Here is a 55562-nt window from a genome sequence, read left to right as displayed (position 1 = left end):
GGTGGTCCGGAAATGTTCGGCCAGTGCCGGAAAGGAAGGCAGCAGGACATCCAGCGGAAAGACCCCGAGCAACACCATGGTCATCAACAGAATGACGGCGGCACGGCGTTTTTTGAGGCTGACAGCCGGTTTTCCTTCATCCATCGACAAGTCCTGCCTGCATGAAAAGTTGCTGATTGCTGCGCAGGTCGAAGAACCCGGCATTGCGTAAGGCCTGGAGCGTAGCACCCGCCCCTGAGCGGGCCCGCTGGACTACGGCCGGCGAGCCTGCCAGCCCCCCAAGAATCTCTGCAACACAGGTGCCATTGAGCCCCGCGCTATTCAGGCTTTCCTTGAGCCAGCGCTCATCGACTTCAAAGAACACCAGAATGATCTCCACCAGCCATTTGGCGGCGAACGTGCGTTGGCTGCTGGTCAGGGTCAGCCATAGATAATGGAATACCTCTGAAAAGTAGCGACTGTGACGCGCCTCGTCAGTGAGGTGGTCCCTGAGCATTTCCTGGACGCAGGACACCAGCGTGTCACGACAAACCTCGAGCAGTTCCCGGGCGATGATCGTCTCCGAGACGAAGCCGACCAGAAACCAGGCCAGCGTCTTGTACCGGTCCGGGGTTTGCTCGAGCAAGGCGTTCAACCGGGTTATCCGGTGTGGCATCACCGGACGCTGGTTGATGCCGTAATGACTGGCAATCTGCTCGGCGAGGCTGTTGGAAAACAGCGCGTGAAAACCCTCGTCGGTGTAGAGCTGCAAAGCGGCGGTTTTCATTCGCTGCGGGATGCTGATCCCCAGTTCGCCATGGGCGATGGTTTCCACCGAACGGTTGACGATGCGGTGTTCCAGCAGGGTGGTGTAGTCGAGGAAATACACCAGGTGATTGGCCGATAAACGATGGATAACCGGTTGGCCTGCTGCCTTGATACTCGGGTGACTCAGATAGGGCAGAAAGGCTGGCGGGAACCAGTGTCGCGTTTCCAATTGCTGTTCCAGGTCCGACGGCAACAGGTAGGAGTGTTCGCTGGTCCGGACCGAGGCTCGGGTATTCCAGTCGCCCAGGGTGAAACGCTGGGCCCAGAAATCCGGGAGAGAGGAGGCGCTGGTCATTGTGGCGGGCCCTCGTTCAGCAGCGCTTTCAATTCCTTGCACATCGCTTGCCCGTCGCTCAGGCCGCAGCCGACAAAAAACAACGGTTGTTCGGCGCTGTCCTCGAGCCCCAGCAGCGTTTCGACCTGATCATCCGTCAGTGCTCCCGTCAGCCAGGTGCCCAGGCCCAGTGCGGTGGCTACCAGTTGGAAGGTCTGGGAAATATGACCCGCCTCGACGTAGGCCATCCGGTAAGCCCGGGAGTGTTGGTATTTCCACCACAACTTGTCGAAACGCGCGGTGATGAACAGGCCAACGGGCAGGTTGTTGATGAAGTGTTGCCCGCACAGCAACTGGCCCAGGGGCGAAGTTGGCAGCGTGCTGACGAAGCTCAACGCATGATCAGCCGGATGGTAGGCATAGAGCCCAGGCTCCAGGCCGCTGACGTTTTGCACATGCAGAAAACCTTCGCAGGCATTCAAACCTCCGCCCGAAGGGCTGCTACGGCGTGCGGTCAAGCCTTCGGCGACCGTCTCGTCGATATCGTCCTCGCGCTCCTTCAGGTAGCCGAGAGACAGATAAAGCAACGTACTGATATCGCCGAGGGACACCGCTGCGCCGGTGAAAGAGCGGCAGGTCTTCCGCTTCACCAGCGCATCGGCCAGGCTATCTGCCGGTAACCCTGCGGGCGCGGGCAGACTGATCAGCTCGCTGGTCGGCCGGTGCACGAAACCGGTGTCAGGTGCACTGGAGGTCAATACGTCGTTGCAATGGTCCAGATAATGTCTCGACCATTCATAAATATTCTGTGGGGTATATTCGCAAGGTATGTTCTTGGTGCCGATATGAAATATCTTTGATAGATCATCCCAGCCCCATTCATTAGTGCTTTGTATTGAAGTTGTGAGTATTCCGGTGTTCAGGAATTGAGTGTCTATTATATTGAGAGTGTCGAACGATTCAGGATTGTCGATCAGTTGTGCAAGTCGTGTTGAATACTCAAGATTCAGTTCGAATTGTTTGTGGCTTCGGTAATCCCAGAGGATTTGGCCGGGCGTGCGCGGCAGTATGAATAGATGCGGGTTTATATGCATGACGGGGCGGTTCACTCTGGGCTGGGCCATAGAAAACGCTGGGTAAGCCGGCACTCCCCAGCGTCTCAGTTACTTAGCGAGCTTTAGGTGCGACCAGAAAAGCCAGGTTAGCGATTTTGTTGGTTTCCAGAGTAATTGCTTTCATGTGTTGAACTCCTTGTAAGTGATAGTGAGTGCCACTCCTTGGTGACAACTCAATCATAGTTTGTAATGAGTTCTTATCAAGGGGGAATTCAGTAGGAATGTTCCAGTAATTTTGTGGGAGCGATCTTCAGGTCTAAGTTAACTTGTAGGTCTTATTCTTTGGAATCTAAGATGCAGGGAAACTTCCTGCACGTCAGTAGGACGGCAAGTGTAAGAAATAGAAGAATTCAGGGGAGGTAATCGTCGTTGGAAAGCAAACGGGGAGCCTGCTGGCTCCCCGTCAAACCCGCGTCATCAGCTGTTTGGCAGCAGGCGGCAGGTGATGCTCTTGATGTAGCGAGTTTCGGCGATGGCCGGGTGCACCGGGTGATCCGGGCCTTGACCGCCACGTTCCAGCATCTGGATGTTGCGATCCAGGTGACGGGCGCTGGTCAGCAGGATGTTCTGCAGGTCATCTTCCGGCAGGTGCATCGAGCACGAAGCGCTGACCAGGATGCCGTCCTTGCTGAGCAGGCGCATGGCTTGCTCGTTCAGGCGACGGTAGGCGCCTTCACCGTTTTTCATGTCTTTCTTGCGTTTGATGAAGGCCGGCGGGTCGGCCACGATCACGTCGAAACGCTCTTCGCTGGCTTTCAGCTCTTTCAGGGCTTCGAACACGTCGCCTTCGATGCAGGTCATTTTCTCGGCGACGCCGTTCAGCGCGGCGTTGCGCTCGACACCGTCGAGGGCGAAGGCCGACGCGTCGACGCAGAACACTTCACTGGCGCCGAACGCGGCGGCTTGCACGCCCCAGCCGCCGATGTAGCTGTACAGGTCGAGAACGCGTTTGCCCTTGGCGTAAGGGGCCAGGCGCGCGCGGTTCATGCGGTGGTCGTAGAACCAGCCGGTTTTCTGGCCCTGGATGACCGGCGCTTCGAATTTCACGCCGTTCTCTTCCAGCGCAACCCACTCCGGCACCAGGCCGAATACGGTTTCGACGTAGCGGTTGAGGCCTTCGGCATCACGGGCGGCGGAGTCGTTCTTGAACAGAATGCCGCTTGGCTTGAGCACTTGGGTCAGCGCTGCGATCACGTCTTCTTTATGCGCTTCCATGGTCGCCGAAGCGATCTGTACCACCAGGATGTCGCCGAAACGGTCGACCACCAAGCCTGGCAGCAAGTCGGAATCACCGTAGACCAGACGATAGAACGGCTTGTCGAACAGGCGATCACGCAGGGACAGGGCGACGTTCAGGCGATGCACCAGCAGCGATTTGTCCAGTGGCAACTTGATGTCGCGCGACAGTAGGCGGGCGCAGATCAGGTTGTTCGGGCTCATGGCAACGATGCCCAGCGGTTTGCCGCTGGCGGCTTCGAGGATCGCCTGATCACCGGCCTGAAAGCCGTGCAACGGGGTGGCGGCCACGTCGATTTCGTTGCTGTAGACCCACAAGTGGCCGTTTCGCAGGCGTCGGTCGGCGTTGGCTTTGAGGCGCAGGCTAGGCAGGGACATGACGTCGCTCCGGAAAAAAGAGCGGGAGTATAGCGTGTTGCGCAAGGCCCCGGCTCGGCAGATAGACCTGTGGCGATGTGGGGAATTGGATGAAATTTTCGCCGATCTGCCGGCCACGGTGTCGGATCCAACTTTATAAAGGTTAGAATCGGCGCCTGTCCCAGAGTGTGTACTTATGTCCCAAGAGCTGACTTCCGAACAGATTCAACAGTCCCTGCAAGGGATCAGCGTGCCGGCCCAGCCGCAGATCATGGTGGATCTGCAGATGGAGCAGTACATGCCTGATCCGGACCTGGAAGTGATCGCGAAGCTGATTGCCCAGGACCCGGGCCTCTCCGGGGCACTGCTGAAAATCGTCAACTCGCCGTATTACGGCTTGAGTAACAAGATCGCCTCGATCCAGCGTGCGGTGAACCTGCTGGGCAGCCGTTCGATCATCAACCTGATCAACGCGCAGTCGATCAAGGGCGAGATGAACGACGACACCATCGTCACCCTGAACCGTTTCTGGGACACGGCCCAGGATGTGGCGATGACCTGCCTGACCCTGGCCAAGCGCATCGGCTCCCAGGCCGGCGACGAAGCTTATGCATTGGGCCTGTTCCACGATTGCGGCGTGCCGCTGATGCTCAAGCGTTTCCCCGATTACATGAAAACCCTGGAAGAGGCCTACGCCAGCGCGAGTGCCGAATGCCGGGTCGTGGACACCGAGAACAAGGTCTACAACACCAACCACGCCGTGGTCGGTTATTACACCGCCAAGTCCTGGCGCCTGCCGGAACACATCAGCGCCGCCATCGCCAATCACCACAATGCTTTGGCGATCTTCACTGACGAGTCTTCGCGCAACAGTCAGCTGAAAAACCTGCTGTCGATCCTGAAAATGGCCGAACACATTTGTGCGTCGTATCGAGTGCTGGGCAACCAGACTGAGGACCACGAGTGGAACAGCATCGGGCCTTTGGTGCTCGATTATGTCGGGCTCTCGGATTACGATTTCGAGACCCTCAAACAAACGATTCGTGACCTCGGCGCTCATCACTGAGTGCCCGGTATTTCCTGAGAACAGCATGCCTGAACTGCCAGAAGTCGAAACCACCCGCCGGGGCATCGCCCCGCACCTGGAAGGCCAGCGGGTCAGCCGGGTCATCGTGCGTGAGCGGCGTCTGCGCTGGCCGATTCCCGAAGACCTGGACGTGCGCCTGTCCGGCCAGCGCATTGTGCTGGTGGAGCGTCGCGCCAAGTACCTGTTGATCAACGCCGAGGTCGGCACGTTGATCAGCCATTTGGGCATGTCGGGCAATTTGCGTCTGGTGGAAGTCGGCACGCCGGCGGCCAAGCATGAGCATGTGGACATCGAACTCGAGTCCGGCCTGGCGTTGCGTTACACCGACCCGAGACGGTTTGGTGCGATGCTCTGGAGCCTCGACCCGCTCAATCACGAATTGCTGCTTCGCCTGGGGCCGGAGCCGTTGACCGACCTGTTCGACGGCGAGCGCTTGTTCCAGCAATCCCGTGGGCGTTCCATGGCGGTCAAACCGTTCATCATGGACAACGCGGTGGTGGTGGGGGTCGGCAATATCTATGCGACCGAAGCGCTGTTCGCCGCCGGTATCGATCCGCGCCGTGAAGCCAAGAGCATTTCCCGGGCGCGCTACCTGAAACTGGCGATCGAGATCAAACGCATCCTCGCCCATGCCATCGAGCGCGGCGGTACGACGTTGCGCGACTTTATCGGCGGCGACGGCCAGCCGGGCTATTTCCAGCAGGAATTGTTCGTCTACGGCCGTGGCAGCGAGCCGTGCAAAGTCTGCGGCACGGAGTTGCGCAGTGTGACCCTGGGCCAGCGCGCCAGCGTCTTTTGCCCGCGCTGCCAGAGCTGATACGTCCGACGGTCTATAGTCAGTGTTCTCACTGCCTAGCCGAAGGACCGTGCCATGAATTCGTTTCGAACCTTTGCCGTTGTCATGCTGCTGAGCGTCGCTGTGCCGGCGCTGGCGGCTGAAAACGGCAGCGGCGACCCGCGTTACACCATCCAGAACCCACCGGCCTACGCCATGATCGGCGACTTGCTGATTGCCCGACCTTTGCTGGTGGCGGCGACGGTGATTGGTGCGGGGGTGTTTGTGGTGTCGTTGCCGTTTACCGCACTGGGTGGCGGTGTGGGCGATGCGGGGCAGGCGTTGGTGGTCGATCCGGCGAAAGCCGCGTTTGTGCGGTGCCTGGGGTGTATCGGGGAAGGTTTTGAGCAGCGGGAGTGATGAAGCAAGATCAAAAGATCGCAGCCTTCGGCAGCTCCTACAGGATTTGCGCGATCCCATGTAGGAGCGAGGCTTGCCCGCGAAGGCGTCCTCACAGACGCCAAATAACTCAAACCTTACCGGTAATGACCCGATACTTCTCCATCAACTGTTCTTCAGTCTCCGGATGCGCCTCGTCCAGTGGAATGCAATCCACCGGGCAGACTTGCTGGCACTGAGGCTCGTCGTAGTGGCCGACGCACTGGGTGCACAGGTTCGGGTCGATCACGTAGATCTCTTCGCCTTGGGAAATGGCGGCGTTCGGGCACTCGGGTTCGCAGACGTCGCAGTTGATGCAATCGTCGGTGATGATCAGGGACATGCTAACTCCAGCCGGGGCGGCAGGCCCGGGCGCAATAAACCAATGCGCGCAATTGTGCCGCATTGGCGCCCGCAGTGCACGCGGGCGCCGCTTGAGCGGTCGTTACTTCTTGAAGCGTTCGGTGAGGGCGTCCGCCACCGCTGGGTGGACGAACTTGGTGATATCGCCGCCCAAGGCTGCGATTTCACGGACCAGCGTCGAGGAAATAAACGAATAACGCTCGGACGGGGTAAGAAACAGGCTTTCCACATCCGGCGCCAACTGGCGGTTCATGTTGGCCAGCTGGAATTCGTATTCGAAGTCCGACACCGCGCGCAAACCACGCAGGAACACGTTGGCATTCTTCTCTTTGGCGAAGTGCGCGAGCAGCGTCGAGAAGCCGACAACTTCAACGTTGGGCAGATGTTTAGTGACCTCGCGGGCCAGCTCCACACGCTGTTCCAGGGGAAACAACGGGTTTTTCTTCGGGCTGGCAGCGACGGCGATGATCACGTGATCGAACAGGCGCGCGGCGCGTTCGACCAGATCGCCATGGCCCTTGGTAATAGGGTCGAAGGTACCTGGGTACAACACTCGGTTCATCGCGTCGTCCTGGCGGGAGTCCGTTGGGGACTCGGATGGTATCGCAGCCTTCCCGGTCGGGAAAGTCGCCTGTTAGGTAAGAAAGCACTATAGACGATGGGAATATTGCGATTTTTCATGGGTTTTTCAGGCGATCTGCCAACGCTGTCGCCAGTTGCGCGGTCAGCCCGTACACCGACAATTGCGGGTTTGCGCCAATGCTGGTGGGGAACAGCGAGCCATCGTGGATCGACAGATTGCTGATCTGATGATGTCGGCCGAGGCTGTCGGTCACCGCATTTTTCGGGTCTTCACCCATCGCGCAACCGCCCATCACATGGGCGCTGCCCAAGCGTGTGCGATACAGCTCAAGGCTCAGTCCGTCGATCAACGTGCGGGCTTCGGCGAGGGTTTTCACGTAGCGCGCGTCGGCATGCATCGGCATCACCGCTTTGGCGCCACCGGCAAACTGGATCTCGGCCATGCTGTGGAACGCCCGGCGCAAACCGTCCCAGGCGTAAGGTGAAACCTGATAATCGAGCACCGGCGTGTTATCGCCGCGCAACTCGACGTTGCCGCCAGTGCTGTCCGGGTGGAAACCGTCGCGCAGCAACGCCAGCATGGCGTGGGTGTGGGGCAGGTTTTCCATGTGCTGCGAGTTTTCCTGGCCGAAGCCGCCAAGCAGGGTCGCCGCCAGAGCCGGTTGCAGCGGCGGGACTTCGAGCTTGTAGGACATTTTGCCGGTGGTGCCGTCCTGCCATTGGAAATGGTCGGAATAGATCGACTGCGGCGCCCCGTAGAACGGGTTGATCACCTCGTCGAACAGCCCGGCGGACATGTTCACCAAGTGCAGGAAGGTTCGGGTACCCAGGCGTTTGTGCGGGTCGGGCGCATCGGAACGCAACAGCAGCGCCGGGCTATTGATCCCGCCACCGGCCAGCACGTAATGCCGTGCCTTGACCGTGATGCTGCGACCGGTGGGCGCGACGCAACGCTCGTCCATCGCCACGCAATCCAGGCCGGTAACCTTGCCATCCTTGATCGACAGTTTCTCGGCGCGGGCCAGGTAAAGCAGCTCGCCACCCTTTTCCAACGTCGCGGGAATGGTCGTCACCATCATCGATTGCTTGGCGTTGGTCGGGCAGCCCATGCCGCAGTAGCCGAGGTTCCAGCAGCCACGCACATTGCGCGGGATCACGTGCCAGCTGTAGCCGAGTTGCTCACAGCCTTTGCGGATCACGTCGTTGTTGGCGTTGGGCGGAACCATCCACGGGGCGACGCCGAGGCGTTGTTCCATTTTTTCGAACCACGGCGCCATCTCGGCGGGACTATGACCTTTGACGTTGTGCTCTTTGACCCAGTGTTCCAGGGTCGGGTCCGGGGTGCGAAAGCTCGACGTCCAGTTGATCAACGTAGTACCGCCGACTGCCCGGCCCTGCAGGATGGTGATCGCGCCGTCCTTGCTCATGCGGCCGATGCCTTCCTGATAAAGGCTGGCGTAGGCCTGGTCTTCGAGCATCTTGAAGTCGCTGCTGGTCTTGAGCGGGCCTTCTTCAATCAGCAGCACCTTGTAGCCGGCGGCGCTGAGGATTTCCGCCGTTGTCCCGCCACCGGCGCCGCTGCCGATGATCGCCACGTCGGCTTCCAGAGTCAGGTCCTGGGTCAGTTGCGAACCGTTGTAGGTTTTCCAGCCACGGGCCAGGCCTTCGCGGAACGGATCGGGTACAGGCATGTTTGGGTTCTCTTATAGTTATTTTTGAGGGCTGTGGTAATTCGGCTGACGCCTTCGCGAGCAGGCTCGCTCCCACATTGGATCGCCTAACCCCTGTGGGAGCGAGCCTGCTCGCGAATGGCGGGCGCGCCACGGATTCAAACCGTGGGAGGCCCCGGATACCCGCAATGCGCCCAGGACTCCGCCCGGCTGTACCACGCCATCATCACCAGTTGCAGCAATGAGCTATGCCCCATGCGCAGCAAGCTCAACGAACTGTTTTCCCAGCGATCGAGGAAATGCCGGATCTCATCGGCAGAAGCATTTCCCCAACTGCCCCAGATTCCGGTCAGCGGCCCACGGGTCACGGCCATCCCGAGCACATCGAACAACTGCCGAGTCAGCTTGAGCATTTCCGGCGAGAGATGATTGAGGCCGTTATCCAGGGTTTTCAGGGTGCCATCGACTGCCGCCGGCATTTTCTCGGTGGCCACGGCGCCGTCGAGCATCACCGGTATCAGCGCCCGCAAAAACAGCAGGTCGCCGCTGCGCAGAATTGCAAAACCGTCAGCGGAAATACTCGACGAGCAACCACTGAGGCTCGCTCCCAACCCGGCCGTGGCCAGGAAGGCGCTGGCACCGAGGCTGAATTTCAGCAGGCCGCGCCGTGACAGCGCGGGTGTATCGGACAGGCTTGGGCTCATTATTGTTATTACCCGGCGGTGAGGAGCGTTAGCGGATAAACAGCTTCTGAATCAGTTTCTGGATCGCTTTGCCGTACGGCGGGTAGATCAACTTCGCCGCGTTGAAGCGCTGTTTAATCAGCACACCCTTGGCCTTGCTGAAGGTCAGGAAACCTTCGTGTCCATGGTAATGGCCCATGCCTGAAGCGCCGATGCCGCCGAACGGCATGTCGTCCTGGGCCACGTGCAGCAGCGTGTCGTTCAGGCACACGCCGCCGGAATGAGTTTCGTGGAGTACGCGATTCTGTTCGCGCTTGTCGTAGCCGAAGTAGTACAGCGCCAGTGGGCGAGGGCGTTGATTGATGTAGGCAAATGCCTGATCCAGATCGCTGTACGGCACGATGGGCAGCAGTGGGCCGAAGATTTCGTCCTGCATCACCGTCATGTCGTCACTGACATTCAACAGCAGGCTATGGCCCATGCGCCGGCCCTGGCCTTGGTCGAACAACGGAATCAGCAACGCGCCCTTGCTGGTGGCATCGCTGAGATAACCGTTGAGCCGCGCCAGTTGTCGGTCATTGATGATCGCGGTGTAGTCCGGGTTGTCGGCCAGTGTCGGATAAAACCCGCGAACTGCCTGGCGATAGGCTTCGACAAAAGAACCGACACGCTCTTCCGGTACTAGCACGTAGTCCGGGGCGACACAGGTTTGCCCGGCATTGAGGGTCTTGCCGAAAGCAATGCGCTCGGCGGCGTCCTTGAGCGGCACGTCTCGGGAGACGATGGCCGGGGACTTGCCACCCAGTTCGAGGGTCACCGGGGTCAGGTTCTCCGCCGCCGCACGCATCACGTGCTTGCCGATGCTGGTGGCGCCGGTGAACAGCAAGTGATCAAACTTCAGCCGCGAGAACGCGACGCCGATATCCGCTTCGCCGAGCACCACGCAGACCAGGTCTTGTGGGAAGACCCGACCCAGCAATTCCTTGAGCAGCAACCCGGTGGCCGGCGTGGATTCGCTGAGTTTGAGCATCACCCGGTTACCCGCCGACAACGCTCCCACCAAAGGCCCGATGGCCAGGTACAGCGGGTAGTTCCAGGGCACGATCACGCCGACCACGCCCAGCGGTTGATAAACCACTTTGGCGGACGCCGGTTGAAAAGCGATGCCGACCTTGCGCCGCGACGGTCTCATCCAGCCCTTGAGGTGCTGGCTGGCGTAGTGGATGCCGTGCAGGCTCGGCATCAGTTCGGCGAGCAGGGTTTCGTCGGCGCTGCGATGGCTGAAATCCTGGCTGATCGCATCGATCAATGCCTGCCGTTCATTGCTCAACAGGTCGCGCAACGCCTTGAGCCATTGCTGGCGCTGGGCGGCCGGTGGCATCGGGTTGGCGGCATAGGCGACGCGTTGCGCCTCGAACAAAGTCTGGAGCTCGTCCAACGGCTGCTGTAGGTTCTGCAGATAAGCAATGTCGGCGGACATGGTCGGCTCCGGATTTATTATAATTAGGCACTTTTTAGAGTCTATGCTCTAGAAAGTCAAATGACTTCCTGACGCACCTTTGTTTTATCCACTCCCGGATAGGTCGTAAGATGCCCGTCATCGCACTCTGAATTAAAGCTCAAGCCATGGCCCCACGGATCAAAACCAGCGAGCGCATCGTGCAGAACAGCCTGGAGCTGTTCAATCAACAGGGCGAGCGCAGCATTAGCACCAACCATATCGCTGCCCACATGGAAATTTCCCCGGGCAACCTGTACTACCACTTCCCCAACAAGCAGGCGATCATCGCCGTGTTGTTCAGTGAGTACGAAACCCTGGTGGACAGCTTCCTGCGTCCGCCCCAGGGGCGCGCCGCCACGGTGGAAGACAAGCGCTACTACCTCAAGGAACTGCTGTCGGCGATGTGGCGCTACCGGTTCCTGCACCGCGACCTCGAACATTTGCTCGAGAGCGACCCGGACCTGGCCGCCCGTTACCGACGTTTTTCCCAGCGTTGCGTGATCCAGGGCACGGCCATCTATGTCGGGTTCGTCGAAGCCGGCATCCTCAACATGGACCGCGTGCAGATCGAATCCCTGACGATCAATGCCTGGATCATCCTGACGTCGTGGGTGCGTTTCCTGTGCACCACGCGGGAAAACTCCAATCACTTGAGCGAGCAGGCGATCAAGCGCGGGGTCTATCAGGTGTTGGTGCTGGAAGCCGGGTTTGTCACTGATCAGGCGCGTGATGAGGTCAATGCACTGTTCGAAGAGTTTTACGTGCCGCTGGCCCAAGCCCTGGAAGAAGTGAAGTAGGATCAAGCACCGACTTAAGCACAGGAGCCCGTTATGCCCATTGCGCAACTGATCAGCCCGCAAGCGTTGGACCAGAAAAAGGAGCAGCCGGGGCTGGTGATTCTGGATTGTCGTTTTGCCCTCGAAGACCCGGACTACGGTCAGCGCAGTTATGCCGAAGGGCATATCGCCGGGTCGAGCTTTGCCGATCTGGAGCGTGATCTGAGCGGGGCGATCGTCAAGGGCGTTACCGGGCGCCATCCGTTGCCGGAACCCGAAGACCTGATCGAACGCTTGCAAGCCTGGGGCATCAACGCTGACAGCGAAGTGGTTTTGTACGACGATGGCCCCGGTGCTTTCGCGGCGCGGGCGTGGTGGTTGCTGGCCTGGCTGGGCAAGCGCGACGGCGTGTTCATCCTCGATGGCGGGCTCAAGGCCTGGCACGCGGCCGGGTTGCCGTTGAGCCTTGATGCGCCTTCGGTTGTACGTGGCACCTTCAACGGCACGCCGGATGCTTCAGTGGTGCTCAGCGCCGAGCAACTCCAGCAACGTCTCGGCCAACCGGCACTGACCCTGCTTGATGCCCGCGCCTTGCCGCGCTTCAAGGGCGAAGTGGAACCGATCGACCCGATTGCCGGGCACATCCCCGACGCGCAATGTGCGGCGTTCACGGAAAACCTGGGCGGCGATGGGCGTTTCCTGCCGGCTGATCAGCTCAAGCAGCGCTTTGCGGCGAAACTCGGTGATCGCTCGCCGACGGAATTGGTGGCGTATTGCGGCTCTGGTGTGACGGCGTGCCACAACCTGTTTGCGTTGTGCCTGGCGGGCTATCCGTTGGGGTCGTTGTATGCCGGGTCGTGGAGCGAGTGGATCAACGAGCCGGCGCGGGGTATCGCCACCGGCGAATAACCCCACATCCCTTGTAGGAGCGAGGCTTGCCCGCGAAGGCGGAGTGTCAGTCAACATTAATATCGACTGACCCGCCGCCTTCGCGGGCAAGCCTCGCTCCTACATTGGGCCTGCGCCATTCTTAATCTCTGAGTACTGTTCGGGCACTGCGATACGCCCCCGGCCCCACCCCGTAAACCTGCTTGAACTGCCGGCTCAGATGACTCTGATCGGCAAAACCCAACTGCGTAGCCACCTCCAGCGGCAAACACCCACCCTGTAACAAGGCTCGCGCCCGGGCGATACGTTGTTGCATCAGCCAGGTGTGCGGCGGCATGCCGGTGGCGCGGCGGAACACGCGGGCGAAATGGAAGGGCGACAAGTTCACCGCACTCGCCAGCTCTTCCAGCGAAGGCGGCGCCGCCAGTTGCGAATGCAGCAAATCCTTGGCCAGCGTCACTGCGCGATGTTCCTTGCCGGGTTTGCCGGCAATCGGCACCGCGGCATGGCGTTGCAGTAGCAACAGCATCATTTCGCGCCAGACCGTTTGCTGTTGCAGTGCCGTGGACGGGCTCTCCAACAAGCGGTGCAACTGACAGAAACCCTTCACCAGATCCGGATCGCGATACAGCGTGGCGCCAAACGCGGGCAACTCAGTGGTCGGCAATTCCAGCTCGGCCAACAACGACAGAATCTGCCCGCTGTCCGGATAAAACGCCCGGTACAACCAGCCGTCCTCCGTACCTTTATGGCCCGTGTGCAGTTCGTCCGGGTTGATCAAGACCAGCGTGCCACTGCCCGCAAGATGCTCGGCACCGCGATAGCGATAACGCTGGGCGCCGGCCATGATCATGCCGATGACGTAGCCGTCATGCACATGGGGCGCGAAGCGGTGTTCGATATAGCGCGCGGATAACAGCTCGACGCCGGCCAGTGGTGCCGTTTGCCAGAAACGAATCGACTCGCCCTGATCGGTGTCCATGGTCCTACTCGCGCCCCGCAGCGGTCAGCCACTGGGGAATGCGGCGTTCCAGGTAGTAACTTGGTTGTCGGAACGATCCGTCGACAAATCCCACATGTCCGCCTTTGGCCTGCAATTCAAATTGAGTGCAGTCGGACAACTCATCGGCCAGCGGCAGGCTGTGAGGGAATACGAACGGATCGTCAGCCGCCTGAATGATCAGGGTTGGCGTGCGAATTTCCCCCAGGAAGTAACGACTCGAGGCGCGGCGATAATAATCCTCGGCGTCGGTAAAGCCGTTCAATGGCGCAGTGACCCGGCCATCGAAATCCCAGAAGGTGCGCATGTTTTCCAAGGAGCCCAGTGCAGCCAACGCGGCCAGGCCATCCTCGCGCCCGTCATGCTGGAACTGACGTTGCTTGTTCTTGATGTAGGCCACCATCTCGCGCATGAAGTGCGCCTGATAGACCTTGGAAAAGCCCTGGCCGATGCGATCGGCACATTGATCGAGGCGAAACGGCACCGACACCGCCACGGCACCGAGCACGCCGCTGTCGCTGCCGGTTTCACCCAAATGCTTGAGCAGTACGTTGCCGCCCAATGAGTAACCCACCGCGTACAACGGCGCGAGCGGTCGTTTGGCTTTCAGGTGCTGGATGGCTTCGGCCAGGTCTTCACTGGCGCCGGAGTGGTAGCTGCGCGGCAACAGGTTTGGTTCGCCCGAGCAACCGCGCCAGTTCAGCGCGACGCTGGCCCAACCTTGATCCCCGAGGACTTTTTGCAGGCCCGCCACGTAGGGTGAGTTCGACGAGCCGGTCAGCCCGTGCAACACCAGCACCAACGGCGCCGTGGCGGTGTGCGGACCGTGCCAGTCGAGGTCGAGGAAGTCGCCATCCTCCAGCCAAAGACGTTCACGTTCACGTTCGATATGCGTGGTTTTACGCCATAGCGGTCCCCACAAGGTTTGCAAGTGCGGGTTACTGAGCCCGAAGGCCGGGGTAAAGCGTTCACTGGGCGCGAGCACGATGTTTCTCTACAAAGGTAAAACAGTCGGTGGCAGGGCTAAAACGCCAGGCTCTGCCGCCGATGTCCAAAGAAACTAACTTGCCACAATCCCCGCCTCGGCGCGACACATGCTCTGCGGCACTTTGCTGGCAGGCAGAGGCAACGGCTGTTGTTCCACGGTCGGGCCCAAGGTCACCACCCGCCATTGGTCCGCATCAAAATGTCGGTTCAAGGCCTCTTTGATTTGCGCAACGGTCAATCCTTGAGCTTGTTCGACTGAAAAATCCAGGTCGAGCGGCAAGTCATGCTGGTTGATCGTGACCAGCCGGGAAAGAATCTGTGAGTTGCTGGCGCTGTTACGCACGCTGGTGCTACGCAGTTGGCGCAGGGTGTCGTCGAGTTCCTGCTGGGTCGGACCCGATTGCAAATAGTCGCGGTACATCGACTGCACGAGTTTCACCGCGCCGTCGCTGAACTGCGGGCTGGTTTTCAGGCTGATGATGGCTGAACCGCCCCCTTGCCGGAAAGCCGTCTTCAGTTGCACTACGTAGGTCAGTCCGCGTTTTTCCCTGAGCTCCGTCATCAATCGGGAAGAGATTTTCTGCCCGCCGAAAATCGTATGGGCCACGGTCAACGCGGCGTAATCGGGATGCTGGCGTGTCACGCCCGGCTGCCCCAACATGATTTGCGTCTGGCTCAAGGGGCGCTCGATATGGCGTGATGTTGCAGCGTCTTCGCTGCGCGATACCGGCGTCATGGAGGCCATTTCGGCGCTGGCGGGCAGCGCATTGAAAACCTGCAAGCTCATGGCTTGGGCTTGTTCCACTGTCAGGTCGCCAACCAGCGTAATCACCGCGTTGGACCCGGCATAGGCTTGCTGATGAAACGCCTGGACCTGTTTGCGGGAGAGCGCGGCCACACCTTTTTCCGTGCCGAAGATCGGTTGGGCATACGGGTGGCCCGGCAACAGCAGCTCATTCATGGCGTGGGCCATTTGTGAATCGGGGTCCTGCTGCCGTGCCTTGAGGATATTGGTCAGTTCTTTCTTGACGTTGACCAGCGCCTCCTCACTCAACAGCGGCTGGCCCAGAATTTGTGTGAACAGCAGCAGCGCTGGGTCGCGCTTATCGGTGACGGTCAGGCTGCGCAGAGAAAAAGAGCTCCGTTCCTGCTCGATGCTCATATCGAGTTTTGCGCCGAGGCCATCCAGGGTTTCCAGGATTGCTGACTGGTCCTTGCCCGGTACCCCTTCATTGAGCAGGCGGAGCGTCGCGGCCGCCAACCCGGAATGCGCACCATCCTGCGCGCTGCCGGCGGGGAAGCTGACGTGAAGATCGAACATCGGCAGCTCCGGGGTGCGGATAAACAGCACTTTGCCGCCGGAGGGCGATTTCCATCCGTGGATTTTCAAGGCGCGCGGGGTGGCTGCCTGTTCGTCCAGCTCTGCCAGGGATTGCAGGCGCGGTGGCTGGGCAACAGTCGATTGCTGCGATTCGGTGTCGGCGAATACCAGGCAGCCTTGCGAGCAACCCAGCACCATCAATCCCAGTGTCAAGCAGGTGAATTTATTCATCGGTTTTCTCCACGAGGACATGGGCGGTGCTCAGGCGTTGGCGGGTCAGGTAGGTCTGCGCGGCCAGCTGAATATCGGCTGGGGTCACTTGATTCAGTTCATCTGCGTCTTCATCCATCAGTCGTCCGGGCAGGCCAATGCTCTCAAGCGCGCCGAGATGATCCGCTTGGTGTTCGATAGAGTCGCGGTCATAGATTTGCCGGGCGATCAGCAGGGTGCGGGCGCGTTCCAGTTCGGCACTGTCGGGCGGGGTGGACTTGAGTTCGTCGAGTAACGCCCAGATCCGCGCCTCTGCCTGATCAAGGCTGACGCTGCTTTGAGTGGTGAGCTGGGCATTAAGGGTGAAAAGGCTGTCGCCGCGATACAGCGGGTTGTAGCTGGACGACGTGCTGGAAAACAGCCTTTCGGTGAGTTGCAGGCGCTTAGTCAGGCGGGCGCTGTTCGAGCCGGCCAGCAAGGTGTCGAGCAGCCTCAGCGCGTGCACCGAACGACGGTTTTCGGCGGTTGCAAGGCTTGGGACGTTGAACGACATGGTCAGTCGAGGCGCGGCAATCGCCTGGTGCAAGATGATTTTTCGCTCGCCGGGTTCGGCCAGTTCAAGGGACAGGCGGCGGGGGGCAAACGGTTTGGCGGTCAGCGTGCCGAAATAACGCTCGGCCAAGGGCTGGACCTTTTCCAGCGTGACGTCACCGACAATAACAAGCGTGGCGTTACCGGGTGCGTAGCGGCTTTGATACCAGTGGCGCAGGTCTTCGGCGTTCAGACGCTGCAAGTCATGCATCCAGCCGATGATCGGTGCGCCGTAGCTGCTGGCAGGGAAGGCCATGCGCGTGAGGTGCTCGCGTGCGATCCCGTCTGGATCATCGTCGACCCGCAACCGACGTTCTTCCTGAATGACCGCCAGTTCCGGAATGAAATCCTCGGCGCGCAGGTGCGCGGTGGACATCATGTCGGCCATCAACTCGAAAGCGACGCCCAATTGATGCGGCTGCAGGGTCTGGTAGTAAGTGGTCACGTCCTTGTCGGTAAAAGCGTTTTGCGAAGCGCCAAGATTGTCCAGAATGGCCGAAGCTTCGCCGGAGCAGGTCTTGCTGCTGCCCTTGTAGAGCATGTGTTCCAGAGCGTGAGACAGGCCGGATTGCCCCGGCGGTTCATCGCTGGAGCCGACCTTGAGCCAGAGTTGCGAAGTTACCACGGGCGCGCGATGGTCTTCGCGCACCACGACTTTCAGGCCGTTTTTCAGGGTGAATTCGTGGGTGGGTTGTGCAGGGTCGGCCAGTGCCGTGAAGGGCAGTAGCCAGGAAAAGAGCAGCATCTTGCTGCGAGAGATGTTCATCCGTGTTCATCCTCAGTGGTTTACGGAAATTACGTAAACCACTGTGGATGTTTGGATGAGGCATTTGGCGGTAACTATTTACCGCACGGGATGCTTTTTTTCACGTCAGGCTGACGACGGGCTCAGCCTGCCAGCGGGCTGCGTTGCCACAACGCGTAGTAAACCCGACCGGATTTCTGCTCCCGGTGCAGGCGCCAGTTGCCCGGCAAACCCAGCGCCGAGGGGGCGTTTTCGCTTTCGGTGTAGACCCAGGCGTCATCGGCCAGCCACTGACGCTCTTCGAGCAAGGCGCAAACGCCCGGCAACAGGTCCTGGTTGAACGGCGGGTCGAGGAACACCACGTCATACGCCGTCGCAGCCTGGGTTTCCAGGTAGCGCAAGGCATCGGCAGTCTGTACCTGGCCGGTGGTGCAACGCAGGGTGCCGAGGTGTTCCTTGATGCTGGACACCGCGATGTTGCTCGCATCCAGCGCCTGGCCCATGGCGGCGCCACGGGACAGGGCTTCGAGGAACAGCGCGCCGCTGCCGGCAAACGGATCCAGCACCTTGGCCCCGGCGATGTACGGCGCGAGCCAGTTGAACAGAGTTTCACGCACCCGGTCCGGGGTCGGGCGCAGGCCCGGAGCATCAGGGAAACTCAGCTTTCGGCTGCCCCATTCACCGCCGATGATGCGCAGTTGGTTCACGCCGTTATGCACGTTGTGAACAGGCTTTTTAGGACGCGATGGACTGGCCATTAATGCTCCGGAACCCCGAGCGGCTGCTCGGTGGGTTTATCAGATGGGGCCGGTAACGGCTTTTGCGGCACGGTCGGGCCAGCGGTGACGATGACCATTTTGTCCGTGCTCAGGTGTTTGTTCAGTGCGGCTTTCACCTGCTCGACGGTCAGGCTCTGGGACTGCTGCATGAAGTCCTCAAGATAATTCAGCGGCAAGTTGTAGAAACCCATGGCGCCGAGCTGGCCGACGATATCGGCGTTGCTGGCGGTGGACAGCGGGAAGCTGCCGGCCAGTTCACGCTTGGCGTCGTCGAGTTCTTTCTGGGTCGGGCCGGTTTTAAGGTAGTCGGCGAGCACGTCCTGCACCAGTTTCAGCGTGCCTTCGCTCATTTCGGCGCGGGTCTGCAGGTTGATCATGAACGGACCACGGGCCTGCATCGGGGTGAAGCCCGAGTAGACGCCGTAGGCCAGGCCGCGTTTCTCGCGCACTTCGCTCATCAAGCGCGTGCCGAAGCCGCCGCCACCAAGGATCTGGTTGCCCAGGGACAGCGCCGCGTAGTCCGGGTCATCACGGTCGATGCCCAGTTGCGCGAGCATCAGGTTGGTCTGCTTGGACGGGAACTCGATGTGGCCGATGCTCGCCTGGGGTTCGACCGGTTGCGGGATTTTCGCCAGGGCCGGGCCTTTCGGCAGGGCGCTGGAGACTTGCGCGGCAATCGCCTCGGCCTCGGCGCGGGACAGGTCACCGACCAGTGCAATCACCACGTTGCCGGCGGCGTAGGCTTTCTCGTGGAAAGCGCGCAACTGCGCCAGAGTGATCGCTGGAACGGTTTTCGCCGTGCCGTCGCTGGAGTTGGCGTAAGGATGATCGCCGTACAGACGTTTCATCAGTTCGAGGCCGGCCAGTTTGCCGGGGTTCTGCTTCTGGTATTCGAAACCGGCGAGCATCTGGTTCTTGATGCGTGCGAACGAGTCAGCAGGGAAGGTTGGCTTGCCGATGACTTCAGAGAACAGCTGCAAGGCCGGCTCGCGTTTGTCCACGGCGCTCAAACTGCGCAGCGACGCGACCGCCATGTCCTTGTAAGCACCGTTGCCGAAGTCCGCGCCCAAGCCTTCGAAGCCTTGGGCGATGGCACCGACATCTTTGCCGGCCACGCCTTCGTTGAGCATGGCGTTGGTCAGCAGCGCGAGACCGGGTGCGTTGCCGTCCTGGCTGCTGCCGGCGGCGAAGATCAGGCGCATGTCGAACATCGGCAGCTCACGGGCTTCGACGAACAACACCTTGGCGCCTTCGGCCGTGGTCCAGCTCTGCACGTTCATGTTGCGGTGGCTCGGGGCCTTGCCGTCGAGTTCAGCCAGCGATTGCAGCTTCTGGCTGGACTTGGCTTTGTCGAGGGCTTCGCTGGCCGTGGAATCATTTGGGCGCAACAGGTAGACCGTCGCCGAACCGATCAATGCCACCAGGATCAGCCCGATCAGCGCCAGGCGTGGTTTTTTACGCTCACTCATGAGTCGTCTCCAGTGGAAGTACATGGGCGACGCTGAGACGTTCGCGGGTGAAATACAGCTTGGCGGCTTTCTGGATGTCTTCTGGGGTGACGCTTTCCAGGTCGGCCAGTTCGGTGTCCATCAATTTCCACGACAGGCCGACGGTTTCCAGTTGGCCGATGGCGGTGGCCTGACTGGTGATCGAGTCACGCTCGTAGACCAGACCGGCAATCACCTGGGCCCGCACGCGCTCCAGCTCTTCAGCCGAAGGCGCGGTGGTTTTCAGTTGTTCGAGCAACTTCCACAGACCGGCTTCGGCCTGGGCCATGGTTTTGTTCTTTTGCGTGTTCGGGCTGGCCGACAGGGTGAACAGGCTGTCACCACGGGTGTAGGCGTCGTAGCTCGACGAACCGCCGGACACCAGCTCTTCGCCGCGCTCCAGTTGCGTCGGGATACGACCGCTGTAACCGCCATCGAGCAGGGCGGAGATCAGGCGCAAGGCGTTCACCGAGCGCTTGTCTTCGGCGGTGGCGATGCTCGGCACGTTGAAGGCCAGCATCAGGCTCGGCAGTTGGGTCTGCACGTGCAGGGTGATCTGCCGTTCGCCGGGTTCGGCCAGTTCCAGCGGGATTTTCGCCGGTGGCACATCGCGCTTGGCAATCGGGCCGAAGTAACGCTGGGCCAGGGCTTTGACTTCATCCGGGGTCACGTCGCCGACCACCACCAATGTGGCGTTGTTCGGCACGTACCAGGATTTGTACCAGTGGCGCAGTTCTTCGACCTTCATGCGGTCCAGGTCAGCCATCCAGCCGATGGTCGGCGTGTGATAGCCGCTGGCCGGGTAGGCCATGGCCTTGAAGCGTTCGTAGGCCTTGGACATCGGCTTGTCGTCGGTGCGCAGGCGACGTTCTTCCTTAATAACCTCGATCTCGCGGCTGAACTCGTCGGCCGGCAGTTTCAGGTTGGCCATGCGATCAGCTTCCAGTTCGAAAGCCACGCCCAGGCGGTCGCGGGCCAGAACCTGGTAGTAAGCCGTGAAATCGTCGCTGGTGAATGCGTTCTCTTCGGCGCCAAGGTCGCGCAGGATCAGCGACGCTTCGCCAGGGCCGACTTTATCGCTGCCCTTGAACATCATGTGTTCCAAGGCATGCGACAGACCGGTCTGGCCTGGGGTCTCGTAGCTGGAACCAACCTTGTACCAGACCTGGGAAACCACCACCGGTGCACGATGGTCTTCGCGCACGACGACCTTCAAGCCGTTGTCGAGGGTGAATTCGTGGGTGGGTTGCGGATCGGCAGCCAGGGCCGAGAGGGGCAGACAAACTGTGCTGAGCAGCAGGCCTGCAGCGCGGCGGGCTAGAGCATTCATACGTTTTTAAACCTGTTGAGCTGCCCGCTTGTTCTTAGCGTCAGCGGGCGAGAGGGTGCTAGGATACTGATCCGTTTTACTGGCGGCCACGCCTGTGAGCCTTTTATCGGCGCGCAGGTTGTATGGGTTCTCGGCAGAAGCTTTGAGTTTGTCAGCTAGACTCTGCGTTTTCGCCGACGATGCCGGTCCAGTCCTTCGTATTAGTCGACCTTTGAGGTGCCGTTGGCACTTCGATAAATTGTTGCGCGTGAACAAGCTGGGTCAATCGCAGTCTGTTCTGCATCGAATATTTATTTGCCGGGGCGCCCTTTGGCGCGTCGCTACCGTGAGATAGCCGTCCTCCATGTTTGGTTCCAACGACGACAAGAAGACCCCAGCTGCGGCTGGCGAGAAGAAAAGCCTGTTCGGATGGCTGCGCAAAAAGCCGCAGGAACCCGTCGTCGAACAGCCACAGCCCACTCCTGAGCCCATTCCAGCGCCGGTAATAGAAGAAGAGCCGACGCCGATCGTTCTACCGAGCGTAGAGCCGGTATTGCAACCGGTTGAGCTTGAGCCCGAGCCTCAAGTCGATGTCGCGGCCGAGTTGCCGCTCACGCCAGCCGCTGAGCCATGGCTGACATTGCCGGTGGCGGAAGAACCGGTGGCGTTGGTCGAAGACGAACAGGCGCCGCACGTTACTCCACCGATTCCAGCACCGATTGCGTTTACGCCTGAGCCGGTTCATGTGCCAGTGGTTGAGTCGGTCATCGTGGCCGAGCCTGCACCGGTGGTTCCAGAGCCTGTCGTGCCGGCATTCGTTGCGCCTGTTGCACCGATTGTTCAGGCGCCAGAGCCTGCACCTGCACCTGCACCTGCACCTGCACCTGCACCTGTCGTCGCTGCACCTGTCGCCATCATCGAAACCCCGGCCGAGCCGCCGCGCACCGAAGAAACCAAGGCCGGTTTCTTCGCCCGCCTCAAGCAAGGCCTGTCCAAGACCAGCGCCAGTATCGGCGAAGGCATGGCCAGCCTGTTTCTCGGCAAGAAGATCATCGATGACGAATTGCTTGAAGACATCGAAACGCGCCTGCTGACCGCCGACGTTGGCGTCGAGGCGACGTCGGTGATCATTCAGCGTCTGACCCAGAAAGTTGCGCGCAAAGAATTGGCCGATGCCGACGCGCTGTACAAATCCCTGCAGGCGGAGCTGGCAGCAATGCTCAAGCCCGTCGAGCAGCCACTGAAAATCCACTCGCAGAACAAGCCGTTCGTGATTCTGGTGGTCGGCGTCAACGGCGCCGGCAAAACTACCACCATCGGCAAACTGGCGAAGAAGCTGCAACTGGAAGGCAAGAAAGTCATGCTCGCCGCCGGTGACACCTTCCGCGCCGCTGCGGTGGAGCAATTGCAGGTCTGGGGTGAGCGCAACAAGATCCCGGTGATCGCCCAGCACACCGGCGCCGACTCGGCTTCGGTTATCTTCGATGCCGTGCAAGCCGCCAAGGCCCGCGGCATTGACGTGCTGATCGCCGACACAGCCGGTCGTCTGCACACCAAAGACAACCTGATGGAAGAACTGAAAAAGGTTCGCCGGGTCATCAGCAAACTGGACGACGACGCGCCGCACGAAGTGCTGTTGGTACTCGACGCCGGTACTGGCCAGAACGCGATCAGCCAGGCCAAGCAATTCAACCAGACCGTGCAGTTGACGGGCCTGGCGCTGACCAAACTCGACGGCACCGCCAAGGGCGGGGTGATTTTCGCCCTGGCCAAGCAGTTTGGCTTGCCCATCCGCTACATCGGCGTCGGCGAAGGCATCGATGACTTGCGTACCTTTGAAGCAGAACCCTTTGTCCAGGCATTGTTTGCCGAGCGGGAGCGTTCATGATTCGTTTCGAACAGGTCGGTAAACGCTACCCGAACGGTCACGTCGGCTTGCATGAGCTGAGCTTTCGAGTCCGTCGGGGCGAATTCTTGTTTGTCACCGGCCATTCCGGCGCCGGTAAAAGCACCCTGTTACGGCTGTTGCTGGCCATGGAACGTCCGACCACCGGCAAATTGCTGCTGGCCGGGCAAGACCTGGGCACCATCAGCAACGCGCAGATTCCTTATCTGCGACGGCAGATCGGCGTGGTGTTCCAGAATCACCAGTTGCTGTTCGATCGCACGGTGTTCAATAACGTCGCGCTGCCGTTGCAGATCCTCGGCCTGTCCAAGCCCGAGATCGCCAAGCGGGTGGATTCGGCCCTGGAGCGCGTGGCGCTCTCGGACAAGACCGATCTGTACCCCGGCGACCTGTCCACCGGTCAGCAACAGCGCGTCGGCATTGCTCGCGCCATCGTGCACCGCCCGGCCTTGCTGCTGGCGGACGAACCGACCGGTAACCTCGATCCGCGCCTGGCGGCCGAGATCATGGGCGTGTTTGAAGACATCAACCGTCTGGGCACCAGCGTTCTTATCGCGAGCCACGACTTGGCCCTGATCGCCCGCATGCGCCACCGCATGTTGACCTTGCAACGCGGCCGCTTGATCGGCGACGGGGAGGCCGGCGTATGAGTGCGACTCGCAGCCCCAAGGTTTCCGAGCGCGTAGCCCCGAAAGCTGCCGACCCGCAACCGCAAAAGAAAAAACGCGACGATGACGACGGCCCGGACTTCGCCACGCTGCTGCGTGCCTGGATCGAAAGCCATCGCGCCAGTCTGCTGGACAGCCTGCGCCGGTTGGGCAAACAGCCGATTGGCAGCTTCTTCACCTGCATGGTGATGGCGGTGGCTCTGAGTTTGCCCATGGGGCTGTCACTTTTGCTGAATAACGTCGAGCGGTTGGGCGGTTCCTGGCAGCGTGCGGCGCAGATCTCCCTTTATCTGGAATTGAACGCCAGTCCGGAACAGGGCGAGTCGCTGCGCGAGCAGATCAAAGGCATGCCCGGCGTCGCGGAGGCTGAATATGTTGGCCGCGATCAGGCGCTGGAAGAGTTCCAGCAGCAGTCCGGTCTGGGCGAGGCGCTCAAGGAGCTGCCGGAAAACCCGCTGCCGGGCGTGGTGCTGGTGACGCCGAACGAGGTCGACAAGCCCACGCTTGAAGCATTACGACAAAAACTTTCCGAGCTGCCGAAGGTACAACAGGCACAACTTGATCTAGTCTGGGTCGAGCGTCTGGCCGCCATCCTCAAGCTGGGCGACCGGTTTGTCTTCGGTCTGACCGTGCTTTTGGTGTCTGCATTACTTTTGGTGATAGGCAATACCATTCGTCTTCATATTGAAAACCGCCGCACAGAGATAGAAGTGATTAAACTCGTCGGCGGCACGGACAGCTATGTGCGCAGGCCCTTTCTGTATATGGGCGCGCTATATGGCTTCGGTGCGGGGATTCTGTCCTGGGGCGTCTTGGCGTTCGGCCTTAACTGGTTGAACGACGCAGTGGTTGGTTTGGCCGGCTTGTACGGCAGTAATTTTGCGCTGGCCGGAGTGCCAGTTGCCGATGGTCTGTCGCTCTTGCTTGGCGCGGTGCTGTTGGGTTATATCGGTGCATGGATTGCAGTCGCACGTCATCTCAGGGAGTTGGCGCCGAAGTAGTATCTTTTTGCGCGTATTGACCTTTCGGTTTTTATGGGAACTTGTCCTTTGGTTTCCGGTCAATTTTCGCAGTGCTGAACTGCACGAGTTATGTAAGTCGGAGGTTTTTTCGTATGACCACTTCTTTGCAACCTGCTTATGCTCTGGTCCCAGGCGCAAACCTGGAGGCCTATGTGCACACGGTGAACAGCATTCCATTGCTGACGCCGGAGCAGGAGCGTGAACTGGCCGAGAGTCTCTATTATGAGCAGGATTTGGGGGCGGCTCGGCAGATGGTGCTCGCCCACCTGCGTTTTGTCGTACACATTGCCCGTAGCTATTCCGGCTACGGCCTGGCTCAGGCTGACCTGATCCAGGAAGGCAACGTCGGCCTGATGAAGGCTGTTAAGCGTTTCAACCCGGAAATGGGTGTGCGCCTGGTTTCGTTCGCTGTGCACTGGATCAAAGCGGAAATTCACGAGTTCATCCTGCGCAACTGGCGCATTGTGAAAGTCGCGACCACCAAGGCCCAGCGTAAGCTGTTCTTCAACCTGCGCAGCCAGAAGAAACGTCTGGCGTGGCTGAACAACGAGGAAGTCCACCGTGTGGCGGAAAGCCTCGGCGTAGAGCCGCGGGAAGTGCGCGAGATGGAAAGTCGCCTGACCGGCCATGACATGGCCTTCGACCCGGCCGCAGAAGCGGACGACGACAGCGCTTTCCAATCGCCGGCCAACTATCTGGAAGACCACCGGTACGACCCGGCCCGTCAACTGGAAGATGCCGACTGGAGCGACAACTCCAACCACAACCTGCACGAAGCGCTGGAAGTGCTGGACGACCGCAGCCGTGACATCCTCTACCAGCGCTGGCTGGCAGAAGAAAAAGCCACGCTGCACGACCTGGCGCAGAAGTACAACGTGTCGGCCGAGCGTATTCGTCAGCTTGAAAAGAGCGCGATGAACAAGCTCAAGTTGTCGATCGCCGCCTAATCGGTGAACCGCCAATAAAAAACGCCCCGATCAGCGATGATCGGGGCGTTTTTGTTTTTAAGATCAAAAGATCGCAGCCTTCGGCAGCTCCTACAGGTGTACGCATTCCCATGTAGGAGCTGCCGAAGGCTGCGATCTTTTGATCTGTGGGTCACTGGGCCCAAGGCGCACGCCGCGAATCATTGAGCCCCACCAGATAGCTGTCGCCACCTAACTGACTCATCTGCTGACGAATCCACCCGGCCCGCCGCGCGACATAGTTGGTCGGATGGCTGGCGCTCCACACCCTTGGATTGGGCAACACTGCCGCCAGCAAGCTCGATTGCTGACGGCTAAGACCTTTAGCGCTCACACCAAAGTGATGCCGGGCCGCCGCTTCGGCGCCAAACACTCCGTCATCCCATTCGACGCTGTTCAGGTACACCTCAAGAATCCGCTGCTTGGGCCACAACACTTCGATCAACCCGGTGAACCAGGCTTCCAGGCCTTTGCGCAGCCAGCTGCGGCCGGACCACAAAAACAGATTCTTCGACACCTGCTGGCTCAACGTACTCGCACCGCGAATCGTGCCGCCGCGTTCGTTATGGGCAAACGCCGCTTGAATCGCGCCGAAATCAAAACCCCAGTGCTCAGAGAACTTCTGGTCTTCTCCGGCAATCACCGCGACTTTCAGGTCGTCGGAGATTTCATCCCAGGGTTTCCAGGTGCGTTGCAGATCGATGGGTTCGCCATCGAACCAGGATTCGACCTTGCGCTCGACCATCAGCGCCGTGCCCGGTGGCGGCACCACGCGAAAAATCAGAACCAGCAACACGCTGCCGCCCGCGAACCAGAGCAGGGCCTTCGTGAATCGTCGCAAAATTAAACGCAGCATAGAGATGGCTTGGCCGAACCCGTTGAGCGGGCCATTATACAGACCCTGTTGATCGAGTCTGACTGGAGTTCTTCATGCTGCGTGGCTTTCTGATGCTGGCCGCTTTCTTCGGCTTCACCGGCGTTGCCCTTGGCGCGTTCGCCGCCCACGGCTTGAAAAACCGTCTGACCCCGGAATACCTGGCGATTTTCCACACCGGCGTTACCTACCAACTGGTGCACACCCTGGCGCTGCTGGGCGTGGCGCTGCTGGCAACGCAGATTCCGGGTCGCTTGATCACCTGGGCCGGGGCATCCTTCGCTATTGGCATCCTGCTGTTTTCCGGCAGTTTGTATCTGCTGACGATCACTGGCGTGAGCAAGCTCGGGATCATCACGCCTTTTGGCGGTCTCGCGTTTCTGATCGGCTGGTTCTGCCTGGGCCTGGCCGCCTGGCGCTTGAGCTGACCCGTAGGAGCTGCCGCAGGCTGCGATCTTTTGATCTTCAAAAGAGCAAGATCAAAAGATCGCAGCCTGCGGCAGCTCCTACAAGGATCGTGTTTCAAGACGAATGGCTTGGGTCAGTCTGACCGATCGGGCTAGAATGCCTGCCCCTAAAAATGATGGCGGCTTCTTGCATGCGCATTCAGTTGAACGGCGAATCCCTTGAACTGCCCGACGGTGAAACCGTTGCGGCCCTGCTGACCCGTCTGGATCTGACCGGACGCCGGGTGGCGGTCGAACTCAATCTGGATATCGTCCCGCGCAGCCAGCATGCCGACACCACGCTGAACGACGGCGACAGTGTCGAAGTGGTGCACGCCATCGGCGGCGGCTAGTCGCCCGGCCCGCAAGGGCACAGAATTCTGCAAGAACCTCACCCCTACAGAGGATTTCCCATGAGCATCGTTCGTAGCGACAAGCCCTTCGTCCTGGCCGGTCGTACTTACCAGTCGCGTTTGCTGGTAGGTACCGGCAAGTACCGCGACATGGAAGAAACCCGCCTGGCCATCGAAGCCTCGGGTGCCGAGATCGTCACCTTCGCCGTGCGTCGCACCAACCTGGGCCAGAACCCGGGTGAGCCGAACCTGCTCGAAGTCCTGTCGCCTGATCGCTACACCTTCCTGCCGAACACCGCCGGTTGCTTCGACGCGACCGAGGCCGTGCGCACCTGCCGCCTGGCCCGCGAGCTGCTCGGTGGCCACAACCTGGTGAAGCTGGAAGTGCTGGCGGACCAGAAAACCCTGTTCCCCAACGTGATCGAAACCCTCAAGGCCGCCGAAGTGCTGGTCAAGGAAGGCTTCGACGTGATGGTCTACACCAGCGATGACCCGATCATTGCCCGTCAACTGGCGGAAATCGGCGTGATCGCGGTGATGCCGCTGGCCGGTCTGATCGGCACCGGTCTTGGGATCTGCAACCCGTACAACCTGCAGATCATCCTCGAAGAAGCCAAGATCCCGGTGTTGGTGGATGCCGGTGTTGGCACCGCTTCCGACGCCACCATCGCCATGGAACTGGGTTGTGAAGCAGTGCTGATGAACTCGGCCATCGCCCATGCCCAGCAGCCAATCGTGATGGCCGAAGCCATGAAACATGCGATCGTTGCAGGTCGCCTGGCCTACCTCGCCGGCCGCATGCCGAAAAAACTCTATGCCAGCGCTTCCTCGCCGCTGGATGGTCTGATCAAGTAAGAGCCATTGATGACTGAATCGAACGAAACGCCTATCCAGCCGGAAGAAGGCGAAGAGCGCCAACACCGCCGCATCAAGAGTTTCGTGATGCGCGCCGGGCGCATGACCGAAGGCCAGCAAAAAGGCCTGGAGCAGGGCACGCCGCTGTTCGTCCTGCCGCTGGCCGACGCGCCGGTGGACTTCGACCAGGTGTTCGGCCGCTCGGCGCCGCGTTCGCTGGAAATCGGCTTCGGCATGGGCCATTCGCTGCTGGAAATGGCTGCGGCATCGCCGGAGCAGGATTTCATCGGTGTGGAAGTTCACCGTCCGGGTGTCGGCGCGCTGCTCAATGGCGTGCTGACCCAAGGGCTGACCAACTTGCGGGTCTACGATTGCGACGCGATCGAAGTGCTCAACAATTGCATCGCCGACAACAGCCTCGATCGCTTGATGCTGTTTTTCCCGGATCCGTGGCACAAGAGCCGTCACCACAAGCGCCGTATCGTTCAGGCGTCGTTCGCTGAACTGGTGCGCAGCAAGTTGAAGGTCGGCGGCATTCTGCACATGGCCACCGACTGGGAACCGTATGCCGAGTACATGCTGGAAGTGATGAACGTCGCGCCGGGCTACCGCAACCTCGCCGAAGACGGCAAATGCGTGCCACGCCCGATCGAACGCCCGATCACCAAGTTCGAACGCCGTGGCGAACGGCTTGGGCATGGCGTGTGGGACCTGAAGTTCGAGAAACAGTCCTGAGCCCTACGCAACACCCCATGTGGGAGCGGGCTTGCTCGCGAATGCGGTGTGTCATTCAACTTTAATGTCGACTGACACGACGCCTTCGCGAGCAAGCCCGCTCCCACATTTGTTTTGTGGTGTGTTCGGGATTCAGCGGCGGTCAGCCACTACGCCGATCAGCACCAGCACCACCAACAACACCGGCGCGAGGCTGTAGTTGTTGAACTGGCTCAGGCCTTTGATGATCCACGGCGTGGCGTAGATCAGTGCGACGCCGCTGCCGACCATGCACAGCAGGGCCATCAGCGGGACGCGCAGGGCGCCGGCGATGCCGCCCAGGCGTTGTTCGACCCAGCCTTTGATGTCGGCGCCGAACAGCACCAGCAGGCACCCCACCAGAGCCAGCGAGATTTCCGACAGGTTGCTGCGGCTCCAGCGGGACACGGTGGCGAGCAGGTCGAGGATCAAATCCATTGGTTTTCCCTTAAGGCTGAAATCAGCTCAGAAATGTCTGCAGCAAGTCATTGAGGAACAGTTGTCCGCGCTCGGTGGCCGCCAGACGTGACGGTTCGACCTGCAACAGGCCGCTTTGTTCGGCTTCCCGGCGACCTTCGGCGAGGCTTTCCAGGGGCAGGCCGGTGCGTTCCGGATACAGGCGCGATTCGACGCCCTCGGTCAGGCGCAGGGCGTTCATCAGGAAGTCGAACGGCAACTCGTCATTGGTCAGGGCTTTCTCGCCAGCCTTGAAGCTTTTGGCCGGGTTGAGGTAATCCTTCGGCAAGCGGGTCTTCCAGGTGCGCACGATGCGCCCGTCCGGGTGACTGAGTTTGCCGTGGGCGCCGGCACCGATGCCGATGAAGTCGCCGAAACTCCAATAGTTGAGGTTATGCCGCGCCGGTCGCCCGGGCTGGGCATAGGCCGAGACTTCGTATTGTGCGTAACCGTGCTCGGCCAGCAGCGCTTGCCCGGCTTCCTGAATGTCCCACAACGTGTCGTCTTCCGGCAGCGTTGGCGGCTGATTCCAGAACACCGTGTTCGGTTCCAGCGTCAGTTGGTACCAGGACAGGTGAGTCGGCTTCAAGGCGATCGCCTGGCGCAGATCGCTCAACGCATCGTCCAGGGATTGATCGGGCAAACCGTGCATGAGGTCCAGGTTGAAGTTGTCGAACCCGGCCTGACGGGCCATGCCCGCGGCGCGCACCGCTTCGTCACCGTTGTGAATCCGTCCCAGGGCCTTGAGTTTCTCTTCCTGAAAGCTCTGGATGCCGATCGATAGGCGATTGATGCCCAGCGCACGGTAGGCGACAAACTTCTCTTGTTCGAAGGTTCCGGGATTGGCTTCCAGGGTAATTTCGATATCACTGGCAAACGGAATGCGCTGTTCCACACCTTTGAGCAAACGGCCCAGGGCCTCGGCGCTGAACAGGCTCGGCGTGCCGCCGCCGAAGAAGATCGAGCTCAGCTCACGGCCGTAGACCGCGTGCAAATCCTGATCGAGGTCGGCCAGCAGCGCGTCGACGTACTCTTCTTCCGGCAGCACGGGGCTGGCGGTGTGGGAGTTGAAGTCGCAATAAGGGCATTTGCGCACACACCACGGGATGTGGATGTACAGCGCCAGGGGCGGCAGCGTAGGCAGCGCGGCCCGAGGCGATTGTGCGGCGCCACCGAAGATCAGTGGCGACGCGGATGAGTCGTGGGTCATATCAAGCCTAGACGCTGGCGCAGCAGATCCATTGCACGGGCGCGGTGGCTGATGAGGTTCTTTTCGCTTGGGCTCAACTCGGCGCTGGAGCAATCGCGAGACGGCACCCAGAACAGCGGGTCATAGCCAAAACCGTGCTCACCGCTGGCCGCCGGCAGAATGCGCCCGTGCCACAGACCTTCGCACAGGATCGGCAGCGGATCGTCGGCATGTCGCACCAGCGCCAGGACGCAAACGAACTGCGCGCCACGCTCGGCTTCAGGCACGTCTTTCATAGCGTCGAGCAGCTTGGCGTTGTTCGCCGCATCACCCTTGCCGTCGGCATAACGAGCGGAGTAAATCCCTGGTGCACCACCCAGGAAATCCACCGCCAACCCCGAATCGTCGGCCAGTGCCGGCAGACCGGAGATGCGCGCGGCGTTGCGGGCCTTGAGGATGGCGTTTTCGACGAACGACAGGCCGGTTTCTTCAGGCTCGACGCTGCTGAACTCGCCGATCGAGCGCAGTTGCACCGATGCGCCGAGCATGGCCTGGAGTTCCTTGAGTTTGCCGGCGTTATGGCTGGCCAGTACGAGTTGCGTGAAGTTCATCATTCGCCGGGGAAAAGCTCTTGGTTGAAGTTGATGGTGTTGATTTTGTCGCCGTTCTGCACCTTGATTTCAAAGGTGCGGACTTCCTGCTGTTCAACCGGATATTGCGCGATGTAATAGACCGCGCCTTGTTCGGTGATCTGTTTGAATTTCAGTGGCACGCTTTGGCTGGTGAGGTCTTTGATCGTGCCGTTGACCTGGGCGATCAGCGGCTTGCCGTCCTTGATCACCGAGACGTTGATCACGCCCTGGTTCTTGCTGCGCACCAGTTCCGCCGCTTTGGCGATGTCCGGTGTCAGGAACGTGGAGTTGAAGGTGTTGTAATGCACCGTCACGTCGCCAAAGGTTTCCTGGCGCTCGCCCTTGATGATGTCGGCGGCCATGGCAGTGACGCTCAGGCAGGCAGTAAGTAGAAACAGCGCTAGACGACCCATGATCGTTCTCCTTGAAATGGCGTGGTTCAGACCGCGACCTTGTGGTCTTGCAGCCCTGGGCTGCTGACGCGGTAGATACCGATCTCACCTAATAGATTAGGCCATAGCTTACTGGCCCACCCGTGTCGGTGCTGTTGATCCACGGCAAGCCGATCAATGACCTTCGCTTCACGTTCGCGGCACAACTCTTCAAAGTCGCCGAAAGTGCAGAAGTGGATGTTCGGCGTGTTGTACCAGGTGTACGGCAGGAACTCGGACACCGGCATCCGGCCCTTGCTCGCCAGGTACCAGCGGCAGCGCCAGTGACCGAAATTGGGGAACGTGATGATGCACTGGCGACCGACCCGCAACATTTCGTCGAGGATCCTGTCCGGGTAATGCACGGCTTGCAGGGCCTGGGTCATGACCACGATGTCGAAACTGTTGCTGGCAAAGTTGCCGAGGCCTTTGTCCAGATCCTGCTCGATCACGTTGATGCCCTTGGCCACGCACTCGGCGATGTTGTCCGCGTCGTTTTCCAGGCCATAGCCGGTGACTTGCTTGTTGTCTCGCAGCCAGGTCAGCAGTTCGCCGTCGCCGCAACCGAGGTCGAGCACGCGGCTACCGGCGGGAATCCATTCCTGGATGATTTCCAGATCAGCTCTCATGGCTTACTCACAAACTAATTCGGTTCATGTAATTGCTGAACGCCTGCAGATAGCGCGGGATCGGAATCAAGAAGGCGTCGTGGCCTTGCGGAGCGTCGATCTCGAGGTAGCACACGTCTTTTTTGGCCGCCATCAGCGCGTCCACCAGTTCCCGGGAGCGGGCAGGGGAGAAGCGCCAGTCGGTGGTGAAGGACATTACGCAGAATTTGGACGTGGCGCCGGCGAAGGTTTTCGCCAGGTCATCGTCGAAGTTCGCCGCCGGGTCGAAGTAATCCAGCGCCTTGGTCATCAGCAGGTACGTGTTGGCGTCGAAACGCCCGGAGAACTCTTCGCCCTGATAACGCAGGTAGCTCTCGACCTGGAACTCGACGCTGTGGAAGTCGTAGTTGAGCTTTTCGCTCTTCAGGCCACGGCCGAATTTCTCGCCCATGGAGTCGTCGGACAGGTAGGTGATGTGCCCGACCATCCGCGCCAGCATCAAGCCGCGCTTGGGGATCACGCCGGCTTCCTGGAACGAACCGCCGTGGAACTCGGGGTCGGTGAGGATCGCCTGGCGCGCCACTTCGTTGAACGCGATGTTCTGCGCCGACAGCTTGGGCGCCGAGGCGATGGCCAGGCAATGCCGCACGCGGTCCGGGTAAGTGATGGTCCACTGCAAGGCCTGCATGCCGCCGAGACTGCCGCCAATTACTGCCGCCCACTGGCTGATGCCGAGCAGGTCAGACAGGCGCGCCTGGCTGTGCACCCAGTCTTCCACGGTCAGCACCGGGAAGTCGGCGCCGAAGGGCTTGCCGGTCTCCGGGTTAATGCTGCTCGGGCCGGTGGAGCCGTTACAGCCGCCGAGGTTGTTCAGGCTGACCACGAAGAACTTGCTGGTGTCGATTGGCTTGCCGGGGCCTATGCAGCTGTCCCACCAACCGGGTTTGCGGTCGTCGGGGCTGTGGAAACCGGCAGCGTGATGGTGTCCGGACAAGGCGTGGCAGATCAGCACGGCGTTGCTCGCCGTGGCGTTCAGCGTGCCGTAGGTTTCGTAGATCAGGTCATAAGCTGGGAGCGAACGGCCGCAGGCCAGGGCCAGGGGTTCACTGAAGTGCGCCACTTGCGGCGTCACCAGACCAACAGAATCGGCGGGAAAGGCAGTTGGCATCGACCCTGCTCTCGTTGAAATGAGGCGTAAGTCTAAAGACCGCTGCCCTTAGCAGCAAGCGAACGGCAGGCCTGATTTCATTCAGTTGGACCGAGGTACGGCATTCGCGGGCAAGCCTCGCTCCTACAGGGAATCGCATAGGTCCTGTAGGAGCGAGGCTTGCCCGCGAAGAACGATAACGCGGTCAGCGCTCTGGATCAGATCAGCCCAAGCAAACCCTGCGGCATAAACGCAAAGTACGCCAGGCGCGGGATCAGCCAGCTCTGCAGCAACTGAATCACGATAAACGCAAAGATCGGCGAGATATCCAGGCCGCCCAGGTTCGGAATGATCCGACGGAACGGGGCGAGTACCGGTTCAGTAATCTGAGCCACCAGTTCGGCGCCCGGATTGTGGCTGCCCGGGGCGACCCAGGACAGGATCACGCTGATGATCATCGCGTAGAAAATGATGTTCAAGAACAGCGAGAACAGCGCGATCAGCGCCCAAGGCACCAACAGCAACCAGTCGACCATGAAGCCTTTGAGCAGCAGGATCACCGCGATCAGCAGCATTTGAATGATCAACGCCAGCACCAGCGACGACATGTCGAGCCCGAACATGCTCGGGATGACCCGGCGCAACGGCTTGAGCAGCGGTTGGGTGGCTTTGACGATGAACTGGCAGAGCGGGTTATAGAAGTTCGCCCGAACCAATTGCAGGATGAAGCGCAACAGCACGATCAGCAGGTACAGGCTGCCCAGCGTCTTGATGATAAAAACGGCAGCGTCATTGAGTCCGAGCATCATTGATTCCTTTGTAAGAGCTGATTAGCGACCCAGTTGTTCGGCCATCTCGGCCGAGCGATGTGCAGCGGCGCCGAGTGCTGTTTCGACCAGGGCTTCGAAGCCCCCAGCCTGGAACGACTTGATCGCAGCTTCCGTGGTGCCCGCAGGCGAGGTCACGCGACGACGCAGTTCCGCGGCGTCCACGTCACTGGCAACCGCCATGTGTGCGGCGCCGAGGGCAGTTTGCACGGTCAGTTGCGCGGCGACGTCCGCCGGCAGGCCGAGTTTCACGCCCGCCGCAGTCATCGCTTCGATCAACAGGAAGAAATACGCCGGGCCACTGCCGGAAACAGCGGTGACCGCGTCCAGTTGCTGTTCTTCGTCCAGCCACAGCGCGATACCGACAGCGGACAGCAGCTCTTGAGCCTGCTGGCGTTGCTCGGCCGTCACTTCAGCCGTGGCGAACAAACCGCTCACGCCCTGACGCAGCAGCGCCGGGGTGTTGGGCATGCAGCGCACGATCGGCTGGGCGCCGAGCCAGTTGTTCATGCTGGCGCAGGTGATGCCCGCAGCGATGGATACCATCAGTTGATGCGGCTTGAGGCTGGGGCGAATGGCTTCGCACACGGCTTTCATCGCCTGGGGTTTGACCGCCAGCACGACCACGTCGGCGTCCTGAATGGCGTCGGCGTTGTCGGCGAATACTTCGATGCCGTGCTCGGCGCTCACGCGAGCGCGGGTGTCAGCGCCGGGATCGCTGGCGCGGATGTGGGCCGCGTCCAGACCTTTGGCGCGCAGGCCACCGATCAGGCTGGCGGCCATGTTGCCGGCACCGATAAAGGCAATACGAGTCTTGCTCATGTCAGGTCCTTATAAAGAGAGGAGTCAGCCATTTTTCAAGGCTGGCCATGCATTTGTTGAGAGCCGCGAGCGCCAAACAGGGCTGTACCGATACGGACCCACGTGGCGCCCATGGCGATGGCCGACTCGAGGTCGTGGCTCATGCCCATGGAAAGCGTGTCGAGCGGCAGTTCGAGGCTGGCTTGCAGGTGCTGCACGGCAGCAAAAGCGGCGTCCTGGGCGGCGCGATCTTCAGTCGGCTCGGGGATCGCCATCAACCCGCGCAACTTCAGGCGCGGCAATTCGCTGATAGCCTTGGCCAGGGCTGGCAGGTCAGCCGGGGTGCAGCCGGACTTGCTGTCCTCGCCGCTGACGTTGACCTGGATGCAGATGTTCAGCGGCGGCAGATCGGCAGGACGTTGTTCGGACAGGCGTTGTGCGATTTTCAAACGATCCACGGAATGCACCCAAGCGAAGTGCTCGGCGATAGCGCGAGTCTTGTTCGATTGAATGGGGCCGATGAAGTGCCAGATCAAGGGCAGGTCGGCCAATTCGAGCTGTTTGCCCAAGGCTTCCTGCAGATAGTTCTCGCCAAAGTCCCGCAGCCCGGCGGCGTAGGCTTCACGCAGGGCTTGGGCGGGTTTGGTCTTGCTCACGGCCAGCAGCTGGACGCTGTGCTCGTCGCGCTTGGCAGCTTGGGTCGCTGCCTGGATACGCGAACTAACCTGAAGGATGTTGTCTGCTATCGTGGACATCGAGAGGCGCCGGCGGTCTGAAGGTTCGCGGCATTCTACTGGAATTGAGGAGCGCTATGGATATCACTGAGCTGCTGGCATTCAGCGCCAAACAGGGCGCGTCCGACTTGCACCTGTCTGCCGGCCTGCCCCCGATGATTCGCGTCGATGGCGATGTGCGGCGCATCAACCTGCCGGCCCTGGACCACAAACAGGTGCACGAGCTGATCTACGACATCATGAACGACACCCAGCGGGTGGACTTCGAGAAGCACCTGGAAACCGACTTCTCCTTCGAAGTGCCGGGCGTGGCGCGCTTCCGGGTCAACGCGTTCAACCAGAATCGTGGCGCCGGCGCGGTGTTTCGGACCATTCCGTCGAAGGTCCTGAGCATGGACGACCTCGGCATGGGCGATGTGTTTCGCAAGATTACCGAAGCCCCCCGTGGCCTGGTGCTGGTGACGGGCCCGACCGGCTCCGGCAAGTCCACCACCCTGGCAGCGATGATCGATTACCTGAACAACCATCGCCATCACCACATCCTCACCATCGAAGACCCGATCGAGTTCGTCCACGAATCACGCAAATGTCTGATCAATCAGCGCGAAGTCCACCGCGATACCCGCAGTTTCGCTACCGCGCTACGCTCGGCATTGCGCGAAGACCCGGATGTAATTCTGGTGGGGGAGATGCGCGATCTGGAAACCATTCGCCTGGCGTTGACCGCAGCCGAGACCGGCCACCTGGTGTTTGGCACGCTGCACACCACGTCGGCGGCGAAGACGATTGACCGGGTGGTAGACGTGTTTCCGGGAGATGAGAAGTCGATGGTGCGCTCGATGCTGTCCGAGTCGTTGCTGGCGGTGGTGTCGCAGACGCTGATCAAGAAGATTGGCGGCGGACGGATTGCGGCGCACGAGATCATGCTCGGCACGTCAGCGATCCGTAACCTGATCCGCGAGGACAAGGTGGCGCAGATGTACTCGTCGATTCAGACCGGGGGCAATCTGGGGATGCAGACGCTGGATATGTGCTTGAAGGAATTGGTGACCAAGGGCTTGATCAGCCGCGAGCATGCGCGGGAAAAAGCGCGGTCGCCGGATAATTTTTGAGGTCGTTGAAAAGCAAAAGATCGCAGCCTTCGGCAGCTCCTACAGGGAAACGCGAATCCCTGTGTAGGAGCTGCCGAAGGCTGCGATCTTTTGATCTTGCTTTAAACAATCAGCGCTGAACGACGCGCATCTGGTTCGGTTCTTTCGGCAGAACCCGCTTGGCCACCACATAGTGGCTTTCCCAATACGGCTTCTTCAGCGTATCGATGGACACCGCTTTGCCACGGCGTGGCGCGTGGATGAAGCGATCGTTGCCCAGGTAAATGGCAACGTGATTGACCCGACGGCTCTTGATGTTGAAGAAAATCAGATCGCCCGGCTTCAGATCCGCGCGATCGACTTTCTGTCCATGACCACTGGCCATGGCGTTCGAGGTGCGTGGCAGGTCGAAAGTCGCGTCGTTAAACGCGTATTTCACCAGACCACTACAATCGAACCCTTTACTTGGGCTGCTGCCGCCCCAACGGTATGGAGTACCGAGGACGTTGACTGCACGACTCAACACGTTGCTGCTTTGCTTGGTCGCCATCGGCGGCACCAGCTTGGCGTTGGCGGTGGCCAGCGTGGTGGAGCGTTTCGTGGTTTGCTTGTTTTTGCTCGAAGGAGCAGAAACATGGGATTTCGGGGTGTAACCATTAACGTTAGGAAGACGTTGCTCACGATTGGTGGCGTGGGCGGCCAGTGGCATCAAAAGGCAAATGGTTAGCCATGTCTTGAAAAATGGACGCATTAGGCAAGGCTCATATGGGTTAGCGCGCAACTTTATAACAGCTTTTTTGACCCTTCCGAGGCCGTTGGTCGATTGGACCTTGGGGTCAACGGAACCAAATAAGCAGCGAGTTGACGCAATTGTCGGACAGAGTGCTTGTACTACAAGGCTTTGGCGGGAGTGAAGGTAGCATTTGCCATACGTCGGACGCCTGTAAAAAAGTCACAAAGAATTCAACAATTTTTATCTATCGTGTGAATCGAGGACCCTCATGAACACCTATCAACACCCCGTGGCCTATCAAGACACCCACAGCAAACTGATCGGTTATCTGCTGTGGATTTTCGGTTTTACCGGGGCTCACCGCTTCTATTACGGCAAGCCGGTGACCGGGACGATCTGGTTCTTCACTTTCGGTTTGCTGGGCATCGGCTGGCTGATCGACCTGTTCCTGATCCCGTCCATGGACCGTGAGGCCGACCTGCGCTTTGAGGCCGGGCCGATCGAATACAGCGTGGCGTGGATCCTGCTGACATTCCTTGGGGTATTCGGCGTGCACCGGATGTATCAGGGGAAATGGCTCAGCGGCTTGCTGTACCTGGTAACGGGAGGTGTGTTCTTTCTGGGGGTGTTGTTCGACTTCTGGACGCTCAATACCCAGGTGTCCGTGGTGAACACCATCAGTAACCGGGCCGCCTCCCGCTAAAGAGGTGCCTGTCAGTAAGCCTTCGCGAGCAAGCCCGCTCCCACAGGATTAATACAGTCCTTGTGGGAGCGAGCCTGCTCGCGAATGCAGGCGACGCGGTCTTAAGCCTGGTGGCTAATCCGCCCATCCACCAACGTATACCGCACCACACTCGGCAAGCTGTGGCCAATAAACGGGCAGTTCTCACCCTTCGACAGCCAGGTTTCCCCGGCCACGGTCGAGGCCGTCGGGTCGAATAGCACGATATCCGCCGCGCCACCCACCGCCAGCTTGCCCGCCGGTAGGCGCAACGCCTCGGCAGGGCCGGCACTCAGGCGCGACAGCAGGGTCGGCAGATCGAGCAACCCATCCTCAACCAACGTCATCGCCAATGGCAGCAGCAGTTCAACACTGCTGATCCCCGGTTCAGTCGCGCCGAACGGTGCTAGTTTGGCATCGCGCTCATGCGGCTGGTGATGGCTGGAGATGGCCGAAACCACGCCGGACTTCACCGCCGCACGCAGGCCATCGCGGTCGGCGCGGGTGCGCAGCGGCGGCTGGACGTGGTAGAGGCTGCTGAAGTCGATCAGGGCTTCGTCGGTCAGGATCAGCTGATACAACGCCACATCGGCAGTCACCGGCAGTCCACGGGCCTGGGCCTGAGCGATCAGGGCCACGCCGCGAGCGCTGGTGAGTTGGCTGAAGTGCGCACGCACGCCGCTTTGCTCGACCAGCAGCAGGTCCCGGGCCAGGGCCACGGTTTCGGCGGTTTCCGGGATGCCCGGCAAGCCAAGGAAACTCGCGGTCGGGCCTTCATGGGCCAGGCCACCTTCAGCCAAGTCGTGATCCTGAGAGTTGAAAATCACCGTCAGGTCGAAGGTCGCCGCGTATTCCAGCGCCCGGCACAGGGTGCGGGTGTTGCGGAAGTTCTCTAGGCCGTTGCCGAAGGCTACGCAGCCGGCATCGCGCAGGGCAACGAGCTCTGCCAGCTGCTCGCCGTCCAGGCCTTTGCTCAGGGCACCAATCGGGAAGACTTTGGTGTTGCCGGCTTCGCGGGCGCGGTCGAGGATCAGTTCGGCCACAGCCGAGGTGTCCAGCACCGGTTTGGTTTTCGGCGGGCAGCACAGGCTGGTCACGCCTCCGGCAGCGGCTGCGCGGGTTTCGCTGGCAATCGAACCTTTGCGGCTGTAACCCGGTTCGCGCAGGGCGACGTTCAGGTCAACCAGGCCAGGCGCGGCCACGAGGCCTTTGGCGTCGATGGTTTCAACAGGAACAAAACCGGCCGGAGCGGCACCGAAGGCGACGATCTTGCAGGCTTCAACATGAATATCGGTAACTTGATCCAGCCCACTGACCGGATCGATGACGCGGGCGCCGAGAATGCTGAGCTTCACTGGGCGTTCTCCTGCTCGAATTGGCGCTGGGCAGTCTGCCCGCTCATGGCCATGGACAGCACGGCCATACGAATCGCAATACCGTAAGTAACCTGATTGAGGATCACCGAGTGCGGGCCGTCGGCCACCGCCGACTCAATCTCCACCCCACGGTTGATCGGCCCCGGGTGCATGACGATGCAATCCGGCTTGGCCCCGGCCAGGCGCGCGGTGGTCAGGCCGAACAGGCGGTAGAACTCGCCTTCGCTCGGCAGCAGGCCGCCGGTCATGCGCTCACGCTGCAGGCGCAGCATGATCACCACGTCGACGTCTTTCAGGCCCTCGGTCATGTCGGTGTAGACCTTCACGCCGTATTGCTCGATGCCGATCGGCAGCAGGGTTTTCGGCGCGATCACGCGGATGTCCGGGCAGCCGAGGGTTTTCAGCGCGAGCATGTTCGAGCGCGCGACCCGCGAATGCAGGATGTCGCCGACGATGGCCACGGAGAGGTTTTCGAAACCGCCCTTGTGCCGACGAATCGTCAGCATGTCGAGCATGCCTTGGGTCGGGTGTGCGTGACGGCCGTCGCCGCCGTTGATGATCGCCACTTGCGGGCACACATGTTCGGCGATGAAGTGCGCGGCGCCGGAATCACCGTGACGCACGACGAACATGTCGGCGGCCATGGCTTCCAGGTTGCGCAGGGTGTCGAGCAGGGTTTCGCCCTTGCTCGCCGAGGACGTCGACACATTCAGGGTGATCACGTCCGCCGACAGCCGCTGGGCCGCCAGTTCGAAGGTGGTGCGAGTGCGGGTGGAGTTCTCGAAGAACACGTTGCACACGGTCTTGCCGCGCAGCAACGGGACTTTCTTCACCGCCCGGGCGCCGACTTCGAGGAACGAGTCGGCGGTGTCGAGGATTTCCGTCAGCAACTCGCGGCGCAAACCGTCGAGCGAGAGGAAGTGGCGCAGCTGGCCCTGATCATTGAGCTGCAGCGGGCGCTTGGTTTCTAGAGGCGTCATCGCGAGGGGACTCTCAATAGGGCGAATTAAAGGGCGAGGTCTTGCAGTTCAAGTACGAGCGGCGAAGGGCCGGACAGCTTCACCCGTTCGTGGGCCGCCAGCTCCAGCGTCGCGCCGACCACGTTCGGACGGATCGGCAGCTCGCCGGCGTCCAGGTCCAGCAGGCAGACCAGCGTTACGCTGGCCGGGCGGCCGTAGTCGAACAATTCGTTCATGGCGGCGCGGATGGTCCGGCCGCTCATCAGCACGTCGTCGATCAACACCAGGTCCTGGCCTTCGATCTCGAACGGCAGGGCTGACGGGCGCACTTGCGGGTGCAGGCCGTTCTGGCTGAAGTCGTCGCGGTAGAAGGAAACGTCCAGCGTGCCGAGCGGCGAGTCGCTGCCCAGTTCATCGAGCAACGCCTGGGCGACCCAGACGCCGCCGGTACGGATACCGATGTAGCGCGGTTCGCTGATGCCACGGTGTTCCAGGTGTGCCTTGAGACGGATCGCCATCTGGCTGATCAGTTCGGCGGGATTGGGCAGGCTCATGGTTGCTCCTTCTTGGGCCCGAGCCGGTGCGTGCGGGGTTTGGCTCGGGTTGTAGCTATAGAGAGACGTGGTGACGACTCTTCAGGATTCGAACAGTGCGGTGTTTTCGTCGAGCCAGCCTTGCAGCAGCAGGGCGGCGGCGATGGCATCGACCGGGTTGTCGCGGTAACTGCCTTTTTGCCCGCCACGATCACGCCGCTCGCCCTTCGCTTCGAAGGTGGTCAGGCGTTCATCGTGGGTATAGAAGGGCAGGTTGTAACGGCCATTGAGGCGGCGGGCGAACTTCTCGGCCCGCAGGCACATGTCGCTGGGCGTGCCGTCCATGTTCAGCGGCAGGCCAACCACCACGGCGTCGGGTTTCCACTCCTTGATCAGGGCTTCGACCTGATTCCAGTCGGGAATACCGTTTTGTGCTTTCAAGGTGCACAGCTCGCGGGCCTGACCGGTAATCACCTGGCCGACCGCTACGCCGATCTGTTTGGTGCCGTAGTCAAAACCCAGAATCAGTCGCAGGGCCATCAGGCGTGGCCCGCCTGGCTGGTCAGCAGGCTGAGGTTGATCCCCAGGTGCCGGGCCGCCGCTTCGAGGCGCGATTCGCTGCTGGTGTTGAACAGGATGTCGGCGTCGTAAGGGCAGGTCAGCCAGGCGTTATCGGCCAGTTCGGCCTCCAGTTGCCCGGCTTCCCAGCCTGCGTAACCGAGGGTGATCACGCTTTTCGCCGGGCCGACGCCGTCAGCGATGGCGAACAGCACGTCTTGGGAAGTCGATAAGGACAGCTCGCCTTCCAGATCAACGGTCGCCTGGAAGGTTTTCCCTGACGGGTGCAGGACAAAGCCGCGATCAGTCTGCACCGGGCCGCCGATAAAGATCGGCACGTGCTGGCAGAGCACGGGTGGCTCGATGTCAGGACGCAATTGTTCGAGGATATCGGCCAGGTTCAGGTCTTGCGGACGGTTGACCACCAGCCCCATGGCGCCATTGGCCGTGTGCTCGACGATGTAGGTCAAGGTGTGCGCAAAGTTCGGGTCGGCCATGTGCGGCATGGCGATCAGGAAGTGATGCTTGAGGTAGCTGGGGCTGACGTTCTTCATGAGCGCTAGTGTGGCGTTGGAGGGGCGAACTGACAAGCCGAAGCACATCAAAAGATCGCAGCCTTCGGCAGCTCCTACGGGGGAATGTGTACACCTGTAGGAGCTGCCGAAGGCTGCGATCTTTTGATCTTTCGGTTAATTACTGGAGAGCTTGTCGCCGCGAGCGAATTTCCAGGTGCGGATGATTTCCAGTCGGTCGATGTCCGACAAATCCCCGGTAAATGGCGAAAACGGTGCCGCCAGCCGCACGATCCGCTGCGCCGCCTGATCCAGCAGCGGTTGCCCGGAGGACTCCAGCACCAGCACTTCATACAGCGAGCCGTCGCGGTTGATCGAGACCATCAAACGCAAATTGCCGTAGATCTGCTTGCGCCGCGCTTCGTCGGGGTAATTGAGGTTGCCGATGCGCTCGACCTTCTTGCGCCATTCGTCTTTATACCAGGCACCTTTGTCGCGCATGGTCGAGGCCGCGCTCAAGCGGTGAATCCGCGGGCGCTTGGCGTACAGCTGTTGTTCGTTGGCCAGTTCCGCTTCCAGGCTGGCGATGTCGCTGGACAGTTGCGAGCTGTCGAACGTCGGCGCGGCCACGGCGGGCTTGGGCGGGGTCTTGGGTTCTTCGTTTTTGGCGGCGGCTTTTTTCGGCTTCGGCGCGACGGTGGTCACGGCGGCCTTGGGCGCGGCTTCCTGCACTTCAGGCTTGGCGGCCGGCGGCGGGGTGACTTTCTGCACCTTGTTGTCCTGGAACGGCGCGACCTCGGTGGTCTTGGGAATTGCCTTTTTATCCAGGGTGCCGCTGCCTTCCTGATTCTCTTGAGCAAGAAAATCGGCTTTTTTAGGCTTGGTTTCGCTTTTGAAAGTGGCGAGGGTGATTTCCAGGGTTTTGCTGATCTGCTTGGGTTCGACCATCGAAAAGCCGACGCCCAACAGCAAGGCCAGGTGAATCAACGCCGCGAGAAACAGGGTAAAACCGAGGCGATCGGCCGGGCGCACGCCAGTATGGGCGAGTTCAGCGGGCAGATCGGACGGGAGCGTCATGACAAGAAAACCAACATCGCGTTTTTTACAGGCCGGGGATGATAACGCAATGTTGGTCGTTTCTTGGCTGTTCTATATCAACGGGCCTTGAGCTTCTGATCGATGGCATCCATCAAAAGGCCACCAATGTCGGTGCCGAAGGCGTTATCAATCTCGCGAATGCAAGTCGGGCTGGTGACGTTGATTTCGGTCAGGTGTTCGCCGATTACATCCAGGCCCACGAACAGCAGGCCTTTCTCACGCAGGGTCGGGCCGACTTGTGCGGCGATCCAGCGATCCTTGTCGCTCAGCGGGCGCGCTTCGCCACGACCACCGGCCGCGAGGTTGCCACGGGTTTCACCAGCCGCCGGAATCCGCGCCAGGCAGTAATCCACTGGTTCGCCGTCGATCATCAGGATGCGCTTGTCGCCATCCTTGATCGCCGGCAAGTAGGCCTGGCCCATGATCTGCTGGGTGCCCAGCGCGGTCAGGGTTTCCAGAATCACCGACAGGTTCGGATCGCCTGCGCGGTGACGGAAGATCGAGGTGCCACCCATGCCATCCAGCGGCTTGAGGATCACGTCGCCGTGCTTGGCGGCGAATTCACGCAACACGTCGGCGCGGCGGCTGACCACGGTCGGCGGCGTGCACTGCGGGAACAGCGTGGCGAACAGTTTTTCGTTGCAGTCGCGCAGGCTCTGCGGCTTGTTGACCACCAGCACGCCGGCGCGCTCGGCTTGCTCCAGCAGGTACGTGGAGTAGACGAATTCCATGTCGAACGGCGGATCCTTGCGCATCAGGATCACGTCCAGATCGCTCAGCAGCGCGTCGGTCTCGGCTTCCAGTTCGAACCACTTCTCAGGGTTGGCGAAGACTTTCAGCGGCCGCATCCGCGCCCGTGCTTCACCTTCGCCCTGATACAAATCCTTCTGTTCCATATAGAACAGTTCCCAGCCGCGCTTCTGCGCAGCCAGCAGCATGGCCAGCGAGCTATCCTTTTTATAGGAAATGCTGGCGATAGGGTCCATGACAATCCCGACGCGAACGCTCATGGGTTTTTCCTCGAAATGGGGTGGTCCGAATGGACACGAAAAAGTGGCGTCAGAGTGGCGCTGAGTGTGTTCCCGGTCAAGGAAAAACCTCTGCGCGGGTCGGCCGATAGATTGGTTATTGAGACTGTGCTAAAAAGGTCGCCATGTCGCGCTGGCCCTTCAGTATCAAGGGTTTCGAGCCGTCAAACGGACAAATTGTTTCTCAAAGGCGACGGTAGAGCATTTATGGAACAGCATTCCAGCGCCTTGAAGGTCATGGTGATCGATGATTCGAAGACGATCCGCCGCACCGCCGAAACGCTGTTGAAAAACGTAGGCTGTGAAGTCATCACGGCCATCGATGGTTTCGATGCGCTGGCCAAGATTGCCGACAATCACCCGGGCATTATCTTTGTCGACATCATGATGCCGCGTCTGGATGGTTATCAGACCTGCGCTTTAATCAAGAACAACAGTGCGTTCAAGTCCACGCCAGTGATTATGCTGTCGTCCAAGGACGGGCTGTTCGACAAGGCCAAGGGGCGCATCGTCGGCTCCGACCAGTTTTTGACCAAGCCTTTCAGCAAGGAAGAACTGCTGAACGCGATCCAGGCCCATGTTCCGGGCTTCGCCGCCGTTTTGCCGCAGTAGGACACGCACAGTGACGCTCGGCCAGCGGGCCCGGCGTTGACAAGAATGGGGAAGACCATGGCACGTATTCTGATCGTCGATGATTCGCCGACTGAAATGTACAAACTGACCGGCATGCTGGAAAAGCACGGTCATGAAGTGTTGAAAGCCGAAAACGGCGCCGACGGCGTGGCCCTGGCCCGCCAGGAAAAACCTGACGCCGTGCTGATGGACATCGTCATGCCCGGCCTCAACGGTTTCCAGGCCACCCGCCAGTTGACCAAAGACCCGGAAACCGGGCACATCCCGGTGATCATCATCACCACCAAGGATCAGGAAACCGACAAGGTCTGGGGCACACGCCAGGGCGCCAAGGACTACCTGACCAAACCGGTCGACGAAGACACCCTGATCAAAACCCTGAACAACGTGCTCGCCGGTTGATCCCCCGGCCATGACCGAGTCGCTGACGGCTTTCGAACTGCTGTTGCAGATCGACCAGCGTTGTCGCGTGCTGGCGGCGGACTTGCCGTCCCAGCCAACCCGCCAGGACAGCTGGAGCGGCATCGGTTTTCGCCTCGGCGAGCACTGGTACGTCGCGCCGATGGGCGAAGTCAGCGAAGTCCTGCATGAACCGCGCTGCACCCAACTGCCCGGCGTCAAACCCTGGGTCAAGGGCGTGGCCAACCTGCGCGGGCGGTTGCTGCCGATCATGGATATTTGTGCCTTCTTTTCGGATAAAGAGCTTGGGCATGAGTTGTCGGGGGGGCGCAAGCAACGGCGGGTGCTGGTGGTGGAATACAAAGACGTGTTTGCCGGGTTGATGGTCGATGAAGTCTACGGTTTGCAGCACTTTGCCCAGGACAGCCTGGAAGCGGTGCCGTCGAACGAGTTGAACGGCGCGATTGGCGCATTCGTGCAGGGCCGGTTCCAGCGCGAGCAGAGCTGGCAAGTGTTCAGCCCGTTTGCGTTGGCGCAGTCCCAGGACTTCATGCATGTCGCGGTGTAACCGGCCCAACACCAATCCCCTGTGGGAGCGGGCTTGCTCGCGAAGGCGTTGTGTCAGTCGACATCAATGTTGAATGAATGACCGCCTTCGCGAGCAAGCCCGCTCCCACAAGGGGATCTACGGCGGGTTCTAAAGGTTGGTTAACAGGCGAGGACCGATGACAAAAGCAAAAACAGGCAAGCCAGAAGGGTCGCGCAGCCGTTCGCAGATCATCGTGCTGTTTATCGCGCTGATCATCTTCATCATGCTGCTGTTCGCCAACTTCGCTTACCTCAATACCCAGGCCACCTACGACAAGCAGTACATCGGCCATGCCGGTGAGCTGCGCGTGTTGTCCCAGCGCATCGCCAAGAACGCCACCGAAGCCGCCGCCGGCAAGGCTGCCGCGTTCAAGCTGTTGAGCGATGCACGCAACGACTTTGCCCAGCGCTGGGGTTACCTGAAGAAAGGCGACCCAAGCACCGGCCTGCCGCCCGCACCGTCCACCGTGCGCCCGGAAATGCGTGCCGTGCAGCTGGACTGGGAACGCCTGCTGAAAAACACCGACGCCATTCTCTCCAGCGAACAGACTGTGCTGTCCCTGCATCAAGTCGCCGCAACCCTGGCCGAAACCGTGCCGCAGTTGCAGGTCGAGTACGAAAAAGTCGTCGAAATCCTTCTTCAACGCGGCGCCCCGGCGGCTCAAGTGGCCATGGCCCAGCGTCAGTCGCTGTTGGCGGAACGGATTCTCGGTGCAGTGAATACCGTGCTGTCTGGCGACGAAAACTCCCAGCAAGCCGCCGACGCCTTCGGCCGCGATGCCGCACGTTTCGGCCAAGTGTTAACCGGCATGCTCCAGGGCAATCCGGCGCTGAAAGTCAGCCAGGTCGAAGACAAGGACGCCCGCGCTCGCCTCACGGAAATCTCCGAACTGTTCGAATTCGTCTCCGGCTCGGTGGATGAGATCCTCGAAACCTCGCCCGAGCTGTTCAAGGTCCGCGAGTCGGCGACCAGCATCTTCACCCTGTCGCAAACCCTGCTCGATGAAGCCTCGCACCTGGCCACCGGTTTCGAAAACCTGGCCGGCGGGCGCAACACCGACACCATCGGCGGCTACGTGCTGGGCTTGTTGGCGCTGATGTCGATCATCCTCATTGGTCTGGTGATGGTTCGCGAAACCAACCGTCAGTTGCAGGAGACCGCCGAGAAGAACGAGCGCAACCAGAACGCGATCATGCGTCTGCTGGATGAGATCGAAGACCTCGCCGACGGCGACCTGACCGTGACCGCCTCGGTGACCGAAGACTTCACCGGCACCATCGCCGACTCGATCAACTATTCCGTGGACCAATTGCGCGATCTGGTGGCGACCATCAACCTCACCGCCGGGCAAGTTGCCGCTGCCGTGCAGGAAACCCAGGCCACCGCCATGCACCTGGCCCAGGCCTCGGAACATCAGGCTCAACAGATCAGCGAAGCCTCCACGGCAATCAACGACATGGCCCAGTCCATCGACCAGGTCTCGGCCAACGCCGCCGAATCCTCAGCGGTGGCCGAGCGTTCGGTGGAAATCGCCAATAAGGGCAACGAGGTGGTGCACAACACCATCCATGGCATGGACAACATTCGCGAGCAGATCCAGGACACCGCCAAACGCATCAAGCGTCTGGGCGAGTCTTCCCAGGAAATCGGCGATATCGTCAGCCTGATCGACGACATTGCCGACCAGACCAACATCCTCGCGCTCAACGCGGCAATCCAGGCCTCCATGGCCGGTGATGCCGGGCGCGGGTTTGCCGTGGTGGCCGACGAAGTGCAGCGCCTGGCCGAGCGCTCGTCCGCCGCGACCCGACAAATTGAAACCCTGGTCCGGGCGATCCAGACTGATACCAATGAAGCGGTGATCTCCATGGAGCAGACCACCACCGAAGTGGTGCGCGGCGCGCGGCTGGCGCAGGATGCCGGTGTGGCCCTGGAAGAAATCGAAGGCGTGTCGAAGACCTTGGCGGCGTTGATCCAGAGCATTTCCAATGCGGCGCAGCAACAGACGTCGTCGGCCGGGCAGATTTCCCTGACCATGAACGTGATCCAGCAGATCACCACGCAGACGTCGTCCGGCTCCACGGCGACCGCCGAAAGCATCGGCAACCTAGCGAAAATGGCCAGCCAGTTGCGGCGCTCGGTCTCGGGTTTCACCTTGCCGGCCGAGCCCAAGCAGGCCACGGACAACGCGTGAACGCCTGCGGGCGTATGAATTGCTGCTGTAGGAATAGAGAGCGGAGTGGTTATGGGTGATCGGCACGACTATGTGGCCCTCGAGTGGGTCAAAGGCGAGATTGCCGAGACGCTGAAGCAGGCTCATCAAGCGTTGGAACAACTGCTGGATGACCCGCAGGCGACGCACGCGCTGAGTGAATGCCTGGCGTGCATCCATCAGGTTCACGGCAGCTTGCAGATGGTCGAGTTCTACGGCGCGGCCCTGCTCGCCGAAGAGATGGAGCAACTGACCGCTGCCCTGCAACAAAACCGCGTCAGTCATCGCGATGAAGCCATTCATCTGTTAAGACAGGCGCTGGGGCAATTGCCGATCTACCTCGACCGGGTGCAAGGTGCGCGCCGCGACTTGCCGCTGGTGGTGCTGCCGCTGATCAACGATCTGCGCAGTGCGCGCGGCGAAAGCCTGTTGTCGGAAACCAGCCTGTTCAGCCCGCAATTGCCGGAGTTGTCGCCCCTGGACGACGAAGAGCTGGCGCGGCTTGAACCGGCAGACTTGCCCAATGTACTGCGCAAGTTGCGGCAAATGTTGCAGATGGCGTTGGTCGGTTTGCTTCGCGAGCAGGATGGCGAAACCAATCTGGATTACCTGACCAAGGTCTTCGCCCGGCTTGAAGCGTTGTGCGGTAACGCGCCGGTGAGCCCGTTGTGGCAGGTGGCGTCGGCGCTGGTCGAAGGCCTGCAAAAAGGCGCGATAGCCAACAGCCCGGCGCTGCGTAGCCTGTTCAAGGACGCCGACAAGGAACTCAAACGCTTGCTGGAACAGGGCATGGCCGGCGTCAATCAGGCGCCGCCGCCCGAGCTGCTGAAAAGCTTGTTGTTCTACATTGCCAAAGCCGAACATCCCACCGGGCAGATGCTGACCATGAAAGATCGCTACGGACTGGACGATGCGCTGCCCGACAGCGCGATGGTCGACGAAGAACGCGCACGCCTCGCCGGCCCCGACCGCGATGCCATGCGCTCGGTACTCGCCGCGCTGTGCGAAGAGCTGGTGCGGGTCAAGGAACGCCTGGACCTGTTCGTGCGCAGCGACCGCCAGCACACCTCGGACCTTGAAAGCCTGCTGGCGCCCCTGCGGCAAATTGCCGACACCTTGGCGGTGCTCGGTTTCGGCCAGCCGCGCAAGGTGATCATCGATCAACTGGCGGTGGTGCTGAGCCTCGCCCAGGGCCAGCGCGAACCCAACGACGCGATCCTCATGGACGTGGCCGGCGCCTTGCTCTACGTCGAAGCGACGCTGGCCGGAATGGTCGGCACCGTGGAGCCGGAAAGCCAGGAAGAAAGCCGCCTGCCGACCACCGACCTGACCCAGATTCACCAGATCGTGATTCGCGAAGCGCGGATTTGCCTGCAGCAAGCCAAAGACATGATCGTCGACTACATCGACGCCGATTGGGACCGCCAGCAACTGCAACCGTTGCCCGCGTTGCTGACCCAGGTTCGCGGCGCATTGGCGATGATTCCGCTGACCCGTGCCGCGAGCCTGATCGAAGCCTGCAACGGCTTTATCCGCGAACACCTGCTGGTGGACACCGATCATCCCGGCTGGCAGCAACTCGACAACCTGGCCGACGTCATCACCAGCATCGAGTACTACCTGGAACGCCTGAACGACGATCCGCAAGAGGCGGACGAACAACTGCTCGACGTCGCTGAAAACAGCCTCGCCTCACTCGGGTTTTTTCCCAGCGAAAAACTCGTGCCGGTGCTCGAAGACGTACTCAGCCCCAACGAAGCCCAGGTCATGCAGGACCTTCAGGAACTGGACGATCCCGACACCGTGCAATCCCTGGCCGCTGTGTTGGCCAGCCCGGTGTCCGCCGTCAACCCGCCCGCCCTGAACACGCCGGGCAGCCTGTTGCCGCCGCCGTTCGGCGAAGAACCGGTGGACGATGAACTGCGGGAAGTCTTCCTCGAAGAAACCGACGAAGTCTTGGAAGTGCTGCACGAATACCTGCCGCGCTGGTCGGCCAACGTTGACGACGCCGCTGCGTTGAGCGAATTGCGCCGCGCCTTTCACACCTTGAAAGGCAGTGGCCGGATGGTCCGCGCATTGGTGCTGGGTGAAATGGCCTGGGCCATGGAAAACCTGCTCAATCGGGTGCTGGAGCACAGTGTTAAGCCTGGGCTCGCGGTGCAACAACTGCTGACCGATGCACTCAATCTGCTGCCGGAACTCATCAGCGAATTCGCCGCCAATGCCCAGCGCCAACGTGACGACGTGGACCGTTTGGCCGCACGGGCACATGCCTTGGCCAAGGGCGATACATCGCTGTCCGACGAGGACACCCAAGACGTCGCCGCCCTCGATCCGCTGTTGCTGGAGATCTTCCGCAACGAGGCCGAAACCCACCTCGCCAGCCTCAATCGCTTCCTCGATCAAGCCGCCGAACACGTGCCGCTGCAAGCCAGCGATGAGTTGCAACGCGCCTTGCACACCCTCAAGGGCAGCGCCTCGATGGCTGGCGTGTTGCCGATTGCCGAGCTGGCCGCGCCGCTGGATCAACTGGCCCGTGAGTACAAGGCGCACTTGATTGCCCTCGACCTGGATGAAGTCGAATTGATGCTGGAGGCCGAAGGGCTGTTTCGCCTCGGTTTGCGTCAGCTCAAGACTGATCCGCTGGCAGAAATCCCCGACGCCCGCTCGCTGATCGAACGCACCCATGCGCTGCTGGACGAACGCCTGCAAGCCATCCTCAGTGCGCCGAACCGCGCCGTGCGGGTCAAGCGCGATCCGCAACTGATCAACAACTTTCTGGCCCAGGGCATGGACATCCTGCTCGACGCCGAAAGCCTGTTGCAGCGTTGGCAGCAGCACCCCGGCGAGCGCCAGGAACTCAGCGCGTTGCTCGACGAACTGACCACCCTCGGCGAAGGCGCGCACCTCGCCGATCTGCACCCGGTGGATGAACTCTGCGAAGCCTTGCTCGACCTGTATGGCGCTGTCGAAGAGAGCAGCCTGGCGGTCAGCGACGCCTTTTTTCATGAGGCACAAAGTGCCCACGAAGCGCTGATCAACATGCTCGACGAACTGGCCGCCGGCCAGGAAGTCAGCCCGCAACCGGAACGTGTGCGGGCCTTGCGCGGGTTGCTCGATACCAGCCTCGACCCGTCGGCTATGGGCCTGATTCGCAGCGATGGCAGCCGCACCCTGAGCATTCGCGAACTCGGTAGCGCCACTGCTGAGCTGTCGCACACCGCGACGCAGATTGAACACGACGACGAAATCGTTTCGATCTTCCTCGAAGAAGCCGTGGACATCCTCGAAAGCGCCGGCCAGGCCTTGCAGCGCTGGTTGAGCGACCCGGACAACGCCGCGCCGCTGTCGTCCTTGCAGCGGGATTTGCACACCCTCAAGGGCGGCGCGCGGATGGCCGAAGTCGAGGCGGTCGGTGACCTCGCCCATGAACTGGAAAACCTTTACGAAGGTCTGGTGGATCGTCGCTATAGCCACAGCGAAACCCTGGCGCGGCTGCTGCAAACCAGTCACGACCGCTTGGCGGTGCTGCTTGAGCAACTGCAAAACCAGAAAGCGCTGGGTGATCCGGACGAGCTGATCGCGGCGATTCGCGAGTTTCGCCAGGGCAACACCGTCACCGCTGAAACCGTCGAACCGGCCCACGAACATGATTCACCGGGGCATGACCCGGAACTGTTGGAAATCTTCCTCGAAGAAGGTTTCGACATCATCGAAAACTCCGGCGCGGCGCTGGTGCGCTGGCAGGCCGAGCCGTCGAACCGCCAGGAAGTCGAAACCCTGCTGCGGGATTTGCACACGCTGAAGGGCGGCGCGCGGATGGTGGAAATCGCCCCGATTGGCGATCTGGCCCATGAGCTGGAATTCCTTTACGAAGGCCTGTCCGCCGGCGTTCTGCAACCCACGGCGGCGCTGTTCACGTTGTTGCAAAGCAGCCACGACCGCTTGGCGCAGATGCTCGACGCCACCCGCGCCGGCCAGCCTTGCCCGCCAGCAGATCGGCTGATCGACGCGATCAAGAACTTCAGCCATCCGGTCGTTCCCGAAGCCCCGGTCGTCGCGCCGGTGGCTGCCAAGATTGAAGTGCCGGCGCCTGACGCTGGCGCCGACATGGTCAAGGTCTCGGCGGAGTTGCTCGACGATCTGGTCAACCTCGCCGGGGAAACTTCGATCTTCCGTGGCCGCATCGAACAGCAGGTCAACGACGCCCGCGTGGCCCTGAGCGAAATGGAAACCACCATCGAGCGGATGCGCGATCAATTACGCCGCCTGGACACCGAAACCCAGGGCCGAATTCTCAGTCGTCAGCAAGTCGAAGCCGAACGCCTGGGCTACGAAGAATTCGATCCGCTGGAAATGGATCGCCATTCGCAATTGCAGCAACTGTCCCGGGCGCTGTTCGAATCCGCCTCTGACTTGCTCGACCTCAAGGAAACCCTCGACCGGACCAATCAGGACGCGGAAAACCTGCTGCAACAGCAGGGCCGTATCAACACCGAATTGCAGGAAGGCCTGATGCGCACGCGCATGGTGCCGTTCGAACGGATGCTGCCGCGCTTGAAACGCATCGTGCGGCAGGTCTCCAGCGAGTTGGGCAAGGACGTGGAATTCGTGGTCGGCAACGCCGAAGGCGAGATGGATCGCAACGTGCTGGAACGCATGGCCGCGCCGCTGGAACACATGCTGCGCAACGCCGTGGATCACGGTTTGGAGTCCGCTGAGGTGCGAGTCGCGGCGGGGAAACCGGCGCAGGGTCGTATTACGCTGGACCTCGCGCGCGAGGGCGGCGACATCATTTTCGACATCCGCGATGACGGCGCCGGCGTGCCGCTGGACGCGGTGCGGCGCAAGGCGATCAAGCGCGGCATGCTCGCGCCGGACAGCGACATCAGCGACCGCGACGTGCTGCAATTCATCCTGCAACCGGGGTTCTCCACCGCCGAGAAAATCACCCAGATTTCCGGGCGCGGCGTCGGCATGGACGTGGTGCATGAAGAGGTGCGGCAACTCGGTGGCAGCATGTTTATCGATTCTGTGCCGGGGCAGGGTGTGCATTTTCGCATTCGTTTGCCGTTCACCGTGTCGGTCAACCGGGCGCTGATGGTGCAGTGCGGTGAGGATCAATACGCGATCCCGCTCAACACCATCGACGGCATCGTCCGTGTGTTGCCCAACGAACTCGAAGGCCATTACCGCCTCGATCCGCCGACCTACAAATACGCCGGACAGCACTATGAACTGTGCTACCTCGGCGAACTGCTGAAAACCAGCACCCGCCCGAAACTGCTGGGCCAGAGCCTGCCGTTGCCGGTGTTGCTGGTGCAATGCAACGAACGGCACATCGCCGTGCAAGTGGATTCGATGGCCGGCACCCGCGAGATCGTGGTCAAAAGCCTCGGCCCGCAATTTGCGGCGGTGCAGGGCTTGTCCGGGGCGACGATTCTGGGCGATGGCCGGGTGGTGCTGATTCTCGATTTGCTGGCGCCGATCCGTGCCATGCAAACCCGCGTGCCGCAACGGCCGGTGACCCAGGATGTCGAGGCCGAGCCGCACAAGCCGCTGTTGGTGTTGGTGGTGGACGACTCGGTCACCGTGCGCAAAGTCACCAGCCGCTTGCTCGAACGCCACGGCATGAACGTGCTGACCGCCAAGGACGGGGTCGACGCCATGCTGCTGCTCGAAGATCACCTGCCTGACGTGATGCTGCTGGACATCGAAATGCCGCGCATGGACGGCTTCGAAGTCGCGACCCAAGTGCGCGCCGATGAACGCTTGCAGCACCTGCCGATCATCATGATCACCTCGCGCACCGGCCAGAAACACCGCGACCGCGCCATGGCCATCGGCGTCAACGACTACCTCGGCAAGCCGTACCAGGAATCGGTGCTGCTCGAAAGCATCGCCCTGTGGAGCAAAACCCATGCTTGAACATCGCACCAGCAACCTCACCGGGCTGTTGTTGCCCTTGGCGGACCGAAACTTGATCCTGCCCAACGTCGCCGTCGCTGAACTGATCGACTATCAGCCGGCGGCGTTCGATCTCGATACACCGCCGTGGTATCTGGGGCTGGTGACGTGGCGGGATCGGCAGATTCCGTTGCTGAGTTTCGAGTCGGCGTGTGGCAACAAAGTGGTGATTGGCGAGCGCGTGCGCATCGTCATCCTCAATGCCCTCGGCGGGCGGCCGGAGTTGAAATTCATTGCGCTGCTGGTGCAGGGGATTCCGCGGTCTTACAAGCTCGATAGTCAGTTGAGCTATGTGGATGTGCCGTTGTGTCCGCTTGAGCAAGCGGCGGTGCAGGTGGGGGAGCAAGTGGCCAAAGTGCCGGATTTGCTGGCGCTGGAAGAGTTGCTCATCGCAGCAGGCCTGGCCCACTGATCGTCTGAAGGGCCTCTTCGCGGGCAAGCCTCGCTCCTACAGGGTTTATGTCGTTCGCAGAATTTGTGTACGACATGACCTTGTAGGAGCGAGGCTTGCTCGCGAAGGCGGCCTTCAATTCACCACAAAATTATCGGCTAAACCTTACCCTCAGCCATCGCCTCATGGTAATTCAACACCCGCTCCACCAATAACTGCACACCATCACTCAAACGGCTGATCCCCAGGACGACCGAACGGCGTGAACCTTCCACATCGTCCGCCAGGCCAGCCGCAATTGCGCTGATGGACATCAAATCTTCGGAAGCATTGGCCAGCATGGCTTCGGGGTCGTTGACACCCTGGGCGACGGCGAAGAGGTGGTACTTACGGTGGCTGGATCGTTTTTCTTCAGCCGCGGGGAAGTAATGGGCGAAGGCGCGGTCGGCGGCTTCTTTCATTTTTTCTGCATCGAGGGATGCTTGGGAATCGGTGCCGGATTCCGGGGGGTTGGGGGTAGCTTTGAACATAGTGAATCTCCGTACAGGGGTGAAGCTGGCCCATTTGGTTTCCAATCGAATGGGTGGCAGCTGTACGCGGTTGGAAACCCGGGGTACGGTGACCCGGCAGACCCTAAGGTCTTCCGCGCACAGCCGCCATAACGGAGTGCACACATTAAAGGTGCGCAAGCATACGTTATGAAGGACGCTTTTGCGTCCCGTACTCATGGGGTTTCCAGCCCCGGTCGCTGAATTGGCAGCGACCCCCAAACGATAACGATCAACGCAAAACCCCACCAGTCAGCGGCTTCCCGCATTGCTGTAGGCAACAACGCCAGACCACGTAGCCGCTCACCCCTCCTGCGACGCAACTTTTAAACACAAATCCCCATTTGGCTGGGAAGGGTTGAAGAGTCCCAAAAAGGGACTGATCGGTCCTTTTTTGGGACTGGTCGAAGACCGCGGTGATTGTTCTGGCCTCTTCGCGGGCAAGCCTCGCTCCTACAAGGTTTATGGTGTTCGCGTAATTTGTGTACGGCATAAACCCTGTAGGAGCGAGGCTTGCCCGCGAAGGCGTCAGTACAGCCAACCATTACCCTAACCGTAACAATCAA

The 55562-nt window shown here is 60.7% G+C and carries 56 protein-coding genes (1 of these 56 running past the window's edge); 21 read left to right on the top strand and 35 right to left on the bottom strand.

Annotated elements, in window-relative coordinates; all coding sequences use genetic code 11:
* From LOY68_RS30135 to LOY68_RS30120, 4 genes are all read right to left on the bottom strand, one after another.
* Nucleotides 1-144 carry the start of an MFS transporter gene (locus tag LOY68_RS30135; protein WP_163910880.1) on the bottom strand. 1062 nt of this gene lie to the left of the window's left edge, so 144 of the gene's 1206 nt are visible here — the first part of the coding sequence; it begins with the start codon at nt 142-144; the stop codon falls past the left edge of the window.
* Nucleotides 137-1102 carry a diiron oxygenase gene (locus tag LOY68_RS30130; protein ID WP_163910884.1) on the bottom strand — a complete coding sequence of 322 codons (966 nt, stop codon included), beginning with the start codon at nt 1100-1102 and terminating at the stop codon, nt 137-139. Before LOY68_RS30130 ends, LOY68_RS30135 begins: the two co-directional genes overlap by 8 nt.
* Nucleotides 1099-2175, bottom strand: a complete 1077-nt coding sequence (locus LOY68_RS30125) for a SagB/ThcOx family dehydrogenase (RefSeq protein ID WP_265045844.1) — start codon at nt 2173-2175, stop codon at nt 1099-1101. Before LOY68_RS30125 ends, LOY68_RS30130 begins: the two co-directional genes overlap by 4 nt.
* 438 nt (nt 2176-2613) lie before the next feature.
* A complete protein-coding gene (locus LOY68_RS30120; RefSeq protein ID WP_054044466.1) occupies nt 2614-3810 on the bottom strand; it encodes a class I SAM-dependent rRNA methyltransferase in 1197 nt (398 codons plus the stop codon).
* 229 nt (nt 3811-4039) lie between these two features.
* On the opposite strand from LOY68_RS30120, the gene LOY68_RS30115 reads away from it, so the two are divergent.
* From LOY68_RS30115 to LOY68_RS30105, 3 genes are read left to right on the top strand one after another with little or no spacing between them, the layout of a single operon-like run.
* On the top strand, nt 4040-4855 hold the full coding sequence (locus LOY68_RS30115) for an HDOD domain-containing protein (protein WP_163914772.1): 816 nt from the start codon (nt 4040-4042) through the stop codon (nt 4853-4855).
* 25 nt (nt 4856-4880) lie between these two features.
* Nucleotides 4881-5693 (top strand): bifunctional DNA-formamidopyrimidine glycosylase/DNA-(apurinic or apyrimidinic site) lyase, encoded by an 813-nt coding sequence (gene mutM / locus LOY68_RS30110; protein ID WP_054044464.1) that lies wholly within the window; start codon nt 4881-4883, stop codon nt 5691-5693.
* Nucleotides 5694-5747: 54 nt separating this feature from the next.
* The gene (locus LOY68_RS30105) at nt 5748-6071 is read left to right on the top strand and encodes a multidrug transporter (protein ID WP_163910887.1); all 324 of its coding nucleotides are present in this window, start codon (nt 5748-5750) and stop codon (nt 6069-6071) included.
* A gap of 109 nt (nt 6072-6180) precedes the next feature.
* Here LOY68_RS30105 and LOY68_RS30100 read toward each other — a convergent pair whose 3' ends face one another.
* The 5 genes from LOY68_RS30100 to LOY68_RS30080 form a co-directional block, all read right to left on the bottom strand.
* Nucleotides 6181-6432, bottom strand: coding sequence for a YfhL family 4Fe-4S dicluster ferredoxin (locus LOY68_RS30100; RefSeq protein WP_265041462.1), 252 nt, complete (start codon nt 6430-6432; stop codon nt 6181-6183).
* 102 nt (nt 6433-6534) lie between these two features.
* Complete coding sequence (coaD, locus tag LOY68_RS30095) at nt 6535-7014, bottom strand: pantetheine-phosphate adenylyltransferase (protein WP_007945531.1); 480 nt, start codon at nt 7012-7014, stop codon at nt 6535-6537.
* A 115-nt stretch (nt 7015-7129) separates the two neighbouring features.
* Complete coding sequence (locus LOY68_RS30090; protein ID WP_265041455.1) at nt 7130-8725, bottom strand: GMC family oxidoreductase; 1596 nt, start codon at nt 8723-8725, stop codon at nt 7130-7132.
* Between the two features lie 137 nt (nt 8726-8862).
* A complete protein-coding gene (locus LOY68_RS30085; RefSeq protein ID WP_265041453.1) occupies nt 8863-9408 on the bottom strand; it encodes a twin-arginine translocation pathway signal protein in 546 nt (181 codons plus the stop codon).
* A gap of 28 nt (nt 9409-9436) precedes the next feature.
* On the bottom strand, nt 9437-10867 hold the full coding sequence (locus LOY68_RS30080) for a coniferyl aldehyde dehydrogenase (protein WP_265041451.1): 1431 nt from the start codon (nt 10865-10867) through the stop codon (nt 9437-9439).
* Between the two features lie 146 nt (nt 10868-11013).
* On the opposite strand from LOY68_RS30080, the gene LOY68_RS30075 reads away from it, so the two are divergent.
* Both LOY68_RS30075 and LOY68_RS30070 read left to right on the top strand, forming a co-directional pair.
* The gene (locus LOY68_RS30075) at nt 11014-11685 is read left to right on the top strand and encodes a TetR/AcrR family transcriptional regulator (protein WP_163910898.1); all 672 of its coding nucleotides are present in this window, start codon (nt 11014-11016) and stop codon (nt 11683-11685) included.
* Between the two features lie 33 nt (nt 11686-11718).
* Nucleotides 11719-12573, top strand: a complete 855-nt coding sequence (locus LOY68_RS30070; RefSeq protein ID WP_265041448.1) for a sulfurtransferase — start codon at nt 11719-11721, stop codon at nt 12571-12573.
* 121 nt (nt 12574-12694) lie between these two features.
* Here LOY68_RS30070 and LOY68_RS30065 read toward each other — a convergent pair whose 3' ends face one another.
* From LOY68_RS30065 to LOY68_RS30035, 7 genes are all read right to left on the bottom strand, one after another.
* The gene (locus LOY68_RS30065; protein WP_265041447.1) at nt 12695-13534 is read right to left on the bottom strand and encodes an AraC family transcriptional regulator; all 840 of its coding nucleotides are present in this window, start codon (nt 13532-13534) and stop codon (nt 12695-12697) included.
* A gap of 4 nt (nt 13535-13538) precedes the next feature.
* Nucleotides 13539-14537, bottom strand: a complete 999-nt coding sequence (locus tag LOY68_RS30060; RefSeq protein ID WP_163910908.1) for a hydrolase — start codon at nt 14535-14537, stop codon at nt 13539-13541.
* Nucleotides 14538-14612: 75 nt separating this feature from the next.
* A complete protein-coding gene (locus tag LOY68_RS30055; RefSeq protein WP_265041445.1) occupies nt 14613-16091 on the bottom strand; it encodes a M16 family metallopeptidase in 1479 nt (492 codons plus the stop codon).
* Entirely contained in the window at nt 16084-17427 is a 1344-nt protein-coding gene (locus LOY68_RS30050) for a M16 family metallopeptidase (RefSeq protein ID WP_163910914.1), read from the bottom strand. Before LOY68_RS30050 ends, LOY68_RS30055 begins: the two co-directional genes overlap by 8 nt.
* Before the next feature lie 122 nt (nt 17428-17549).
* Nucleotides 17550-18164, bottom strand: coding sequence for a 16S rRNA (guanine(966)-N(2))-methyltransferase RsmD (gene rsmD / locus LOY68_RS30045; protein ID WP_163910917.1), 615 nt, complete (start codon nt 18162-18164; stop codon nt 17550-17552).
* Nucleotides 18164-19654: a M16 family metallopeptidase gene (locus LOY68_RS30040; protein ID WP_265041443.1), complete on the bottom strand. Its 1491-nt coding sequence runs from the start codon at nt 19652-19654 to the stop codon at nt 18164-18166. The genes rsmD and LOY68_RS30040 overlap by 1 nt, the downstream gene beginning before the upstream one ends.
* Nucleotides 19647-21002, bottom strand: a complete 1356-nt coding sequence (locus LOY68_RS30035; protein WP_054616934.1) for a M16 family metallopeptidase — start codon at nt 21000-21002, stop codon at nt 19647-19649. Before LOY68_RS30035 ends, LOY68_RS30040 begins: the two co-directional genes overlap by 8 nt.
* A gap of 343 nt (nt 21003-21345) precedes the next feature.
* Between LOY68_RS30035 and ftsY the strand changes: the two genes are divergently transcribed.
* From ftsY to rpoH, 4 genes are all read left to right on the top strand, one after another.
* Nucleotides 21346-22869, top strand: a complete 1524-nt coding sequence (gene ftsY / locus LOY68_RS30030; RefSeq protein WP_265041441.1) for a signal recognition particle-docking protein FtsY — start codon at nt 21346-21348, stop codon at nt 22867-22869.
* Nucleotides 22866-23537 carry a cell division ATP-binding protein FtsE gene (gene ftsE, locus LOY68_RS30025; RefSeq protein WP_054044439.1) on the top strand — a complete coding sequence of 224 codons (672 nt, stop codon included), beginning with the start codon at nt 22866-22868 and terminating at the stop codon, nt 23535-23537. Before ftsY ends, ftsE begins: the two co-directional genes overlap by 4 nt.
* Nucleotides 23534-24556, top strand: coding sequence for a permease-like cell division protein FtsX (gene ftsX, locus LOY68_RS30020; RefSeq protein WP_163910926.1), 1023 nt, complete (start codon nt 23534-23536; stop codon nt 24554-24556). Before ftsE ends, ftsX begins: the two co-directional genes overlap by 4 nt.
* Nucleotides 24557-24669: 113 nt before the next feature.
* Nucleotides 24670-25524: an RNA polymerase sigma factor RpoH gene (rpoH, locus tag LOY68_RS30015; RefSeq protein WP_003176698.1), complete on the top strand. Its 855-nt coding sequence runs from the start codon at nt 24670-24672 to the stop codon at nt 25522-25524.
* A 151-nt stretch (nt 25525-25675) separates the two neighbouring features.
* Here the strand turns inward: rpoH and mtgA are convergent, their stop codons facing one another.
* Nucleotides 25676-26398, bottom strand: coding sequence for a monofunctional biosynthetic peptidoglycan transglycosylase (gene mtgA / locus LOY68_RS30010; protein ID WP_054044435.1), 723 nt, complete (start codon nt 26396-26398; stop codon nt 25676-25678).
* Between the two features lie 74 nt (nt 26399-26472).
* On the opposite strand from mtgA, the gene LOY68_RS30005 reads away from it, so the two are divergent.
* The 4 genes from LOY68_RS30005 (at nt 26473) to trmB (ending at nt 28805) form a co-directional block, all read left to right on the top strand.
* On the top strand, nt 26473-26844 hold the full coding sequence (locus LOY68_RS30005) for a DUF423 domain-containing protein (protein WP_054044432.1): 372 nt from the start codon (nt 26473-26475) through the stop codon (nt 26842-26844).
* Nucleotides 26845-27014: 170 nt separating this feature from the next.
* A complete protein-coding gene (gene thiS, locus LOY68_RS30000; protein ID WP_054044430.1) occupies nt 27015-27215 on the top strand; it encodes a sulfur carrier protein ThiS in 201 nt (66 codons plus the stop codon).
* A 60-nt stretch (nt 27216-27275) separates the two neighbouring features.
* Nucleotides 27276-28070 (top strand): thiazole synthase, encoded by a 795-nt coding sequence (locus LOY68_RS29995; RefSeq protein WP_265041402.1) that lies wholly within the window; start codon nt 27276-27278, stop codon nt 28068-28070.
* 9 nt (nt 28071-28079) lie between these two features.
* Nucleotides 28080-28805, top strand: coding sequence for a tRNA (guanosine(46)-N7)-methyltransferase TrmB (trmB, locus tag LOY68_RS29990; RefSeq protein WP_265041401.1), 726 nt, complete (start codon nt 28080-28082; stop codon nt 28803-28805).
* A gap of 132 nt (nt 28806-28937) precedes the next feature.
* Here the strand turns inward: trmB and LOY68_RS29980 are convergent, their stop codons facing one another.
* From LOY68_RS29980 to LOY68_RS29940, 9 genes are all read right to left on the bottom strand, one after another.
* Entirely contained in the window at nt 28938-29261 is a 324-nt protein-coding gene (locus tag LOY68_RS29980; RefSeq protein ID WP_150642306.1) for a DUF3392 domain-containing protein, read from the bottom strand.
* A gap of 22 nt (nt 29262-29283) precedes the next feature.
* Nucleotides 29284-30489, bottom strand: coding sequence for a radical SAM family heme chaperone HemW (gene hemW, locus LOY68_RS29975; RefSeq protein ID WP_265041400.1), 1206 nt, complete (start codon nt 30487-30489; stop codon nt 29284-29286).
* Nucleotides 30486-31082 (bottom strand): RdgB/HAM1 family non-canonical purine NTP pyrophosphatase, encoded by a 597-nt coding sequence (gene rdgB, locus LOY68_RS29970; protein WP_265041399.1) that lies wholly within the window; start codon nt 31080-31082, stop codon nt 30486-30488. The genes hemW and rdgB overlap by 4 nt, the downstream gene beginning before the upstream one ends.
* The gene (locus tag LOY68_RS29965; protein WP_163910938.1) at nt 31079-31513 is read right to left on the bottom strand and encodes a DUF4426 domain-containing protein; all 435 of its coding nucleotides are present in this window, start codon (nt 31511-31513) and stop codon (nt 31079-31081) included. The genes rdgB and LOY68_RS29965 overlap by 4 nt, the downstream gene beginning before the upstream one ends.
* 26 nt (nt 31514-31539) lie before the next feature.
* Nucleotides 31540-32160 (bottom strand): methionine biosynthesis protein MetW, encoded by a 621-nt coding sequence (gene metW / locus LOY68_RS29960; RefSeq protein ID WP_054044417.1) that lies wholly within the window; start codon nt 32158-32160, stop codon nt 31540-31542.
* 7 nt (nt 32161-32167) lie between these two features.
* On the bottom strand, nt 32168-33307 hold the full coding sequence (metX, locus tag LOY68_RS29955; RefSeq protein ID WP_054044416.1) for a homoserine O-succinyltransferase MetX: 1140 nt from the start codon (nt 33305-33307) through the stop codon (nt 32168-32170).
* 197 nt (nt 33308-33504) lie between these two features.
* The gene (locus LOY68_RS29950) at nt 33505-34092 is read right to left on the bottom strand and encodes a YggT family protein (protein WP_163910944.1); all 588 of its coding nucleotides are present in this window, start codon (nt 34090-34092) and stop codon (nt 33505-33507) included.
* A gap of 24 nt (nt 34093-34116) precedes the next feature.
* Entirely contained in the window at nt 34117-34935 is an 819-nt protein-coding gene (gene proC, locus LOY68_RS29945) for a pyrroline-5-carboxylate reductase (protein WP_265041398.1), read from the bottom strand.
* Between the two features lie 35 nt (nt 34936-34970).
* Nucleotides 34971-35669 (bottom strand): YggS family pyridoxal phosphate-dependent enzyme, encoded by a 699-nt coding sequence (locus tag LOY68_RS29940; protein WP_265041397.1) that lies wholly within the window; start codon nt 35667-35669, stop codon nt 34971-34973.
* Nucleotides 35670-35725: 56 nt separating this feature from the next.
* Here LOY68_RS29940 and LOY68_RS29935 point away from each other — a divergent pair, with 56 nt between their 5' ends.
* Entirely contained in the window at nt 35726-36760 is a 1035-nt protein-coding gene (locus LOY68_RS29935) for a type IV pilus twitching motility protein PilT (protein WP_163910953.1), read from the top strand.
* A gap of 109 nt (nt 36761-36869) precedes the next feature.
* Here the strand turns inward: LOY68_RS29935 and LOY68_RS29930 are convergent, their stop codons facing one another.
* On the bottom strand, nt 36870-37490 hold the full coding sequence (locus LOY68_RS29930) for a C40 family peptidase (RefSeq protein WP_265041396.1): 621 nt from the start codon (nt 37488-37490) through the stop codon (nt 36870-36872).
* A gap of 250 nt (nt 37491-37740) precedes the next feature.
* Here LOY68_RS29930 and LOY68_RS29925 point away from each other — a divergent pair, with 250 nt between their 5' ends.
* Nucleotides 37741-38175: an NINE protein gene (locus tag LOY68_RS29925; protein WP_163910960.1), complete on the top strand. Its 435-nt coding sequence runs from the start codon at nt 37741-37743 to the stop codon at nt 38173-38175.
* Between the two features lie 101 nt (nt 38176-38276).
* On the opposite strand, the gene LOY68_RS29920 is transcribed toward LOY68_RS29925, so the two are convergent.
* The 7 genes from LOY68_RS29920 to gshB all read right to left on the bottom strand — a co-directional run bounded on the left by LOY68_RS29920 (nt 38277) and on the right by gshB (nt 44239).
* The gene (locus LOY68_RS29920) at nt 38277-39548 is read right to left on the bottom strand and encodes a dihydroorotase (protein ID WP_265041395.1); all 1272 of its coding nucleotides are present in this window, start codon (nt 39546-39548) and stop codon (nt 38277-38279) included.
* A complete protein-coding gene (locus LOY68_RS29915) occupies nt 39545-40549 on the bottom strand; it encodes an aspartate carbamoyltransferase catalytic subunit (RefSeq protein WP_007897943.1) in 1005 nt (334 codons plus the stop codon). The genes LOY68_RS29920 and LOY68_RS29915 overlap by 4 nt, the downstream gene beginning before the upstream one ends.
* A gap of 26 nt (nt 40550-40575) precedes the next feature.
* The gene (gene pyrR / locus LOY68_RS29910; RefSeq protein ID WP_054044401.1) at nt 40576-41082 is read right to left on the bottom strand and encodes a bifunctional pyr operon transcriptional regulator/uracil phosphoribosyltransferase PyrR; all 507 of its coding nucleotides are present in this window, start codon (nt 41080-41082) and stop codon (nt 40576-40578) included.
* A gap of 81 nt (nt 41083-41163) precedes the next feature.
* Nucleotides 41164-41601 carry a Holliday junction resolvase RuvX gene (gene ruvX / locus LOY68_RS29905; RefSeq protein WP_005792259.1) on the bottom strand — a complete coding sequence of 146 codons (438 nt, stop codon included), beginning with the start codon at nt 41599-41601 and terminating at the stop codon, nt 41164-41166.
* The gene (locus LOY68_RS29900; protein WP_265041394.1) at nt 41601-42173 is read right to left on the bottom strand and encodes a YqgE/AlgH family protein; all 573 of its coding nucleotides are present in this window, start codon (nt 42171-42173) and stop codon (nt 41601-41603) included. The genes ruvX and LOY68_RS29900 overlap by 1 nt, the downstream gene beginning before the upstream one ends.
* Before the next feature lie 135 nt (nt 42174-42308).
* The gene (locus LOY68_RS29895; protein WP_265041393.1) at nt 42309-43208 is read right to left on the bottom strand and encodes an energy transducer TonB; all 900 of its coding nucleotides are present in this window, start codon (nt 43206-43208) and stop codon (nt 42309-42311) included.
* A gap of 77 nt (nt 43209-43285) precedes the next feature.
* Entirely contained in the window at nt 43286-44239 is a 954-nt protein-coding gene (gshB, locus tag LOY68_RS29890; protein ID WP_054044396.1) for a glutathione synthase, read from the bottom strand.
* 225 nt (nt 44240-44464) lie between these two features.
* On the opposite strand from gshB, the gene pilG reads away from it, so the two are divergent.
* The 6 genes from pilG (at nt 44465) to LOY68_RS29860 (ending at nt 54469) form a co-directional block, all read left to right on the top strand.
* Complete coding sequence (gene pilG / locus LOY68_RS29885; protein WP_008152601.1) at nt 44465-44869, top strand: twitching motility response regulator PilG; 405 nt, start codon at nt 44465-44467, stop codon at nt 44867-44869.
* Nucleotides 44870-44926: 57 nt separating this feature from the next.
* On the top strand, nt 44927-45292 hold the full coding sequence (gene pilH / locus LOY68_RS29880; protein WP_007897961.1) for a twitching motility response regulator PilH: 366 nt from the start codon (nt 44927-44929) through the stop codon (nt 45290-45292).
* A gap of 10 nt (nt 45293-45302) precedes the next feature.
* Nucleotides 45303-45857 carry a chemotaxis protein CheW gene (locus LOY68_RS29875; protein ID WP_054044395.1) on the top strand — a complete coding sequence of 185 codons (555 nt, stop codon included), beginning with the start codon at nt 45303-45305 and terminating at the stop codon, nt 45855-45857.
* Nucleotides 45858-46014: 157 nt separating this feature from the next.
* On the top strand, nt 46015-48072 hold the full coding sequence (locus LOY68_RS29870; RefSeq protein WP_163910969.1) for a methyl-accepting chemotaxis protein: 2058 nt from the start codon (nt 46015-46017) through the stop codon (nt 48070-48072).
* Nucleotides 48073-48123: 51 nt separating this feature from the next.
* On the top strand, nt 48124-54018 hold the full coding sequence (locus LOY68_RS29865) for an Hpt domain-containing protein (protein ID WP_265041392.1): 5895 nt from the start codon (nt 48124-48126) through the stop codon (nt 54016-54018).
* Nucleotides 54011-54469 carry a chemotaxis protein CheW gene (locus LOY68_RS29860; RefSeq protein ID WP_163910976.1) on the top strand — a complete coding sequence of 153 codons (459 nt, stop codon included), beginning with the start codon at nt 54011-54013 and terminating at the stop codon, nt 54467-54469. The genes LOY68_RS29865 and LOY68_RS29860 overlap by 8 nt, the downstream gene beginning before the upstream one ends.
* 137 nt (nt 54470-54606) lie before the next feature.
* On the opposite strand, the gene LOY68_RS29855 is transcribed toward LOY68_RS29860, so the two are convergent.
* A complete protein-coding gene (locus tag LOY68_RS29855) occupies nt 54607-54978 on the bottom strand; it encodes a DUF6124 family protein (protein WP_265041391.1) in 372 nt (123 codons plus the stop codon).
* Nucleotides 54979-55562 lie beyond the last annotated feature (584 nt).

It is taken from the genome of Pseudomonas sp. B21-053, assembly GCF_026016365.1.
Lineage (GTDB): Bacteria > Pseudomonadota > Gammaproteobacteria > Pseudomonadales > Pseudomonadaceae > Aquipseudomonas > Aquipseudomonas nunensis.
This window is presented reverse-complemented; position numbering and strand designations above follow the sequence as displayed.

Excerpts from the sequence above, each read along its gene's own strand:
- LOY68_RS30130 (WP_163910884.1), bottom strand. The coding sequence starts at position 1,102 with ATGACCAGCGCCTCCTCTCTCCCGGATTTCTGGGCCCAGCGTTTCACC.
- LOY68_RS30125 (WP_265045844.1), bottom strand. The coding sequence starts at position 2,175 with ATGCATATAAACCCGCATCTATTCATACTGCCGCGCACGCCCGGCCAA.
- LOY68_RS30120 (WP_054044466.1), bottom strand. The coding sequence starts at position 3,810 with ATGTCCCTGCCTAGCCTGCGCCTCAAAGCCAACGCCGACCGACGCCTG.
- mutM (WP_054044464.1), top strand. The coding sequence starts at position 4,881 with ATGCCTGAACTGCCAGAAGTCGAAACCACCCGCCGGGGCATCGCCCCG.
- LOY68_RS30105 (WP_163910887.1), top strand. The coding sequence starts at position 5,748 with ATGAATTCGTTTCGAACCTTTGCCGTTGTCATGCTGCTGAGCGTCGCT.
- LOY68_RS30100 (WP_265041462.1), bottom strand. The coding sequence starts at position 6,432 with ATGTCCCTGATCATCACCGACGATTGCATCAACTGCGACGTCTGCGAA.
- coaD (WP_007945531.1), bottom strand. The coding sequence starts at position 7,014 with ATGAACCGAGTGTTGTACCCAGGTACCTTCGACCCTATTACCAAGGGC.
- LOY68_RS30090 (WP_265041455.1), bottom strand. The coding sequence starts at position 8,725 with ATGCCTGTACCCGATCCGTTCCGCGAAGGCCTGGCCCGTGGCTGGAAA.
- LOY68_RS30085 (WP_265041453.1), bottom strand. The coding sequence starts at position 9,408 with ATGAGCCCAAGCCTGTCCGATACACCCGCGCTGTCACGGCGCGGCCTG.
- LOY68_RS30080 (WP_265041451.1), bottom strand. The coding sequence starts at position 10,867 with ATGTCCGCCGACATTGCTTATCTGCAGAACCTACAGCAGCCGTTGGAC.
- LOY68_RS30075 (WP_163910898.1), top strand. The coding sequence starts at position 11,014 with ATGGCCCCACGGATCAAAACCAGCGAGCGCATCGTGCAGAACAGCCTG.
- LOY68_RS30070 (WP_265041448.1), top strand. The coding sequence starts at position 11,719 with ATGCCCATTGCGCAACTGATCAGCCCGCAAGCGTTGGACCAGAAAAAG.
- LOY68_RS30065 (WP_265041447.1), bottom strand. The coding sequence starts at position 13,534 with ATGGACACCGATCAGGGCGAGTCGATTCGTTTCTGGCAAACGGCACCA.
- LOY68_RS30055 (WP_265041445.1), bottom strand. The coding sequence starts at position 16,091 with ATGAATAAATTCACCTGCTTGACACTGGGATTGATGGTGCTGGGTTGC.
- LOY68_RS30050 (WP_163910914.1), bottom strand. The coding sequence starts at position 17,427 with ATGAACATCTCTCGCAGCAAGATGCTGCTCTTTTCCTGGCTACTGCCC.
- rsmD (WP_163910917.1), bottom strand. The coding sequence starts at position 18,164 with ATGGCCAGTCCATCGCGTCCTAAAAAGCCTGTTCACAACGTGCATAAC.
- LOY68_RS30040 (WP_265041443.1), bottom strand. The coding sequence starts at position 19,654 with ATGAGTGAGCGTAAAAAACCACGCCTGGCGCTGATCGGGCTGATCCTG.
- LOY68_RS30035 (WP_054616934.1), bottom strand. The coding sequence starts at position 21,002 with ATGAATGCTCTAGCCCGCCGCGCTGCAGGCCTGCTGCTCAGCACAGTT.
- ftsY (WP_265041441.1), top strand. The coding sequence starts at position 21,346 with ATGTTTGGTTCCAACGACGACAAGAAGACCCCAGCTGCGGCTGGCGAG.
- ftsE (WP_054044439.1), top strand. The coding sequence starts at position 22,866 with ATGATTCGTTTCGAACAGGTCGGTAAACGCTACCCGAACGGTCACGTC.
- ftsX (WP_163910926.1), top strand. The coding sequence starts at position 23,534 with ATGAGTGCGACTCGCAGCCCCAAGGTTTCCGAGCGCGTAGCCCCGAAA.
- rpoH (WP_003176698.1), top strand. The coding sequence starts at position 24,670 with ATGACCACTTCTTTGCAACCTGCTTATGCTCTGGTCCCAGGCGCAAAC.
- mtgA (WP_054044435.1), bottom strand. The coding sequence starts at position 26,398 with ATGCTGCGTTTAATTTTGCGACGATTCACGAAGGCCCTGCTCTGGTTC.
- LOY68_RS30005 (WP_054044432.1), top strand. The coding sequence starts at position 26,473 with ATGCTGCGTGGCTTTCTGATGCTGGCCGCTTTCTTCGGCTTCACCGGC.
- thiS (WP_054044430.1), top strand. The coding sequence starts at position 27,015 with ATGCGCATTCAGTTGAACGGCGAATCCCTTGAACTGCCCGACGGTGAA.
- LOY68_RS29995 (WP_265041402.1), top strand. The coding sequence starts at position 27,276 with ATGAGCATCGTTCGTAGCGACAAGCCCTTCGTCCTGGCCGGTCGTACT.
- trmB (WP_265041401.1), top strand. The coding sequence starts at position 28,080 with ATGACTGAATCGAACGAAACGCCTATCCAGCCGGAAGAAGGCGAAGAG.
- LOY68_RS29980 (WP_150642306.1), bottom strand. The coding sequence starts at position 29,261 with ATGGATTTGATCCTCGACCTGCTCGCCACCGTGTCCCGCTGGAGCCGC.
- hemW (WP_265041400.1), bottom strand. The coding sequence starts at position 30,489 with ATGACCCACGACTCATCCGCGTCGCCACTGATCTTCGGTGGCGCCGCA.
- rdgB (WP_265041399.1), bottom strand. The coding sequence starts at position 31,082 with ATGATGAACTTCACGCAACTCGTACTGGCCAGCCATAACGCCGGCAAA.
- LOY68_RS29965 (WP_163910938.1), bottom strand. The coding sequence starts at position 31,513 with ATGGGTCGTCTAGCGCTGTTTCTACTTACTGCCTGCCTGAGCGTCACT.
- metW (WP_054044417.1), bottom strand. The coding sequence starts at position 32,160 with ATGAGAGCTGATCTGGAAATCATCCAGGAATGGATTCCCGCCGGTAGC.
- metX (WP_054044416.1), bottom strand. The coding sequence starts at position 33,307 with ATGCCAACTGCCTTTCCCGCCGATTCTGTTGGTCTGGTGACGCCGCAA.
- LOY68_RS29950 (WP_163910944.1), bottom strand. The coding sequence starts at position 34,092 with ATGCTCGGACTCAATGACGCTGCCGTTTTTATCATCAAGACGCTGGGC.
- proC (WP_265041398.1), bottom strand. The coding sequence starts at position 34,935 with ATGAGCAAGACTCGTATTGCCTTTATCGGTGCCGGCAACATGGCCGCC.
- LOY68_RS29940 (WP_265041397.1), bottom strand. The coding sequence starts at position 35,669 with ATGTCCACGATAGCAGACAACATCCTTCAGGTTAGTTCGCGTATCCAG.
- LOY68_RS29935 (WP_163910953.1), top strand. The coding sequence starts at position 35,726 with ATGGATATCACTGAGCTGCTGGCATTCAGCGCCAAACAGGGCGCGTCC.
- LOY68_RS29930 (WP_265041396.1), bottom strand. The coding sequence starts at position 37,490 with ATGCGTCCATTTTTCAAGACATGGCTAACCATTTGCCTTTTGATGCCA.
- LOY68_RS29925 (WP_163910960.1), top strand. The coding sequence starts at position 37,741 with ATGAACACCTATCAACACCCCGTGGCCTATCAAGACACCCACAGCAAA.
- LOY68_RS29915 (WP_007897943.1), bottom strand. The coding sequence starts at position 40,549 with ATGACGCCTCTAGAAACCAAGCGCCCGCTGCAGCTCAATGATCAGGGC.
- pyrR (WP_054044401.1), bottom strand. The coding sequence starts at position 41,082 with ATGAGCCTGCCCAATCCCGCCGAACTGATCAGCCAGATGGCGATCCGT.
- ruvX (WP_005792259.1), bottom strand. The coding sequence starts at position 41,601 with ATGGCCCTGCGACTGATTCTGGGTTTTGACTACGGCACCAAACAGATC.
- LOY68_RS29900 (WP_265041394.1), bottom strand. The coding sequence starts at position 42,173 with ATGAAGAACGTCAGCCCCAGCTACCTCAAGCATCACTTCCTGATCGCC.
- LOY68_RS29895 (WP_265041393.1), bottom strand. The coding sequence starts at position 43,208 with ATGACGCTCCCGTCCGATCTGCCCGCTGAACTCGCCCATACTGGCGTG.
- gshB (WP_054044396.1), bottom strand. The coding sequence starts at position 44,239 with ATGAGCGTTCGCGTCGGGATTGTCATGGACCCTATCGCCAGCATTTCC.
- pilG (WP_008152601.1), top strand. The coding sequence starts at position 44,465 with ATGGAACAGCATTCCAGCGCCTTGAAGGTCATGGTGATCGATGATTCG.
- pilH (WP_007897961.1), top strand. The coding sequence starts at position 44,927 with ATGGCACGTATTCTGATCGTCGATGATTCGCCGACTGAAATGTACAAA.
- LOY68_RS29875 (WP_054044395.1), top strand. The coding sequence starts at position 45,303 with ATGACCGAGTCGCTGACGGCTTTCGAACTGCTGTTGCAGATCGACCAG.
- LOY68_RS29870 (WP_163910969.1), top strand. The coding sequence starts at position 46,015 with ATGACAAAAGCAAAAACAGGCAAGCCAGAAGGGTCGCGCAGCCGTTCG.
- LOY68_RS29865 (WP_265041392.1), top strand. The coding sequence starts at position 48,124 with ATGGGTGATCGGCACGACTATGTGGCCCTCGAGTGGGTCAAAGGCGAG.
- LOY68_RS29860 (WP_163910976.1), top strand. The coding sequence starts at position 54,011 with ATGCTTGAACATCGCACCAGCAACCTCACCGGGCTGTTGTTGCCCTTG.
- LOY68_RS29855 (WP_265041391.1), bottom strand. The coding sequence starts at position 54,978 with ATGTTCAAAGCTACCCCCAACCCCCCGGAATCCGGCACCGATTCCCAA.